The 54,619-nt window shown below is 71.9% G+C and carries 55 protein-coding genes, 1 tRNA gene, 1 pseudogene and 1 riboswitch (2 of these 58 running past the window's edge); of the genes and pseudogenes, 31 read left to right on the top strand and 26 right to left on the bottom strand.

Features of this window, described 5'->3' with window-relative positions:
* Both ACIQMU_RS02500 and ACIQMU_RS02495 read left to right on the top strand, forming a co-directional pair.
* Positions 1–1,836 carry the 3' portion of a tetratricopeptide repeat protein gene (locus tag ACIQMU_RS02500; RefSeq protein WP_352238112.1) on the top strand. Its footprint begins 234 nt before the window's first position, so only the last 1,836 of its 2,070 coding nucleotides appear in the window; the start codon falls outside the window, past its left edge; it ends in the stop codon at positions 1,834–1,836.
* Between the two features lie 181 nt (positions 1,837–2,017).
* Positions 2,018–2,091: transfer RNA gene (locus ACIQMU_RS02495), tRNA-Met, on the top strand.
* Positions 2,092–2,198: 107 nt separating this feature from the next.
* On the opposite strand, the gene ACIQMU_RS02490 is transcribed toward ACIQMU_RS02495, so the two are convergent.
* On the bottom strand, positions 2,199–2,618 hold the full coding sequence (locus ACIQMU_RS02490; RefSeq protein ID WP_352238113.1) for a Fur family transcriptional regulator: 420 nt from the start codon (positions 2,616–2,618) through the stop codon (positions 2,199–2,201).
* Positions 2,619–2,789: 171 nt separating this feature from the next.
* On the opposite strand from ACIQMU_RS02490, the gene ACIQMU_RS02485 reads away from it, so the two are divergent.
* The gene (locus tag ACIQMU_RS02485) at positions 2,790–4,259 is read left to right on the top strand and encodes a catalase (RefSeq protein WP_352238114.1); all 1,470 of its coding nucleotides are present in this window, start codon (positions 2,790–2,792) and stop codon (positions 4,257–4,259) included.
* A gap of 79 nt (positions 4,260–4,338) precedes the next feature.
* On the opposite strand, the gene ACIQMU_RS02480 is transcribed toward ACIQMU_RS02485, so the two are convergent.
* Both ACIQMU_RS02480 and hisN read right to left on the bottom strand, forming a co-directional pair.
* A complete protein-coding gene (locus ACIQMU_RS02480; protein ID WP_352238115.1) occupies positions 4,339–4,737 on the bottom strand; it encodes a CBS domain-containing protein in 399 nt (132 codons plus the stop codon).
* A gap of 232 nt (positions 4,738–4,969) precedes the next feature.
* Positions 4,970–5,770 carry a histidinol-phosphatase gene (hisN, locus tag ACIQMU_RS02475; RefSeq protein ID WP_164614906.1) on the bottom strand — a complete coding sequence of 267 codons (801 nt, stop codon included), beginning with the start codon at positions 5,768–5,770 and terminating at the stop codon, positions 4,970–4,972.
* Between the two features lie 124 nt (positions 5,771–5,894).
* Between hisN and ACIQMU_RS02470 the strand changes: the two genes are divergently transcribed.
* The gene (locus ACIQMU_RS02470) at positions 5,895–6,578 is read left to right on the top strand and encodes a TetR/AcrR family transcriptional regulator (protein WP_402688074.1); all 684 of its coding nucleotides are present in this window, start codon (positions 5,895–5,897) and stop codon (positions 6,576–6,578) included.
* On the opposite strand, the gene ACIQMU_RS02465 is transcribed toward ACIQMU_RS02470, so the two are convergent.
* From ACIQMU_RS02465 to ACIQMU_RS02450, 4 genes are all read right to left on the bottom strand, one after another.
* Entirely contained in the window at positions 6,470–6,793 is a 324-nt protein-coding gene (locus ACIQMU_RS02465; RefSeq protein WP_097866095.1) for a multidrug efflux SMR transporter, read from the bottom strand. The genes ACIQMU_RS02470 and ACIQMU_RS02465 overlap by 109 nt on opposite strands.
* 121 nt (positions 6,794–6,914) lie before the next feature.
* Positions 6,915–7,931, bottom strand: coding sequence for a ribosome small subunit-dependent GTPase A (gene rsgA / locus ACIQMU_RS02460; RefSeq protein WP_352238117.1), 1,017 nt, complete (start codon positions 7,929–7,931; stop codon positions 6,915–6,917).
* A 3-nt stretch (positions 7,932–7,934) separates the two neighbouring features.
* Entirely contained in the window at positions 7,935–9,287 is a 1,353-nt protein-coding gene (aroA, locus tag ACIQMU_RS02455; protein ID WP_352238118.1) for a 3-phosphoshikimate 1-carboxyvinyltransferase, read from the bottom strand.
* Between the two features lie 114 nt (positions 9,288–9,401).
* Positions 9,402–10,115, bottom strand: coding sequence for a M50 family metallopeptidase (locus tag ACIQMU_RS02450; RefSeq protein WP_352238119.1), 714 nt, complete (start codon positions 10,113–10,115; stop codon positions 9,402–9,404).
* A gap of 53 nt (positions 10,116–10,168) precedes the next feature.
* On the opposite strand from ACIQMU_RS02450, the gene ACIQMU_RS02445 reads away from it, so the two are divergent.
* The 7 genes from ACIQMU_RS02445 to ACIQMU_RS02415 all read left to right on the top strand — a co-directional run bounded on the left by ACIQMU_RS02445 (position 10,169) and on the right by ACIQMU_RS02415 (position 16,018).
* Positions 10,169–10,984 (top strand): SOS response-associated peptidase, encoded by an 816-nt coding sequence (locus tag ACIQMU_RS02445; protein WP_402688073.1) that lies wholly within the window; start codon positions 10,169–10,171, stop codon positions 10,982–10,984.
* 25 nt (positions 10,985–11,009) lie between these two features.
* A complete protein-coding gene (locus ACIQMU_RS02440; protein ID WP_352238121.1) occupies positions 11,010–11,672 on the top strand; it encodes an alpha/beta family hydrolase in 663 nt (220 codons plus the stop codon).
* A gap of 295 nt (positions 11,673–11,967) precedes the next feature.
* The gene (locus tag ACIQMU_RS02435) at positions 11,968–12,624 is read left to right on the top strand and encodes a sigma-70 family RNA polymerase sigma factor (RefSeq protein WP_007458152.1); all 657 of its coding nucleotides are present in this window, start codon (positions 11,968–11,970) and stop codon (positions 12,622–12,624) included.
* Entirely contained in the window at positions 12,621–12,941 is a 321-nt protein-coding gene (rsrA, locus tag ACIQMU_RS02430) for a mycothiol system anti-sigma-R factor (protein WP_352238122.1), read from the top strand. The genes ACIQMU_RS02435 and rsrA overlap by 4 nt, the downstream gene beginning before the upstream one ends.
* A gap of 410 nt (positions 12,942–13,351) precedes the next feature.
* Positions 13,352–14,347, top strand: coding sequence for a hypothetical protein (locus ACIQMU_RS02425; protein ID WP_018959149.1), 996 nt, complete (start codon positions 13,352–13,354; stop codon positions 14,345–14,347).
* Between the two features lie 114 nt (positions 14,348–14,461).
* Entirely contained in the window at positions 14,462–15,100 is a 639-nt protein-coding gene (def, locus tag ACIQMU_RS02420) for a peptide deformylase (RefSeq protein WP_352238123.1), read from the top strand.
* Between the two features lie 180 nt (positions 15,101–15,280).
* On the top strand, positions 15,281–16,018 hold the full coding sequence (locus ACIQMU_RS02415; protein ID WP_352238124.1) for a D-Ala-D-Ala carboxypeptidase family metallohydrolase: 738 nt from the start codon (positions 15,281–15,283) through the stop codon (positions 16,016–16,018).
* A gap of 39 nt (positions 16,019–16,057) precedes the next feature.
* On the opposite strand, the gene ACIQMU_RS02410 is transcribed toward ACIQMU_RS02415, so the two are convergent.
* Complete coding sequence (locus tag ACIQMU_RS02410) at positions 16,058–17,038, bottom strand: GlxA family transcriptional regulator (RefSeq protein WP_402688072.1); 981 nt, start codon at positions 17,036–17,038, stop codon at positions 16,058–16,060.
* A gap of 81 nt (positions 17,039–17,119) precedes the next feature.
* Here ACIQMU_RS02410 and ACIQMU_RS02405 point away from each other — a divergent pair, with 81 nt between their 5' ends.
* Positions 17,120–17,335, top strand: a complete 216-nt coding sequence (locus tag ACIQMU_RS02405) for a hypothetical protein (RefSeq protein WP_352238126.1) — start codon at positions 17,120–17,122, stop codon at positions 17,333–17,335.
* A 14-nt stretch (positions 17,336–17,349) separates the two neighbouring features.
* On the opposite strand, the gene ACIQMU_RS02400 is transcribed toward ACIQMU_RS02405, so the two are convergent.
* The 7 genes from ACIQMU_RS02400 to ACIQMU_RS02370 all read right to left on the bottom strand — a co-directional run bounded on the left by ACIQMU_RS02400 (position 17,350) and on the right by ACIQMU_RS02370 (position 25,543).
* The gene (locus ACIQMU_RS02400; protein WP_352238549.1) at positions 17,350–18,306 is read right to left on the bottom strand and encodes a ribonucleotide-diphosphate reductase subunit beta; all 957 of its coding nucleotides are present in this window, start codon (positions 18,304–18,306) and stop codon (positions 17,350–17,352) included.
* 110 nt (positions 18,307–18,416) lie between these two features.
* Positions 18,417–20,840: a ribonucleoside-diphosphate reductase subunit alpha gene (locus tag ACIQMU_RS02395; RefSeq protein WP_352238127.1), complete on the bottom strand. Its 2,424-nt coding sequence runs from the start codon at positions 20,838–20,840 to the stop codon at positions 18,417–18,419.
* Positions 20,841–20,974: 134 nt separating this feature from the next.
* A riboswitch (cobalamin riboswitch) is annotated at positions 20,975–21,111 on the bottom strand.
* Between the two features lie 52 nt (positions 21,112–21,163).
* On the bottom strand, positions 21,164–21,673 hold the full coding sequence (locus ACIQMU_RS02390) for a GNAT family N-acetyltransferase (protein WP_402688071.1): 510 nt from the start codon (positions 21,671–21,673) through the stop codon (positions 21,164–21,166).
* Positions 21,673–22,401: a hypothetical protein gene (locus ACIQMU_RS02385; protein WP_402688070.1), complete on the bottom strand. Its 729-nt coding sequence runs from the start codon at positions 22,399–22,401 to the stop codon at positions 21,673–21,675. Before ACIQMU_RS02385 ends, ACIQMU_RS02390 begins: the two co-directional genes overlap by 1 nt.
* 138 nt (positions 22,402–22,539) lie before the next feature.
* Positions 22,540–24,174 (bottom strand): monocarboxylate uptake permease MctP, encoded by a 1,635-nt coding sequence (gene mctP / locus ACIQMU_RS02380; RefSeq protein WP_352238130.1) that lies wholly within the window; start codon positions 24,172–24,174, stop codon positions 22,540–22,542.
* Positions 24,171–24,425, bottom strand: coding sequence for a DUF3311 domain-containing protein (locus ACIQMU_RS02375; protein WP_352238131.1), 255 nt, complete (start codon positions 24,423–24,425; stop codon positions 24,171–24,173). Before ACIQMU_RS02375 ends, mctP begins: the two co-directional genes overlap by 4 nt.
* 353 nt (positions 24,426–24,778) lie before the next feature.
* Complete coding sequence (locus ACIQMU_RS02370; RefSeq protein WP_352238550.1) at positions 24,779–25,543, bottom strand: GntR family transcriptional regulator; 765 nt, start codon at positions 25,541–25,543, stop codon at positions 24,779–24,781.
* Between the two features lie 279 nt (positions 25,544–25,822).
* Between ACIQMU_RS02370 and ACIQMU_RS02365 the strand changes: the two genes are divergently transcribed.
* The 4 genes from ACIQMU_RS02365 to ACIQMU_RS02350 all read left to right on the top strand — a co-directional run bounded on the left by ACIQMU_RS02365 (position 25,823) and on the right by ACIQMU_RS02350 (position 30,640).
* Positions 25,823–27,121 carry a sugar ABC transporter substrate-binding protein gene (locus ACIQMU_RS02365; RefSeq protein ID WP_352238132.1) on the top strand — a complete coding sequence of 433 codons (1,299 nt, stop codon included), beginning with the start codon at positions 25,823–25,825 and terminating at the stop codon, positions 27,119–27,121.
* A 115-nt stretch (positions 27,122–27,236) separates the two neighbouring features.
* Positions 27,237–28,244 carry a sugar ABC transporter permease gene (locus ACIQMU_RS02360; RefSeq protein ID WP_352238133.1) on the top strand — a complete coding sequence of 336 codons (1,008 nt, stop codon included), beginning with the start codon at positions 27,237–27,239 and terminating at the stop codon, positions 28,242–28,244.
* Positions 28,241–29,101: a carbohydrate ABC transporter permease gene (locus tag ACIQMU_RS02355; RefSeq protein WP_352238134.1), complete on the top strand. Its 861-nt coding sequence runs from the start codon at positions 28,241–28,243 to the stop codon at positions 29,099–29,101. The genes ACIQMU_RS02360 and ACIQMU_RS02355 overlap by 4 nt, the downstream gene beginning before the upstream one ends.
* Positions 29,102–29,110: 9 nt before the next feature.
* Positions 29,111–30,640, top strand: a complete 1,530-nt coding sequence (locus tag ACIQMU_RS02350; protein ID WP_402688069.1) for a glycoside hydrolase family 3 protein — start codon at positions 29,111–29,113, stop codon at positions 30,638–30,640.
* Between the two features lie 128 nt (positions 30,641–30,768).
* On the opposite strand, the gene nagB is transcribed toward ACIQMU_RS02350, so the two are convergent.
* Complete coding sequence (gene nagB / locus ACIQMU_RS02345) at positions 30,769–31,554, bottom strand: glucosamine-6-phosphate deaminase (RefSeq protein ID WP_352238136.1); 786 nt, start codon at positions 31,552–31,554, stop codon at positions 30,769–30,771.
* A 253-nt stretch (positions 31,555–31,807) separates the two neighbouring features.
* Here nagB and ACIQMU_RS02340 point away from each other — a divergent pair, with 253 nt between their 5' ends.
* Both ACIQMU_RS02340 and ACIQMU_RS02335 read left to right on the top strand, forming a co-directional pair.
* Positions 31,808–32,890, top strand: coding sequence for an SIS domain-containing protein (locus tag ACIQMU_RS02340; RefSeq protein ID WP_352238137.1), 1,083 nt, complete (start codon positions 31,808–31,810; stop codon positions 32,888–32,890).
* A gap of 442 nt (positions 32,891–33,332) precedes the next feature.
* Positions 33,333–34,799, top strand: a complete 1,467-nt coding sequence (locus ACIQMU_RS02335) for a PAS domain-containing sensor histidine kinase (RefSeq protein WP_352238551.1) — start codon at positions 33,333–33,335, stop codon at positions 34,797–34,799.
* Positions 34,800–34,981: 182 nt separating this feature from the next.
* On the opposite strand, the gene ACIQMU_RS02330 is transcribed toward ACIQMU_RS02335, so the two are convergent.
* A complete protein-coding gene (locus ACIQMU_RS02330) occupies positions 34,982–35,239 on the bottom strand; it encodes a WhiB family transcriptional regulator (protein WP_003953983.1) in 258 nt (85 codons plus the stop codon).
* 319 nt (positions 35,240–35,558) lie between these two features.
* Positions 35,559–36,527, bottom strand: a complete 969-nt coding sequence (locus ACIQMU_RS02325) for a diacylglycerol kinase family protein (RefSeq protein ID WP_352238138.1) — start codon at positions 36,525–36,527, stop codon at positions 35,559–35,561.
* 165 nt (positions 36,528–36,692) lie between these two features.
* Between ACIQMU_RS02325 and ACIQMU_RS02320 the strand changes: the two genes are divergently transcribed.
* A complete protein-coding gene (locus ACIQMU_RS02320) occupies positions 36,693–37,142 on the top strand; it encodes a hypothetical protein (protein ID WP_352238139.1) in 450 nt (149 codons plus the stop codon).
* Positions 37,143–37,189: 47 nt separating this feature from the next.
* Here the strand turns inward: ACIQMU_RS02320 and ACIQMU_RS02315 are convergent, their stop codons facing one another.
* The 3 genes from ACIQMU_RS02315 to ACIQMU_RS02305 form a co-directional block, all read right to left on the bottom strand.
* Complete coding sequence (locus tag ACIQMU_RS02315) at positions 37,190–38,146, bottom strand: RNA polymerase sigma factor SigF (RefSeq protein WP_402688068.1); 957 nt, start codon at positions 38,144–38,146, stop codon at positions 37,190–37,192.
* Positions 38,143–38,556: an anti-sigma regulatory factor gene (locus ACIQMU_RS02310; RefSeq protein WP_003966375.1), complete on the bottom strand. Its 414-nt coding sequence runs from the start codon at positions 38,554–38,556 to the stop codon at positions 38,143–38,145. Before ACIQMU_RS02310 ends, ACIQMU_RS02315 begins: the two co-directional genes overlap by 4 nt.
* A gap of 251 nt (positions 38,557–38,807) precedes the next feature.
* Positions 38,808–39,047: a hypothetical protein gene (locus ACIQMU_RS02305; protein ID WP_402688067.1), complete on the bottom strand. Its 240-nt coding sequence runs from the start codon at positions 39,045–39,047 to the stop codon at positions 38,808–38,810.
* A 128-nt stretch (positions 39,048–39,175) separates the two neighbouring features.
* Here ACIQMU_RS02305 and ACIQMU_RS02300 point away from each other — a divergent pair.
* Positions 39,176–39,483: pseudogene (locus ACIQMU_RS02300) on the top strand (Na+/H+ antiporter); the annotation flags it as partial.
* Here ACIQMU_RS02300 and ACIQMU_RS02295 read toward each other — a convergent pair.
* The 3 genes from ACIQMU_RS02295 to ACIQMU_RS02285 all read right to left on the bottom strand — a co-directional run bounded on the left by ACIQMU_RS02295 (position 39,429) and on the right by ACIQMU_RS02285 (position 42,249).
* Entirely contained in the window at positions 39,429–40,397 is a 969-nt protein-coding gene (locus ACIQMU_RS02295; protein WP_352238142.1) for a pyridoxal-phosphate dependent enzyme, read from the bottom strand. The pseudogene ACIQMU_RS02300 and the gene ACIQMU_RS02295 overlap by 55 nt on opposite strands.
* A 34-nt stretch (positions 40,398–40,431) precedes the next feature.
* Complete coding sequence (locus tag ACIQMU_RS02290) at positions 40,432–41,628, bottom strand: globin domain-containing protein (protein ID WP_352238143.1); 1,197 nt, start codon at positions 41,626–41,628, stop codon at positions 40,432–40,434.
* A 174-nt stretch (positions 41,629–41,802) separates the two neighbouring features.
* Positions 41,803–42,249, bottom strand: a complete 447-nt coding sequence (locus tag ACIQMU_RS02285; protein WP_352238144.1) for an Rrf2 family transcriptional regulator — start codon at positions 42,247–42,249, stop codon at positions 41,803–41,805.
* 175 nt (positions 42,250–42,424) lie between these two features.
* On the opposite strand from ACIQMU_RS02285, the gene ACIQMU_RS02280 reads away from it, so the two are divergent.
* The 6 genes from ACIQMU_RS02280 (at position 42,425) to ACIQMU_RS02255 (ending at position 48,159) form a co-directional block, all read left to right on the top strand.
* On the top strand, positions 42,425–43,831 hold the full coding sequence (locus tag ACIQMU_RS02280; RefSeq protein ID WP_352238145.1) for a family 2B encapsulin nanocompartment shell protein: 1,407 nt from the start codon (positions 42,425–42,427) through the stop codon (positions 43,829–43,831).
* Positions 43,832–43,922: 91 nt separating this feature from the next.
* Positions 43,923–44,966, top strand: a complete 1,044-nt coding sequence (locus ACIQMU_RS02275; RefSeq protein ID WP_402688066.1) for a family 2 encapsulin nanocompartment cargo protein polyprenyl transferase — start codon at positions 43,923–43,925, stop codon at positions 44,964–44,966.
* Between the two features lie 102 nt (positions 44,967–45,068).
* The gene (locus ACIQMU_RS02270) at positions 45,069–45,725 is read left to right on the top strand and encodes a GNAT family N-acetyltransferase (protein ID WP_352238147.1); all 657 of its coding nucleotides are present in this window, start codon (positions 45,069–45,071) and stop codon (positions 45,723–45,725) included.
* The gene (locus tag ACIQMU_RS02265; protein WP_352238148.1) at positions 45,722–46,405 is read left to right on the top strand and encodes a DUF6304 family protein; all 684 of its coding nucleotides are present in this window, start codon (positions 45,722–45,724) and stop codon (positions 46,403–46,405) included. Before ACIQMU_RS02270 ends, ACIQMU_RS02265 begins: the two co-directional genes overlap by 4 nt.
* A gap of 429 nt (positions 46,406–46,834) precedes the next feature.
* Positions 46,835–47,800 carry a DUF1648 domain-containing protein gene (locus ACIQMU_RS02260; RefSeq protein WP_352238149.1) on the top strand — a complete coding sequence of 322 codons (966 nt, stop codon included), beginning with the start codon at positions 46,835–46,837 and terminating at the stop codon, positions 47,798–47,800.
* Positions 47,801–47,802: 2 nt separating this feature from the next.
* Entirely contained in the window at positions 47,803–48,159 is a 357-nt protein-coding gene (locus ACIQMU_RS02255; RefSeq protein ID WP_352238150.1) for a GntR family transcriptional regulator, read from the top strand.
* A 171-nt stretch (positions 48,160–48,330) separates the two neighbouring features.
* Here ACIQMU_RS02255 and snpA read toward each other — a convergent pair whose 3' ends face one another.
* A complete protein-coding gene (gene snpA, locus ACIQMU_RS02250; protein ID WP_352238151.1) occupies positions 48,331–48,987 on the bottom strand; it encodes a snapalysin in 657 nt (218 codons plus the stop codon).
* A gap of 258 nt (positions 48,988–49,245) precedes the next feature.
* On the opposite strand from snpA, the gene ACIQMU_RS02245 reads away from it, so the two are divergent.
* The 5 genes from ACIQMU_RS02245 (at position 49,246) to ACIQMU_RS02225 (ending at position 54,314) form a co-directional block, all read left to right on the top strand.
* Entirely contained in the window at positions 49,246–50,199 is a 954-nt protein-coding gene (locus ACIQMU_RS02245) for a LysR family transcriptional regulator (RefSeq protein WP_352238152.1), read from the top strand.
* Between the two features lie 94 nt (positions 50,200–50,293).
* A complete protein-coding gene (locus ACIQMU_RS02240; protein ID WP_352238153.1) occupies positions 50,294–51,289 on the top strand; it encodes an NAD-dependent epimerase/dehydratase family protein in 996 nt (331 codons plus the stop codon).
* Between the two features lie 115 nt (positions 51,290–51,404).
* A complete protein-coding gene (locus ACIQMU_RS02235; protein WP_402688065.1) occupies positions 51,405–53,024 on the top strand; it encodes a choice-of-anchor A family protein in 1,620 nt (539 codons plus the stop codon).
* Positions 53,025–53,058: 34 nt separating this feature from the next.
* Positions 53,059–53,436 carry a DUF952 domain-containing protein gene (locus ACIQMU_RS02230; RefSeq protein WP_352238155.1) on the top strand — a complete coding sequence of 126 codons (378 nt, stop codon included), beginning with the start codon at positions 53,059–53,061 and terminating at the stop codon, positions 53,434–53,436.
* Complete coding sequence (locus ACIQMU_RS02225; RefSeq protein ID WP_352238156.1) at positions 53,433–54,314, top strand: SDR family oxidoreductase; 882 nt, start codon at positions 53,433–53,435, stop codon at positions 54,312–54,314. Before ACIQMU_RS02230 ends, ACIQMU_RS02225 begins: the two co-directional genes overlap by 4 nt.
* 122 nt (positions 54,315–54,436) lie before the next feature.
* Here ACIQMU_RS02225 and ACIQMU_RS02220 read toward each other — a convergent pair whose 3' ends face one another.
* On the bottom strand, positions 54,437–54,619 hold the 3' end of the coding sequence (locus ACIQMU_RS02220; protein WP_352238157.1) for a DUF1266 domain-containing protein. Its footprint extends 1,017 nt past the window's final position; 183 of the gene's 1,200 nt are visible here — the last part of the coding sequence; the start codon falls outside the window, past its right edge; the stop codon is at positions 54,437–54,439.

Raw genomic sequence — 54,619 nt, 5'->3', positions numbered from 1 at the left:
CGTCGCGCCGCCGACGCCGGGGACACCGCGTCCATGAGCGTCCTGGGCGCGCTGCTGCTGCGCCGGGGAGAGCTGGACAGCGCCGAGCGGTATCTGCGCGCCGCCACCGCCGACGGCGACCGGGCCGCCGCCAACAACCTGGGCGTCCTGCTGCACCAGCGCGGCTACCCGGACGAGGCCGCCGGCTGGTGGCGTATCGCCGCCGTGGCCGGATCCGCCGCCGCCGCCCACGCGCTCGGCCGGCACTTCCGCGAACGCGGCGACGAGCCCGGCGCCGAGTACTGGCTGCGCCAGTCCGCCGAGCAGGGGCACGCGCTGGGCGCCTACGCGCTGGCCGACCTCCTGGAGCACCGTGGCGACGTCGGCGCCGAGCGCTGGCTGCGCGCCGCCGCCGAACAGGGACACCGCGAGGCCGCCTACCGGCTGGCCCGCACCCTGGAGCGGAAGGCCGTCGCGGACCCGCACGACGCCTTCGGCCTGGGCCGGGGCGCCGCTTCCGTTCGTACCGGAACGGGCCTCGGCCTCCCCGGTGGCCGTCCCGCACCCGCCCGGGACATGTCGACGGGGCCCACGGGCGCCGGGAGCGCGCGGGCCGACGACAACCCCGTGGCGGGCCCGGCCGCCGGCCGGGTCGGCGAGGCCGAGCAGTGGTACCGCCAGGCCGCCGCCCGGGGTCACCGCCGTGCCGCGCTTCACCTCGGCGCGATCCTGGAGCAGCGCGGCGAGCTCAAGGAGGCCGGACGCTGGTACCTCACCTCCGCCAAGGACGGCGAGCCGCGCGCCGCCTGCGCGCTGGGCTTCCTGCTGCGCGACGCCGGCGACGAGGAGAGCGCCGCCGTGTGGTGGCTGCGCGCTGCCCAGGACGGCGACGGCAACGCCGCCAACGCACTCGGCGCGCTGCACGCCGCGCGCGGTGAGCAGCAGACCGCCGAGCGCTGGTACCGGGCCGCGATGGACGCCGGCGACGTCAACGGGGCGTACAACCTCGGGCTGCTCTGCGCCGCCCAGGACCGCACCCCGCAGGCCGAGCAGTGGTACCGCCGTGCCGCGTACGCCGGACACCGCGAGGCCGCCAACGCGCTCGCGGTCCTGCTCCTCCAGGCGGGCGACCACACCGGGGCGGAGCCCTGGTTCTCCAAGGCGGCCGAGGCGGGCAGCGTCGACGCGGCCTTCAATCTCGGCATCCTGCACGCCGGGCGCGACGAGGACCGTACGGCGCTGGGCTGGTACGAGCGCGCCGCGGCGGCCGGGCACACCGACGCGGCGCTCCAGGTCGGCATCGCCCTGCTGCGCGAGGGTGACGAACGGGAAGCCGAGCGGCACCTGCGCTGTGCCGCGGGCGGCGGCAGCGCCGAGGCCGCGTTCCGGCTTGCCGGTGTGCTGGACGCGCGCCAGCCGCCGCCGGGCCCGCCCGCCCTGGGCGAGCCGATGCCGGAGAAGACCGAGTGCGAGGAGTGGTACGAGCGGGCCGCCCAGCAGGGCCACCGCCGTGCCCAGGTCCGGGTCGGCATGCTCGCCGCCGCCCGCGGGGACGTCGAGAGCGCCGCCCACTGGTACCGGCAGGCCGCCGAGGCGGGCAGCCGCAACGGGGCCTTCAACCTCGGGCTGCTGTTGGCTCGCGAAGGCAGCGAGCGCGAGGCGGCCCTGTGGTGGAGCCGTGCCGCCGGCGCGGGACACGGCCGCGCCGCGCTGCGCCTGGCGCTCCTCGCCGCTCGCCGGGGGGAGCTGACCGAAGGGCAGCGCTGGTGCGCGCGAGCGGTGGAGCTGGGCCCCGCCGAGGTGACCGAACGGGCCGCGCGGCTGCGCGAGGCGCTGCACCAGGAGCTGACCGCCTAGCACCGGGACCGGCGTGTCACGGGCATCGGGCTGAACCGGAACCGGCGTGGCACGGGGCGGGTGTCACCGGTGCCTGGGTGCCGGAGCCGGGTGGCACCGATACCGGGAACGAAGGCCCTTCCACGGCTGTGTGAATGGATTTGCGCCGCCCGACCCGTTGACGTAACGTTGCATTCAACGACGCGGGGTGGAGCAGCTCGGTAGCTCGCTGGGCTCATAACCCAGAGGTCGCAGGTTCAAATCCTGTCCCCGCTACTGAAAAGACGAAGGCCCGGATCCCAGCAGGGACCCGGGCCTTCGTCATGTCCGGGAGGCGCCAAGGGCCGCGGTCCCGCCCGCGGGCGGGACCCGAAGCGGTCGGCTCAGGCGGCGGTGGCGCAGTTCGGGCAGATGCCCCGGTACGTCACCTCGACGTCGGAGACCATGAAGCCGTAGCGCTCGTCCGCGGGCAGGTCCGCGAGCGGGTTGCCCGCCGGGTGCACGTCCCTGATAGCCCCGCACCGGCCGCACACCAGGTGGTGGTGGGGGCGGTGCGCGTTCGGGTCGTAGCGCTTGGCCCGGCGGTCGGTGGAGACCTCCAGCACCTCGCCGAGGGACACCATCTCGCCGAGGGTGTTGTACACGGTGGCGCGCGAGATCTCGGGCAGCTTGGAAACGGCCCTCGCGTGGACCTCGTCCGCCGTCAGGTGGACGTGATCCCCGTCGAGGACCTCGGCCACGACACGCCGCTGCGCCGTCATGCGCCAGCCGCGTCCACGAAGTCGTCCCAGCAGGTCACTCATGGAGTCCAGCCTAACAGTGGAGGGACCGAGTCCCGATCGGGTGTGACTTTGGATGTTCGCTTGACTTAGACAATGTCCATTGTAGGATCGAGACCGGCATACGCCAAGGGACAGGCTGTGCGGAACATCGGCCCGGCGACCGAGGTCGGCCGATCACCGGAAGTGCAGGACATGACGCAGGAGGCGCACGTGACGCAGGGACCGCTCACAACGGAGGCCGGCGCGCCGGTTGCCGACAACCAGAACAGTGAGACCGCGGGCGCCGGCGGTCCGGTTCTCGTCCAGGACCAGGCGCTGCTGGAGAAGCTCGCCCACTTCAACCGTGAGCGCATCCCGGAGCGCATCGTGCACGCCCGCGGCGCCGGTGCGTACGGCACCTTCACGCTGACCCGCGACGTCTCGCAGTGGACCCGGGCGAAGTTCCTCTCCGAGGTCGGCAAGCAGACCGAGACCTTCCTGCGCTTCTCGACCGTCGCGGGCAACCTCGGCTCCGCCGACGCCGTGCGCGACCCCCGCGGCTTCGCGCTGAAGTTCTACACCGAAGAGGGCAACTACGACCTCGTCGGCAACAACACCCCGGTGTTCTTCATCAAGGACGCCATCAAGTTCCCCGACTTCATCCACACCCAGAAGCGCGACCCGTACACCGGCTCCCAGGAGGCGGACAACGTCTGGGACTTCTGGGGCCTGTCGCCCGAGTCGACCCACCAGGTGACCTGGCTCTTCGGCGACCGCGGCATCCCGGCCACGCTGCGCCACATGAACGGGTACGGCTCGCACACCTACCAGTGGAACAACGAGGCCGGCGAGGTCTTCTGGGTCAAGTACCACTTCAAGACCGACCAGGGCATCAAGAACCTCACCCAGGACGAGGCCAACAAGCTCGCCGGCGAGGACCCCGACAGTCACCAGCGCGATCTGCGCGAGGCGATCGAGCGCGGTGACTTCCCGTCCTGGACGGTGCAGGTCCAGATCATGCCCGCGGCGGACGCGGCCGGCTACCGCTTCAACCCGTTCGACCTGACCAAGGTCTGGCCGCACGCGGACTACCCGCCGATCGAGATCGGCAAGCTGGAGCTCAACCGCAACCCGGAGAACATCTTCGCCGAGGTCGAGCAGTCGATCTTCAGCCCCGCGCACTTCGTGCCGGGTATCGGCCCGTCCCCGGACAAGATGCTCCAGGGCCGTCTCTTCGCGTACGGCGACGCCCACCGCTACCGCGTCGGCATCAACGCCGACCACCTGCCGGTGAACCGCCCGCACGCCACCGAGGCGCGGACCAACAGCCGGGACGGCTTCCTCTACGACGGCCGGCACAAGGGCGCCAAGAACTACGAGCCGAACAGCTTCGGCGGCCCCTTCCAGACCGACCGCCCGCTGTGGCAGCCGGTCCCGGTCACCGGGACCACCGGCAACACCGAGGCCCCCACCCACGCCGAGGACAACGACTTCGTGCAGGCGGGAGCCCTCTACCGGCTCTACTCCGAGGACGAGAAGGCCCGGCTGATCGAGAACCTCGCCGGATTCATCTCCAAGGTCTCGCGCGATGACATCGCCGAGCGCGCGATCAACAACTTCCGTCAGGCGGACGGAGACTTCGGCAAGCGGCTGGAAGCCGCGGTCCAGGCCCTCCGCGGCTGACCGGACGCCTGTCGTCGACGGTGGGCCGGATCCCCTCGCGGGGGTCCGGCCCGCCGGTCGTTCCGGTGCCCGGCGGGCCTCAGCCGGCGGCCGCGGCCGTACGGCGGACGGGCGCCCAGCAACGGATGATGTCGCGCACCGACACGATGCCCACCGGGCCGTCGCCGTCCAGCACGATCAAGTGCCGGAACCCGCCGTGCGTCATGGCTTCCGCGGCCTCCTCCAGGGTCCAGGCCGGGGCGGCGAACACCACGTCGGTGGTGGTGTGGGCGGACGCGGTCTCCCGGTCGGGGTCCATCCCCGACCCGATCGCGTCGAGGATGTCGCGCTCGGTGATGATGCCGAGTCCGCAGGTGTCCGGATCGTGGACGACGGCCGCCCCGATGCGGCGGGCCGACATCAGCCGGGCCGCCTGGCGGAGCGTGTGGGCGGGGCCGATGGTGAGGACCACCGTGCTCATGGCGTCACGGACGAGCATGGGACGAGCCACCTCCTCGGTGAGCCGACTATGTGCGTCGATTCACAAGTGCACAAGCGGGGGGACTCTCAGAGTCGCATCCTCGGGGCGCGCCGACAAGGGGCGGGCGGAGCGCGCCGGAGGGCGTGCGAAGAGCACGCGACGCCCCCGGGCGCGACGCGCGGACCCGTACGGTTTCGGACAGACCAGACAGGACGGCAGTCCAAACAGGACGGCAGACCAGACAGGACGGTCAGTAGCGCTGGTTGAGATAGCCCAGCAGCTCGTCGTGGAGCGGCCCGTTGGAGGCCGCCGCGTTTCCGCCGCCCGGACCGTCCACCCCGTCCAGCGAGGTGAACCGGCCGCCCGCCTCCTGCACGATGATCGCGGTGGCCGCCATGTCCCACAGCGACAGCTCCGGCTCCGCGCAGATGTCCACGGAACCCTCGGCGACCATCATGTACGGCCAGAAGTCCCCGTACCCCCGCGTCCGCCAGCAGGCCCGGGTGAGGTCCAGGAGGCCGTCGAGGCGGCCCTGCTCCTCCCAGCCGGACAACGAGGAGAACGCGAACGAGGCGTCGGCGATCCGCTCCACCTTCGACACGTGCATCCGGGTCGCGGAGGTGAGGCTGCGGCCGGTGAACGCGCCGGCGCCCTTCGCCGCCCACCAGCGCCGGTTGAGCGCCGGCGCGGAGACCACGCCCATCACCGGCTGGAAACCGTCCTCTCCGGCCTCCATCAGCGAGATCAGCGTGGCCCACACCGGCACGCCGCGCACGTAGTTCTTGGTGCCGTCGATCGGGTCGATCACCCAGCGCCGGGGTCCGCTGCCCTCGACCCCGTACTCCTCGCCCAGGATCGCGTCCCTCGGACGGGCCCGATGCAGATGGCCCCGGATCAGCTCCTCGGCGGCCTTGTCGGCCTCGCTCACCGGCGTCATGTCCGGCTTGGTCTCCACCTTCAGGTCGAGAGCCTTGAACCGGTCCATCGTCGCCGCGTCGGCGGCGTCCGCCAGTACGTGGGCCAGGCGCAGATCATCGTGGTAGTCGGGCATGCCGTCACAGTATCCAGCGCCGCCGGGCGCGGGCTACACGCCCCCGCCGCCTGCCGGGACCCTTGACACCCCCCGGGAGCGCGTCAAGTCTGAACCGCAGGACCCAGGGGCCGGGGAGGCGACGATGCCGACAGCGCGGCAGGCACTGCTGGACGCCACCCTCAAAGCACTGGACGACGGGCCCTGGCGCACGGTGCGCATGGTTGACGTCGCGGCCCGGGCCGGCGTCTCGCGGCAGACCCTCTACAACGAGTTCGGCACCAAGGACGGACTGGCCGGGGCCCTCCTGCGGCGGGCCGCCGACGGCTATCTCGCCGGGGTGGACCGCGCCCTGACCGCCCCCGCGCCCGACCGTCCCGCCGCCGTCGCGCTCTGGACCGTGCGGGCCGCCCGCCAGGACGTCCTGGTCAGGGCGCTGCTCACGGGGCACTGGCCGGACGGACTGCCCCGCCCCGACTGCGGGCCGGGCGCCCGAGGGCGTACGGGAGGGGGTCTGCCGCCTGCCCCCGCCGAGCTGCTCACCCTGGTACGGGACCGGATGGTGGCCGTGTCGCCCGAGGTCACCGCCGCGCGCTGCGAGATCGCGTTACGCCTCGCGCTGTCCTGTGTGACCGTGCCGGTGCCGGGCGACCGACGCCGCGGACAGCCGCGCGCTCAAGCTCGTAAGGGAAGGGGCGCGGGCGGCGGTTCCGGCGGGCCTCAGTGGGCGGAGCCGGACAGTTGGAGGCCGATCACGCCGATGATCACCAGGGAGATCGACACCAGCTTCAGTGTGGAGACCACGTCGCCGAGGAAGACCATGCCGTAGATCGCCGTCCCGGCCGCGCCGATCCCGGTCCACACCGCGTACGCCGGACCGACGTCCAGCTTCTTCAGCGCCAGGGTCAGCAGGCCGAAACTGCCGAGGGCGAACGCGGCGAACGCGATCGTCGGCCAGAGCCGGGTGAATCCGTGGGAGAGCTTCAGGCACACGGCGAAGCCGGTCTCCAGCAGTCCTGCGACCACGACCAGCAGCCAGGGCATCGTCAGTTGCCTCCCGCGTAGGTGACGGCATCGTCCCGCTCGGTGCGATTATGCCCTTACCAGTCGTTGAAGCCCGCAAACATGCGCGCGTCGCACGGTCCGATAGCGCGGCTCGCGCCCGTCAGTCGCCCTCGCGCCGTTCCCGGGTCGCGAGAAGCCGGCGCAGGGAGTCCAGCCTCGCCGGATCGGCGTGCCCCTCGGCCACCCAGGCGTCCAGCGCGCATTCGGGCTGGTTCTCCTCGTGGGTGCAGCCGCGCGGACAGTTCTCGGTGCCCGGCTGGAGATCGGGGAAGGCGTTGATGACGCGCGACGGGTCGACGTGGTGCAGGCCGAAGGACCGGACGCCCGGGGTGTCGACCACCCAGCCCCGGTCGCCGGGCAGCGGCAGCGCGAGGGCCGAGGTGGTGGTGTGCCGGCCCCGTCCGGTGACCGCGTTGACGATGCCCGTGGTCCGGCGCCTGTCCTTCGGCACCAGGGCGTTGACCAGGGTCGTCTTGCCGACCCCGGAGTGCCCGACGAAGGCGGTGACCCGGTCGTTCAGGAACGCGCGCACGTGGTCCGCCGCGTCGCCGTTCTCCAGCTCCTCACGGCTGGTCACGATGTACGGGACGCCGAGCGGGGTGTACGCCTCCAGCAGCTTGTCCGGCGACGCGAGATCGGACTTGGTGAGCACCAGGAGCGGGGTGAGCCCGCCGTCGTACGCCGCCACCAGGCACCGGTCGATCATGCGCGGGCGGGGTTCCGGGTCGGCCAGCGCGGTGACGATCGCGAGCTGGTCCGCGTTGGCGACGACCACGCGCTCGTACGGATCGTCGTCGTCCGCCGTGCGGCGCAGCACCGTACGGCGGGGGGAGATGCGGACGATCCGGGCCAGGGTGTCCTTCTCGCCGGAGAGGTCGCCGACGATGGAGACGGTGTCGCCCACCACGGCCGCCTTGCGCCCCAGCTCGCGGGCCTTCATCGCGACCACGGTCCGGCCCTCGACGAGGCAGGTGAGCCGGCCCCGGTCGACGGTGAGGACCATGCCGTCCTCGGCGTCCTCGTGCTTGGGCCGGATGTGCGTGCGCGGCCGGTTGCCCTTGCGGTTGGGGCGGACCCGGATGTCGTCCTCGTCGGGGTTCTTCCCGTAGCGGCGCATGTCCTAGGCCCCGAGCATTCCGGTCCACATGTCCGGGAAGTCCGGCAGGGTCTTGGCGGTCGTGCCCACGTTCTCGATCTCCACGCCCTTCACCGCCAGGCCGATGACCGCCCCGGCGGTGGCCATGCGGTGGTCGTCGTACGTGTGGAAGACGCCGCCGTGCAGCGGACGCGGGCGGATGTGCAGCCCGTCGGCCGTCTCGGTGACATCGCCGCCCAGCTCGTTGATCTCCTTGGTCAGTGCGGCCAGCCGGTCCGTCTCGTGCAGCCGCAGATGCGCGACGCCGCTCAGCGTGGAGGGGGAGTCGGCCAGTGCCGCGACCGCCGCGATGCCCGGGGTCAGCTCGCCGACCTCGCCGAGGTCCACGTCGATCCCGTGGATGCGGCCCGTGCCGGTGAAGGTCAGTCCGCGCTCGGTCAGCTCGCAGCTGCCGCCCATCGCGGTGAAGATCTCCCGCAGCGCGTCACCCGGCTGGGTGGTGTGCTCGGGCCAGTCGGGGATGGTGACCCGGCCGGCGGTCACCAGGGCCGCGGCCAGGAACGGCTGGGCGTTGGACAGGTCCGGCTCGATCGTCAGGTCCCGGCCGAGCAGGGCGGAGGGGGCGACCCGCCAGACGTTCCGCTCGCCGCCCGTCTCCGGCTCGTCCACCTGGGCGCCGACGGCCCGCAGCATGTCGACGGTCATCCGGATGTGCGGCATCGAGGGGAGCGTGGACCCGGTGTGCCGGACCTCCACCCCCTGGTTGAAGCGCGGCGCCGACAGCAGCAGCGCCGAGACGAACTGGGAGGAGGACGAGGCGTCGATCGACACCGGTCCGCCCTCCAGCGCCCCGCCGCCGTGCACGGTCAGCGGCAGCGCTCCGCGCCCGTCGTCGTCGATCCGCGCGCCGAGCGCCCGCAGCGCCTCGATCACGCCGGTCAGCGGGCGCTCGTAGGACCGGGGGTCGCCGTCGAAGCGGACCGGGCCGTCGGCGAGCGTGGCGACGGGCGGCAGGAAGCGCATGACCGTGCCGGCGTTGCCGACGTCGACCGCGGCCGGACCGTGGAGCCCCGCCGGAATGACCCGCCACGCCTCGCCGGAGCTGTCCGGGGAGGCCGCGGCGGACGGGCTGGTGGCGGACGAGGAGGAGACGGTCTCCTCGATGCCGACGCCCATCGTGCGCAGTGCGTCGGCCATCAGCAGGGTGTCGCGGGAGCGCAGCGGGCGGCGGAGCCAGCCGGGCTCGGCGGCGAGCGAGGCGAGGACGAGAGCGCGGTTGGTGACCGATTTGGATCCGGGCACGGTGACGGTCGCGTCGACGGCTCCACTCGCGTGGGGGGCGGGCCAGAGGGCGGGATGCACGGAACTCTCGGTCATGGCCCTTACTTTAGTGGCTCCGCGCCGACCCGGATCCTGATCAAAAGGGCGGAAACCAGCCCGTAACGAAAGAGTGGTACGGACCGCGGCGCGCGTCGCGGTCCCGGTGGGTCCTCACCACCCCAGCAGCCACCGCCCGCCGCCGATCAGCGAGCACAGCGACACCGCGTGGAAGAGGAACAGCCACAGCACCGCCGGAGCGTGGGTCAGCCGGGCCAGCTGGTCCGCGTCGGAGTCGGGGGCGCCTCCGTGACGTCGCTTGGACTGGAGCTCGAAGGGCGGGCGCACCCCGCCCAGCAGCAGGAACCACACCACCGCGTACGCGAACGCCGCCTGGACGTCCGAGGAGGCCAGCCAGGACACCAGCAGGAAGGCGGTGCCGGTCAGGATGACGGTGAGGGCCCCGTACACATTGCGGATCATCACCAGCATCACTGCGAGCAGCGCCGTCGCCACCCACAACAGGAGGGTGATCCTGCCGGCACTCAGGAGCCAGGCGCCGCCCAGGCCCAGCAGCGACGGGGCCGTGTAGCCGGCCGCCGCCGTGAGGATCATGCCGATCCCCGTGGGCTTGCCACGGCTCACGGTCAGTCCGCTGGTGTCCGAGTGCAGCCGGATGCCGGAGAGCTGCCGCCCGGTGAGCAGGGCCACCAGCCCGTGGCCCCCCTCGTGCGCGATGGTGATGGTGTTGCGGGCGAGCCGCCATATCGGGTTGGGCACGACGGCGACGAGCGCCAGGGTGGCCGTCACCACCACCAGCCACTGTTCGGGAGCGGACTGGGTTCCGGTGACGCGATCCCACAGATCGCCCAATTCGGTGCTGTTCATCGGCCGGGCGACTCCTTGCGGTCGGGGCGGGCGGTCGTGGCAGTCTGGCACCTATGTGCGGACGGTTTGCAGCCAGTCGGAAGCCCGAGGACCTGACCGGGCTCTTCGGCGTAGAGAAGTGGGAGCCCACCGAGGCCCTGGAGCCGGACTGGAACGTGGCGCCGACCAAAGAGGTCTACGCGATTCTGGAGCGCCCTGTTAAGGACGCCGAGGACCAGCGCCCGGTTCGCCAGCTGCGCGCCCTGAAATGGGGACTCGTGCCGTCCTGGTCGAAGACCCCCGAGGGCGCCGCCCGGATGATCAACGCCCGGGCGGAGACCGTGCACGAGAAGCCCTCCTTCCGCCGCGCCTTCGCCCAGCGCCGCTGCGTCCTGCCCGCCGACGGGTACTACGAGTGGGTCACCGGCTCCGAGGAACGGCGGCTGGAGGAGAAGAAGGGCAGGAAGCGGGCCCGGAAGCAGCCGTACTTCGTGACCCCCGCCGACGGGTCGGTCTTCGCGATGGCCGGGCTCTACGAGTTCTGGCGCGATACGACGCTGCCCGGCGACCACGAGAACGCCTGGTGGGTGACCTGCTCGGTGATCACCACCGAGGCCGAGACCACCCCGCTGGGCGTCGCCCCCGCCGAGGGGCCCGGCGCCCTCGCCGACATCCACCCCCGGATGCCGCTGATGCTCACCCCCGACCGCTGGGACGCCTGGCTGGACCCCGGGCACACGGACCTCGACGAGCTGCGCACCCTGCTGGAGCCGCCGCCCGGCGGGCTGATGCGCGCCTACCCGGTCGCCACAGCCGTCAGCAACGTCCGCAACAGCGGGCCCGAACTGCTGGAGGAGCTGGCGGCGCCGGAGGAGTCCACGCTGTTCTGAACGGCGCGCGGGAGAGGATGGCGCGGTGAGCCGTCAACGCAGTACGCAGAACGTCACCACCGACGCCGGTGAGGCCAGGATCACCTGGGTCCCGGCGTCCCGGCCCCGGATCGTGCTGGCCGTGAGCCACGGGGCGGGCGGCGGCATCGAAGCCCGCGATCTGAAGGCCCTGGCCGCGGCACTGCCCGGACACGGCGTCACCGTCGCCCTGGTGGAGCAACCCTGGCGGGTGGCCGGCAAGAAGGTGGCGCCCGCCCCGAAGACGCTGGACACCGGCTGGCGCGGCCTGTGGCCCGCCCTGGCCGCTCCCGGGCTCCCCGTCGTCTCCGGAGGCCGCAGCGCCGGGGCCCGGGTCGCCTGCCGTACGGCGACGGAGCTGGGCGCGGCGGCCGTCCTCGCGCTCGGCTTCCCGCTGCACCCTCCGGGCAAGCCCGAGAAGTCCCGCGCCGGCGAACTGCTGGGGACGGGGGCGCCCACGCTGGTCGTGCAGGGCGGCAACGACCCCTTCGGCAGGCCGGAGGAGTTCCCGCCCGGTCCGTACGAGCTGGTCGAAGTGCCCCACGGCGACCACGGGTTCGCGGTGCCGAAGAGGTCCGGCACGACCGAGGAGGAGACGATGCGCGTCCTCACCGACGCGGTCGCCGGGTGGATCGCGTCACTCGGTCGGCCGGGCCCCGCCCCGGGGTGACACGGGCCTCACGCGCGGTCCGCGGGCCCCGGGAATGCGCCGTGGCGGGGCGCTGTTGTTCGGGACGTCGGTACAGATACGCCGTATGTGGAGAGAGGGAGTCCGTCGCATGGGTTCGACCATCTGCCCCAGCCGCTCGAACGCCGCTGACCTGGAGTGGACGGTGCTGCCTGCGGCGAGGACCAGCCACGAGCGGCCGCCGGGCGGTGCTGATCGACAGCCCGTCTCGAAGCGAGGTCGACTATTCTCCGATGCGAGCGGGTCCGGTTTCGGCTCCGCCACATCGTTGGAGGAGGTGGGTCCGGTCACTGGGACCGACACAGGGACCGACGACGGCCGTGCACCGGAGACGTCAGCCGAGCGCAACGCGCGCTTCGAGCGGGACGCCCTCGGTTTTCTCGACCAGATGTACTCGGCCGCGCTGCGCATGACGCGCAACCCGGCCGATGCCGAGGATCTCGTGCAGGAGACCTACGCCAAGGCGTACGGCTCCTTCCACCAGTTCCGTGAGGGCACCAACCTCAAGGCGTGGATGTACCGCATTCTCACCAATACCTTCATCAACTCGTACCGCAAGAAGCAGCGGGAGCCTCAGCGCAGTGCCGCCGAGGAGATCGAGGACTGGCAGCTGGCACGGGCCGAGTCGCACATGTCGACCGGTCTGCGCTCGGCCGAGTCCCAGGCCCTCGACCATCTCCCGGACTCCGACGTGAAGTCGGCGCTCCAGGCGATTCCCGAGGAGTTCCGCATCGCCGTGTATCTCGCCGATGTCGAGGGCTTTGCCTACAAGGAGATCGCGGACATCATGGGGACTCCCATCGGTACGGTGATGTCCCGGCTGCACCGCGGACGCCGCCAGCTGCGCGGCATGCTGGAGGACTACGCCCGTGAGCGCGGGCTCGTCGCGGCCGGTGCCGGGGACTCGGACGATCGGAAGGGCTCGGCCTCATGAGCTGCGGAGAGCCGCACGAGACGGATTGCTCGGAGGTCCTCGATCATCTCTACGAGTTTCTCGACCGGGAGATGCCAGAGGGCGACTGCACGAAATTCGAGGTGCACTTCGAGGAGTGCTCCCCGTGCCTGGAGAAGTACGGCCTGGAACAGGCCGTGAAGAAGCTGGTCAAGCGCTGCTGCGGACAGGACGACGTCCCGACCGACCTGCGCTCCAAGGTGATGGGCCGGATCGACCTGATCCGGGCCGGTGAGGCCGTGCCCGACCAGGACGTGACCGTCCAGGACACGGACCGGTCGACGACCGCCGCCGAATAGTCATCCGCAGTGCTCCGCCGGACCCGTGGGGTCCGGCGGGACGGCCGCTGACGCCCCCGTCGAGGTGGGCGCGGCGGCCCGCCGCGTTTTCGGGGCCTCCGCCCGCCTTCCCGCCCCGTCCGCCGCCGAATCGCCGGGGCGTCCGGCGCATAGGCCGGCCCGCGCGGGGAATGTGTGCGCGGGGCCGCGCTGTGCGCCGGGGCGGCGCCGGGGCGACCCGGGCCCGGCGCCGCCCCGGCGCCGCGACCGGCCGCAGGGGGCGGAGGCGCCGGCGGGCGTCCTCGCGCGGGGCGGTCCGGCCCCGTCCGGAGTGGGTAACCCATGGGTAATGAGCGGGCGTCCGGCCGAGCATGGTTGGATGCGAAAGCAGAGCGGATGACGAGGGTGTCCAGTCGGGACAGGCGGGAATCGTGAGGATCTTCGGGAAGGTACGGCATCGGCCGTCCGCCTCTTGGCGGCAGGCCACGGACCGCGCGTTCACGCTGATCGGCGACGGCCGGTACGAGGACGCGGGGGCCCTGCTCACGCGCGCGGCGGATCTGGAGCCCTGGCTCTCGGAGTCCTGGTTCAATCTGGCGCTGCTGCACAAGTTCCGGCACGACTGGGAGCAGGCGAGGGCGGCGGGCCTGCGGGCCGTCGCGCTGCTCGACCGGGAGTCCGGCGCCCCGGACTGGTGGAACGTGGGGATCGCGGCCACCGCGCTCCAGGACTGGCCGCTGGCGCGGCGGGCCTGGCAGGCGTACGGCCTGAAGGTCCCCGGCGGCGGTCAGCACAGCGCGGCCACCACCGAGCCGACCGGCATGGAGCTGGGCAGCGCCGCGGTGCGGCTCTCGCCGGAGGGCGAGGCCGAGGTGGTCTGGGGCCGCCGGCTCGACCCGGCCCGGATCGAGGTGCTCTCGATCCCGCTGCCGTCCTCCGGGCGGCGCTGGGGCGAGGTGGTCCTGCACGACGGGGTGCCCAACGGCGAGCGGGTCACCGCGGCCGGGCCCTCGTACCCGGTCTTCGACGAGATCGAGCTGTGGGCGCCGTCCCCGGTGCCGACCTGGGTGGTGCTGCTGGAGGCGGCCACCGAGGACGACCGGGACGCGCTGGAGAAGCTGGCGTCGGACGCCGGGTTCGCCGCCGAGGACTGGTCCTCCTCCGTCCGGCTGCTGTGCCGGGCGTGCTCGGAGAGCCGGATGGAGAGCGACGAGGGCGACGGGGAGCATCTGGACCCGCACGACCACAGTGAGCCGGGCCACCCCGGGCCGCTGGGCCACCGCACCGCGGGTGCCGGCGACCTGTGGGTCCCCGAGCGCGAGTGCGGGCTCGCCGCCCCGGCCGGGCTGGTGCGCGGGCTGCTGGACGGCTGGGTCGCCGACAGTCCGGACAGCCGGGAGTGGCGGGATCTCGAAGAAGTCTGCTGACCTGTGCCCGTAGGCTGTACGCGCACCGATCGCGGTGCTGTTCTTCCGAGGCGCCCGGCATCCGGGGCCCTCGGGTCACCGAGTTCAGGTTTTGCAGGAAGGCGTACGGCGGACATGTCGCAGCAGGAGACGGACGGGCGGATCGGCGTGGACGACGAGGGGTTCCTCGTCGACACGGAGGACTGCGAGGAGCGCGAGGCGGCCTGTCGCGAGCGCGGCACCTCCCGTCCGATCACGGTCGTGGGCAACCCGGTGCTGCACAAGGAGTGCAAGGACGTCACCGCGTTCGACGACGAGCTGGCGCGGCTGATCGACGACATGTTCGCCAGCCAGAAGACGGCCGAGGGCGTCGGCCTGGCCGCCAACCAGATCGGCGTGGACCTGAAGGTCTTCGTCTACGACTGCCCCGACGACGACGGGGTGCGCCACACCGGCGTCATCTGCAACCCGGTCCTGGAGGAGCTGGCCCCCGAGGCGCGGGTGCTGGACGACTCCAACGAGGGCTGCCTCTCGGTCCCGACCGCGTACGCCTCGCTCGCCCGCCCCGACTACGCGGTGGTGCGCGGCCAGGACGCCCAAGGCAACCCGATCAAGGTGCGGGGCACCGGGTACTTCGCGCGCTGCCTCCAGCACGAGACCGACCACCTGTACGGCTACCTCTACATCGACCGGCTCTCCAAGCGGGAGCGCAAGGACGCGCTGCGGCAGATGGAAGAGGGCACTCCGCGCTACGAGGTCGTCCCGAACGACTGAGGACATCGCGGCGCACGTCGCGGCAGGGGTTCGGAGCCGGTGGGCCGGCGGCGGGCCCCTGCCGCTTTTTCGTGGGACCCCTGGCAGATAACTGCAGTTTCCCCGAGGGTAGTTGACGCGCGTAGCTTGCCGGGGCAGGCTCACTGGGACATTGACCGTGACGTTCAGAGGGAGACCCCTGTGCTGAGACGTACCGCACGCGTTCTGCTCGGGTTTGTCATGACCATTACCTTCGCTTTGGGCGGTGCGGTACTGACCGCCGGTACCGCGCAGGCCGACGGCTGCTACACCTGGAACCGCACCCTGAAGGCCGGTGCCACCGGCAACGACGTCACCCAGCTCCAGATCCGGGTGGCCGGGTACCCGGGCTACAACACCGTGCTCGCCATCGACGGCTCCTACGGCCCCGCCACCACCGCCGCCGTCAAGCGGTTCCAGTCGGCCTACGGCCTGACCGCCGACGGGATCGCCGGACCCGCCACCCAGACCAAGCTCTACGCGCTCCAGGACAACGACTGCACGCCGATCCACTTCACGTACCCCGAGCTCAACAAGTGCAACAGCACCTGGGCCGGCGGGAAGGTCTCGGCGGGCACGGCCAAGGCCAACGCGCTGAGCAGCATGTGGAAGCTGGAGGCGCTGCGGCACGCGCTGGGCGACCAGTCCATCCGCGTCACCAGCGGCTTCCGCTCGGTCTCCTGCAACGCGGCCGTGGGCGGGGCCTCCAACAGCCGCCACATGTACGGCGACGCCGTCGACCTCGGCGCCTCCCCGCACTCGCTCTGCACGCTGGCCAAGCAGGCCCGCTACCACGGCTTCCGGGGAATCCTCGGCCCCGGCTACTCGGGCCACAACGACCACGTGCACGTCAACGCGGGCCCCAACCGCTTCTGGTCGGCGCCCAGCTGCGGCATCTGATCACCGGCGGCCGAGGCCGCTGAACGTGCCCGGCGGCGCTCAGGCGACGTCGGGCACGGCCATGGCCGCCGGGCCCCGGAAGGTTCGGCGGTAGGCGTTCGGCGTGGTGCCCAGTGACCGCACGAACTGGTGCCGCAGCGTCGCCGCCGTGCCGAAGCCCGTCTGCCCCGCGATCGTGTCGATCGTCCGGTCGGACGTCTCCAGCAGGTGCTGGGCCAGCAGCACCCGCTGGCGGAGCAGCCAGCGGTAGGGCGTGGTCCCCGTCTCCTGCTGGAACCGCCGGGCGAAGGTGCGCGGGGACATGTGCGCCAGAGCGGCCAGCTGCTCCACGCTCATCTCCTGGTCGAGGTGCTGTTCCATCCACGCCAGGGTGGAGCCGACGGTGTCGCAGGCGTTGGCGGGCAGGGGGCGGCTGATGTACTGCGCCTGCCCGCCGTCCCGGTGCGGCGGCACCACCATGCGCCGGGCGAGGGTGTTGGCCGCGTCCTGGCCGTACTCCTGCCGGATCAGGTGCAGGCAGGCGTCGATCCCGGCGGCGGTGCCGGCCGAACTGATCACCTGGCCCTCGTCCACGTACAGCACGTCCGGCTCGACGATCGCCTTCGGGTGGCGACGGGCCAGCTCCGCCGCGTGCCGCCAGTGCGTGGTGCAGCGGCGGCCGTCCAGCAGTCCGGCCGCGCCCAGGACATACGCCCCCGAGCAGACGCTCAGCACCCGCGAGCCGCGCTCCACGGCCCGGCGCAGCGCGTCGAGGACCTCCGCCGGATACTCCCGCGCCACGAAGTCGCTGCCCGCCGGCACGGCGATGAGGTCGGCCTCCTCCAGCCGCTCCAGGCCGTGCGGCGTGGTGATGGTGAAGCCCGCGTGGGTGTTCAGGACGGGGCCCTCGGCGGAGACCACCGCGAAATCGTGGGCCGGCAGGCCGTCGTCACTGCGGTCGAGGCCGAACACCTCGCACAGGACGCCGAGTTCGAAGGGGTGGACCTCGTCGAGGAGGAGGGCGGCGACATTGGTCGGCATGGGACGAGTGTGGCAGCTATTTGATGTCCCATGGCAGTCCTGCCACTGCTGATTTTCGCCCGGGCGGTCCAGAGTAGAGGCATGAACACATTCCTGAACTACCTGGTCGTAGCAGCACTTTTCGCCCTCGTCCTGGCGCCCGTGGCCCTCGGCCTCGTCCGTGAACGCCGCATCGACCGCCAGCTCCGGGAGGCGGAACGGGGACGCCGGGCGGCCGGACCTCCACCGGCGGAAGACGCCGCGCGACCGGTTCTCGCCGCGCGGCGCCCCCACCTCAGGAGCTGGGCCAGGATCTGACCGGTCCCGGACGGCTAGAAGTCGTCGTCGAACCCGACCGAGCCCTCCACCGCCACCTGATAGGCGGACGGGCGGCGCTCGAAGAAGTTCGTCAGCTCCTGGACGCCCTGGAGCTCCATGAAGGAGAACGGGTTCTGGGACCCGTACACCGTCGGGAAGCCGAGGCGGGTGAGCCGCTGGTCGGCGACGCACTCCAGGTACTGGCGCATCGACTCGGTGTTCATGCCCGGCAGGCCCTCGCCGCACAGATCGCGGCCGAACTGCAGCTCCGCCTCGACCGCTTCCTTCAGCATGTCGGTGACCTGCTGCTCCAGCGCCTCGTCGAAGAGCTCGGGCTCCTCCTTGCGGACGGTGTCCACGACCTCGAACGCGAAGTTCATGTGCATCGTCTCGTCACGGAAGACCCAGTTGGTGCCCGTGGCGAGCCCGTGCAGCAGGCCCCGCGAGCGGAACCAGTACACGTACGCGAACGCGCCGTAGAAGAACAGCCCCTCGATGCACGCCGCGAAGCAGATGAGGTTCAGCAGGAAACGGCGGCGGTCCGCCTTCGTCTCCAGCCGGTCGATCTTCTCGACCGAATCCATCCACCGGAAGCAGAACTGCGCCTTCTCACGGATCGAGGGGATCTCCTCGACCGCGTCGAACGCCGCCGCCCGGTCGTCCGGGTCGGGCAGATAGGTGTCCAGCAGCGTCAGATAGAACTGGACGTGCACGGCCTCCTCGAAGAGCTGCCGCGACAGGTACAGCCGCGCCTCGGGGGAGTTGATGTGCTTGTACAGCGTGAGCACGAGGTTGTTGGAGACGATCGAGTCACCGGTCGCGAAGAACGCCACCAGCCGGCCGATCATGTGCTGCTCACCCGGCGACAGCTTGGCGAGGTCGGAGACGTCGGAGTGGAGGTCGACCTCCTCCACGGTCCAGGTGTTCTTGATCGCGTCCCGGTAGCGCTCGTAGAAGTCCGGGTACCGCATGGGACGCAGGGTCAGCTCGAAACCCGGGTCCAGCAGGTTCTTGGCCCCGGGGGCGCCGGCGTGCGGCGCCGTCGTCGAGGAACGGTCGTCGGGTGACGGGTGGGAAGTCATTACTGGCACGCCTCGCAGGACTCGGGGTTTTCGAGGGAGCAGGCGAGAGCCTCCGCGTCGGGAGCCGACGCCTGCTGTACGGGAACGGGGGCGGCGGACGCCGCCTGCCCGGACGCGGCACGGGCGATCCGGGTCGCCGGGCGGGAGCGCAGGTAGTAGGTCGTCTTCAGCCCCCGCTTCCAGGCGTACGCGTACATCGAGGAGAGCTTGCCGATCGTCGGCGTCTCCAGGAACAGGTTGAGCGACTGGCTCTGGTCGAGGAACGGCGTACGGGCCGCCGCCATGTCGATCAGACCGCGCTGCGGGATCTCCCACGCGGTGCGGTACAGCGCCCGCACCTCCTCGGGAATCCAGCCGAAGCCCTGCACCGAGCCGCTCGCCTCGCGCAGCGCCTCACGGGTGCGGGCGTCCCACACGCCGAGCTGCTTCAGCTCGTCCACCAGATAGGCGTTGACCTGGAGGAACTCACCGCTGAGCGTCTCGCGCTTGAACAGGTTGGAGACCTGCGGCTCGATGCACTCGTACACCCCGGCGATCGAGGCGATCGTGGCGGTCGGCGCGATCGCCAGCAGCAGCGAGTTGCGCATCCCGGTCTTCGCGACCCGGGCGCGCAGGGCGTCCCAGCGCTCCGGCCAGTTCAGCTCGGTGTCGTAGTGGTCGGGGTGCAGCACCCCGCGCGCCGCCCTGGTCTCGGACCAGGCGGGCAGGGGGCCCGACCGCTCCGCGAGGTCGCAGGACGCCTCGTAGGCGGCGAGCATGATCCGCTCGGAGATCCGGGTGGAGAGCGCGCGGGCCTCGGGGGAGTCGAAGGGCAGGCGCAGCTGGAAGAAGACGTCCTGGAGGCCCATCGCGCCCAGGCCCACCGGCCGCCAGCGGGAGTTGGAGCGCCCGGCCTGCTCGGTCGGGTAGAAGTTGATGTCCACGACCCGGTCGAGGAAGGTCACGGCGGTGCGCACGGTGGCGTCCAGCCGCTCCCAGTCGATCGAGCCGTCCGCCACGAACGCGCCCAGGTTGACCGAGCCCAGATTGCAGACGGCCGTCTCGCCGTCGTCGGTGACTTCGAGGATCTCGGTGCACAGGTTCGAGGAGTGGACGACCCGGCCCGGCTCGGCGGTCTGGTTCGCGGTCCGGTTGGAGGCGTCCTTGAACGTCATCCAGCCCTGGCCGGTCTGCGCGAGGGTCCGCATCATCCGGCCGTACAGCTCACGCGCCGGAATCGTCCTGCGCGCCAGCCCATCGGCCTCGGCCGCCCGGTAGGCCGCGTCGAACGCGTCGCCCCACAAGTCGACCAGCTCGGGCACGTCGGCCGGGGAGAACAGCGACCAGTCGGTGTCCGCGTCGACCCGGCGCATGAACTCGTCCGGGATCCAGTGCGCCAGGTTCAGATTGTGCGTACGCCGCTGGTCCTCGCCCGTGTTGTCGCGGAGCTCCAGGAACTCCTCGATGTCCGCGTGCCAGGTCTCCAGGTAGACCGCCGCCGCGCCCTTGCGACGGCCGCCCTGGTTCACCGCCGCCACGGAGGCGTCCAGCGTCTTCAGGAACGGCACGATGCCGTTGGAGTGCCCGTTGGTGCCCCGGATCAGCGAACCCCGGGCGCGGATGCGGGAGTACGACAGACCGATGCCGCCCGCGTGCTTGGAGAGCCGCGCCACCTGGTGGTAGCGGTCGTAGATCGAGTCCAGCTCGTCCTTCGGCGAGTCCAGCAGATAGCAGGAGGACATCTGCGGGTGCCGGGTGCCGGAGTTGAAGAGGGTGGGGGAGGAGGGGAGGTAGTCCAGCCGGCTCATCAGCCCGTACAGTGCGGCCACCTCGTCCAGCGCCCGCACCGAGTCGTCCTCGGCGAGGCCCGCGGCCACGCGCAGCATGAAGTGCTGCGGGGTCTCGATGACCTGCCGGCTGATCGGGTGCCGCAGCAGGTAGCGGCTGTGCAGGGTCCGCAGACCGAAGTAGCCGAAGCGGTCGTCGGCGCCGTCCGCCATGGCCTGCTCGACGAGCCGGTCCAGCGCGGCGGCGTGGAGCGCGACGAAGCCGGCGGTGCGGTCGGCGATCAGGCCCTCGCGGTGCCCGACGGCGACCGAGGCGGAGAAGGACGTCGCGCCCTGGCCCGCGGCCTCGTCCGCGATCGTGCGGGTCAGCAGCCGGGCGGCGAGCCGGGAGTACGCCGGGTCCTCGGAGATCAGCCCCGCGGCGGCCTCGGTGGCCAGCGAGCGCAGCTCGGCCGCGTCGGAACGGGCGTTGCGCCCGCGCAGCGCGGCGGCGGCGACCCGTCCGGGGTCGGTGTCGGGGAGGTCGGCGGTGAGGTCGGTCAGGGTCCGCAGCAGTGCGGTCCCGGGTCCGTCCTGCGGGGTCTCCCCGGCGGTGGTCGACACGGCGGACTCGGCGGATTCGGTGGCTGAAACCGGATCGGCGGGCGCGATGGTCACTGGCTTCCCTCGCTCGGCGGGGGCCGGCGGAAGGCAGGGGGAGCCGGGCAGCGCGAGACCCGGGGCAGGGCAGCACAACTGACGGCGTCCACCGGCCTGTCCGCGAGGCCCGGACGTCTGGCGTCCGGTTCGGTCGAGCCGGACGCGCTGTCGACAGGTCCTCGGACTTGGAGGTGCGCGAAAGCACACCGATCACACCGTTGCGGGACAGTTCCGGATTCGCACCGGATTCCCCTGCGGCGACAGCGAGGTCGAGCATACATGTGGGGGCCGCCCGTTGCGGCAGCCCCCACATGTTGTGTCGCGGCGATGCGATACGTCCCTCAGGAGGGCGTCCGCAGTTCCAGCCGGAAGGTCATGAGCCGCAGTCCCGGCACCGGTTCCCAGTCCCGTTCGGGGGTCCGCGCGAAGCCGAGCCGCCGGTAGATCCGGTGGGCCCCGAGCATGGCCGGCTGCGTCGACAGCACCAGCCCCCGGATGCCCCCGGCGGACCGGGCGCGCTCGACGCACGCCCGTACGAGAGCCTCCCCCACGCCCCGCCCGCGCCCGGCGCGGGCCACGGCCAGCATCCGGAAGTCGGCCTCATCCGGGCCGGCGATGTCGCGCCACACAGTCCCCGGAGCGGCATACGTCACACCCCCGAGCACCGATCCGTCCGCGTCGAGCGCGACGAGGACCTCGGCCTCGGCGGCCCGCTGCTCCACGGCCCGCAGTTTGAGCAGATACGGGTCTTCCGGACCGTCCAGCAGGCCATCGCCGAGATACGCCTCGGCGGTGATCCCGCCGAGGAGGGCGTACTCACCGGGCTCCGCCACTCTGATCGTCAGGTCCATCAGCCGCTCGCCCCCACATCGTTGTTGGGAGCCCCGTCGCCCACCGGCGGCAGGTCGCCGCGCTCGACCGGCTGCCGCCCGGAGCCCTCCCCGGAGCCCTCCCCGGAGCCCTCCCCGGGCGGCTGCTGCCGGGGGGCCTCCTCCGCCGGCGGCAGGACTCGGTCCAGCTCGTGGTCGTCGGCCCGGTGGGCGGCCCGCGCCGCCGAGCGCAGCGTCGCCCGGTCCACGTCCGCGCGCTTCCCGCGCACCGTGACCACGAGTCCTCCCCGCTCCTGGGTGTACGCGTGCCCCGACTCCGTGGCCCGGTACCACTGTTCGCCGTCCGGCTCGCAGGTCACCAGGGGCTCCTGGCCGTCGGGGGGTGCGGGGTCCTCGCCGCAGTCGGCCTCGGCGTGCGGGCGGCGCTCCACCGACAGCTGGATCTGCCCGCCGTCCGGCGCGGTGTAGACGCTGGCGAACCCGTCGTCACCGATGACCCCGACCGACTGGCGCGCCAGGGTGTAGCCCGTGGCCTCGGTCACCCACACATGCTCCGTGAGGGTCTGTACGGCCCTCGCCCGTGCCTCCAGCTCCGCCCGGTCGGGCGCCGGGGCGGCCGAGCCGCCGCGCCCCGCCGCGTCCCCGCCGGTCGCCACCTCGGCGCCGCAGCCCGCCGCCGCCAGGACGACCGCCAGGGTCATGGTCATGAGTACGGGCCGGAGCCGGCGCGGCCGGGAGTGCGATGTCATGGGCACATTCTTTCGCAGGGTGAGGGCTCCGTGCACCGGAGCCCGGACGACCGCGGGACAGCGGTCCGGGCCGCCGCCCGCTCCACGACGGGAGGGGCGACGGCCCGTGGTCCAGTCCAGGACGTGCCGTTCCGCGGGTCAGTGACCGCCCGGCGCGCCCACCGTGGCCGGCGGGAGCTTCTCCTGCACGCCCGGGTCACCGGCGTCCGCCGTGTAGTCGGACGGCGAGGTCTCGTCGATCCCCACCGGGGCCTTCAGCGCGTTCAGGACGAACGTGAGGACGATGACGACCACCAGGTTCAGCACGAACGCGGTCAGGCCGATGTACCCGATCTCCCCGATGCCCGGGATCTCCTTGGAGGACCCGCCGAAGTGCTTCTGCGTCGGGCTCGCCACGCCGTACGCGGCGATCGTCCCGTACAGCATGCCCACCGCCCAGCCCGCGATGAGCGCCCAGCGGTGGAACCACCGGGTGAACAGTCCGCCGACCAGGGCGGGCATCGTCTGGAGGATCCAGATGCCGCCGAGGAGCTGGAAGTTGATCGCGACCGTCTTGTCCATCGTCAGGACGAACGCCAGCGCCCCGACCTTCACCAGCAGTGACACCAGCTTGGAGACCTTCGTCTCCTGGGCGGGTGTGGCGTCAGGTTTGAGGAAGTCCTTGTAGATGTTCCGGGTGAAGAGGTTCGCCGCGGCGATCGACATGATCGCGGCGGGCACCAGTGCGCCGATGCCGATGGCGGCGAACGCCACCCCGGCGAACCAGGAGGGGAACATGTTCTCGAACAGCTGCGGGATGGCCAACTGACCGTTGTCCACCTTGATCCCGGCGGCGATCGCCATGAAGCCCAGCAGCGCCAGCAGCCCCAGCATCAGCGAGTACAGCGGCAGGATCGTGGTGTTGCGCCGGATCACCTCACGGCTCTTGCTGGACAGCGTCGCCGTGATGGAGTGCGGATACATGAACAGCGCCAGCGCCGAGCCCAGCGCCAGAGTGGCGTAGCCCCACTGCCCCATCTCGCCCGGGATCAGCGAACCGCGCGGCTTTCCGGTGGCCGGGTTCTCCTGGGCGAACGCCTCGCTCGCCTTGCTGAAGATCTCGTCGAAGCCGCCGAGCTTGATCGGGATGTAGATGATGGCGACGGCGATGACCAGGTAGATCAGCCCGTCCTTGACGAACGCGATCAGTGCCGGCGCCCGCAGGCCCGAGGAGTAGGTGTAGGCGGCCAGCACGGCGAAGGCGATGAGGATCGGCAGGTCCCTGATGAACCAGTGCGTGGTCTCGCCGCCGCCGACGCCCATCACGTCCAGCACCGCCTGGATGCCGACGAGCTGCAACGCGATGTACGGCATGGTGGCGAGGATGCCGGTGAGGGCGACCGCCAGCGACAGCCCCTTCGAGCCGAACCGGCCGCGGACGAAGTCCGAGGTGGTGACGTACCCGTGCTTGTGCGACACCGACCACAGACGGGGCAGGAAGGTGAAGATCAGCGGGTAGACCAGGATCGTGTAGGGCACGGCGAAGAACCCGGCCGCGCCGGCCGCGTAGATCGCCGCCGGGACGGCGACGAAGGTGTACGCGGTGTAGAGGTCGCCGCCGAGCAGGAACCAGGTCACCCAGGTGCCGAACGACCGGCCGCCCAGGCCCCATTCGTCCAGGGTCGCCTCGTTGTCGGCCCGGCGCCAGCGCGCGGCCATGAAGCCCATGACCGTGACGGCCAGGAAGAAGAAGATGAAGACGGCGAGTGCGACGCCGTTCACGCCGTCGTTCATGCGGACGCACCCCCCTTGCGGGCGCGCTGGTCACGCTGCCACAGCTTGTACGCGATCATCGTCAGCGCGGTGGAGATGACAACCCAGAGCATCTGGTACCAGTAGAAGAACGGGATGCCGATGAACTTCGGCTCGATCCGGGCGTACGAACTCACCCAGAGCATCGCGACGAACGGCGCGAGCAGACAGATCCCGATGACCACCCTCCCGGGTGTGACCATGGGTGGTTTCGTCTCTGTGTCTTCCGGCATGTGGTGACTCCGTCCCCTCGCTGATCACCGGTGCAATGGGCAGGAAATCTAAGGGACGCGTCCGCCCAGCGTCACCCCCCGTCCGCATTGCGGTCCCGCAACGGTGTGGTTCCGCAACGGGACACGGGCGCGGAGGTGTTTCGGTTCAACCCCCGGCCGGCGGGCGGCGGCCGCATCCGTGCGCCCCTTCGCCGACAGGACGGCGACAGGGACGGCGACTCCTACCGCGGCGTCAGTCCGCAGCCGTCGCGCGGGGGAGCCGAGCCGAGCGGAGTGGCCGAAAACGAGCGGTGGCCCGGGGGCGTGCTCCCCGGGCCACCGCCCCGCGCGTGGCGCGTTCCCGCGCCCGGCGCTCAGTCCGCCGGCCGCTTGAGGCGGGCCACGAACTTGTAGCGGTCGCCCCGGTACACCGAGCGGACCCACTCGACCGGTTCGCCCTGGCCATCCACCGAATGGCGGGACAGCATGAGCATCGGCAGCCCCACGTCGGTGCCCAGCAGCCCGGCCTCGCGGGGGGTGGCGAGCGAGGTCTCGATGGTCTCCTCCGCCTCGGCGAGACGGACGTCGTACACCTCGGCCAGCGCTGTGTAGAGCGAGGTGTACTTCACCAGCGAACGGCGCAGTGCCGGGAAGCGTTTGGCCGAAAGGTGCGTGGTCTCGATCGCCATCGGCTCCCCGCTGGCGAGCCGCAGCCGCTCGATGCGCAGCACCCGGCCGCCCGTCGAGATGTCCAGCAGACCGGCGAGCGTGTCGTCCGCCGTGACATAGCCGATGTCCAGCAGCTGGGACGTCGGTTCCAGCCCCTGGGCGCGCATGTCCTCGGTGTACGAGGTGAGCTGGAGGGCCTGGGAGACCTTCGGCTTGGCGACGAAGGTCCCCTTGCCCTGGATGCGCTCCAGCCGCCCCTCGACGACCAGTTCCTGGAGCGCTTGGCGCACGGTGGTGCGCGAGGTGTCGAACTCGGCGGCCAAAGTGCGTTCGGGCGGCACCGGGGTGCCGGGCGGCAAGGTGTCCGTCATGTCGAGGAGATGCCGCTTGAGCCGGTAGTACTTCGGTACGCGCGCCGTGCGCGTAGCCGTACCGGTCTCGCCCCCCGTACTGCCCCCGTCGGCGCCCATGGCCCGCCTTCCCGACTGCTGCGTTGCTGCCGTCACCGGCTCCTCCGTCTGTCGCGGCTCACATGGTGGCACGGTCCGGTCACGGGTCGTCGCCCTCCCTTAGGTGTCGGTCCTATAACGGACGCGAGTGCACTTCTTATACACCCTTGACACCCCTAAAGGTCTAGGCCAAGCTCCCGGTACTGGTCTAAACCATTAAAGACCAGGTCCAGCCCCAGCAGAACTCGTCGAATGACTTCGCGGTGGGTGGGGTTGCAGCATCCCTGAGGAGGGTTTGACGTGAAGCGCAAGCTCATCGCGGCTATCGGTGTCGCGGGCATGTTGGTTTCGGTCGCGGCGTGTGGTTCCGACGACAAGAAGTCGTCCGCGGACCCCAAGGACCGCAAGGAGAACCTGACCGTCTGGCTCATGGGCGAGGCCCAGTCCACCTGGCCCGAGCTGGTCAAGGACGTCAACGCCGAGTTCAACAAGAAGTACCCGGGCGTCAAGGTCGAGATTCAGTACCAGCAGTGGGCCGACAAGGTCAAGAAGCTGGACACCTCCCTCGGTGGCGACAAATTCCCGGACGTCGTGGAACTCGGCAATACCGAGACCATGCAGTACATCCTCAATGGTGCGCTCGGAGAAATCGACCCCAAGAAGTACGAGAACTCGGACACCTGGATCAAGGGTCTGAAGGACACGTGTTCCTTCGAGGGCAAGACCTACTGCGTTCCTTACTACGCCAGCGCCCGTCTGGCCGTGTACAACAAGGACATGCTGAAGGCCGGCACCGGCAGCGACGCCCTTCCGCAGACCGAGGACGAGTTCCTCGCCGCGATGGACAAGGTCTCCGCCGAGCTGGGCAAGAAGGACAAGCGCGCCTCGTCCCTCTACTTCCCGGGCCGCTACTGGTACGCCGCGATGTCCTACGTCGCCGCCTACGGTGGCCAGATAGCCGAGTACGACGAGGGCAGCAAGGAGTGGAAGGCCGCGCTCTCCACCCCGGAGGCACAGAAGGGCATCCAGCACTTCGTCGACCTGGTCAAGAAGTACAACAAGGCCGATGTGACGAAGGACGAGCAGGACCACGCCAACGTCATGGCCAACGAGAAGGCCGCGGTCATCTACGGCCAGGCGTGGGAGGCCGGCAGCGTCACCACGGGCGAGAACGGCAACCCGAAGCTCGAGGGCAAGATCGCCACGGCCGGTATGCCCGGCCCCGACGGCAAGGCCCTCCCGTCCTTCATCGGCGGCTCGGACCTCGCGACGATCTCCAAGTCCAAGAAGCAGGACCTCGGCGAGGAGTGGATCTCCCTCTTCACCAACGCGAAGTCCATGGAGGTCCTCGCGTCGAAGAACATCCTCCCCAACAACGAGAAGCAGCTTGAGCCGCTGAAGGCCAAGCCGGAGACCGCCGCCATCGCCAACGCGGTGCCGGACGCCTGGTTCACGCCGATCGCGCCGGGCTGGGCCTCCATCGAGAAGGAGGAGATCCTCCAGAACATGCTTCTGGAGATCGTCAAGGGCTCCTCCGTCGCCGACGCCACCAAGAAGGCCGACGAGAAGATCAACGAGCTGATCAACCAGGAAGCCTGACCTTCCGATCGCCAGGCGGGGGTCCGGCGTCAGCGCCGGACCCCCGCGCCTTTCCCGCAAGTGAACGCCGTGAATTCCGGGGCCCGCCCCGGACCCGCGATGGAAGGTCAGCCACGTGTCTGCCGCTGATACCAAGGCCGCCGGGCCGCCGGTCCCCGTACCACCCGACCCGCAGGCGACCGGGAAGTCGTCCTTTGACGACGACGCGCCCCGGGTGCGGAAGAGGAAGCGGAAGAAGGGTGAACTGCTCCCCTACTTCCTGATCCTCCCGGCGATCGTGGCGATCGCCGCCGTCTACCTCTACCCGCTCGGCAAGACGGTCATCATGTCCTTCCAGGACATGGGCCGCCGTGAGCTGTGGTCCGGCGAACCGGCTCCATGGGTCGGCTTCGAGCAGTTCACCAACATCCTCGGGGACTCCGAGTTCTGGTGGGTCACCTTCCGCACGGTCGTCTTCATGGTCGTCTGCGTGACGCTGACCATGGGGCTCGGGCTGCTGGTCGCCCTGCTGATGCGCAAGCTCTCCACCTGGGTCCGGCTCGTGCTCACCGCCTGCCTCATCGCCGCCTGGTCGATGCCGCTGATGGTGGCCGCCTCGATCTTCCGGTTCATGGCCGACTCCGACTACGGCCTGATCAACACCCTGATCGCCAAGGTCGTCGGCGAGGACTGGCTCGGACACAACTGGTACCTCGACCCGGTCCAGGGCTTCGGCATCATCACGCTGCTGGTCGTCTGGGGCGCCATCCCGTTCGTCGTCGTCACCCTCTACGCCGCCCTCACCCAGGTCCCCCAGGAACTGGAGGAGGCCGCCGCCCTCGACGGCGCCAGCGCCTACGGCGTCTACAAGTTCGTCACCTGGCCGGTCATCAAGCCGGTCTTCACCATGGTCGCCACCCTCTCGGTGATCTGGGACTTCAACGTCTTCGGCCAGATCTGGCTGCTGCGCGGCAACAAGCCCGAGCCGGAGTACGAGACCCTCGGCCTCTACTCGTACTCCAAGGCGTTCGAGTCCACCTCCTTCAGCCAGGGCACCGCGATCGCCCTGATCACGGTGCTGCTGCTGTCCGGCGTGGCCGTGTACTACCTGCGCCAGCTCATGAAGACGGGAGAGGTCGAATGAGCAGCTCGACCCAAACACAGGTGCTGCGCCCCGACCGCAAGAAGAGCCGGCTGCACCTCGACCTCATCGGCCTCGGCGTCGCCCTGGTCATGGTCTTCCCGGTCTACTGGCTGGTCATCAGCGCCCTGCGGCCCAACCGGGAGATCCGCAGCTACGACCAGACCCTGTGGCCCACGTCGATCACCTTCGACAACTTCGTCCGGGCCACCGAGCAGCCGAACTTCACCACCGCCATCCAGTCCAGCCTGATCGTCGCCGTCACCGCGGTGGTCGGCGGCATGATCATCGCGACCCTGGCGGCCCTGGCCATCGGCCGGTTCCGGTTCTTCGGCCGCAAGGCCCTGGTCCTGATCATGATCCTGGTCCAGATGCTGCCGCCGACGGCGATGCTCATCCCGATCTACGCCCAGCTCAACGCCATGGGCGGGATCGACGAGTACTGGGGCCTGATCGTCGTCTACCTGGTCTCCACGCTGCCCTTCGCCACCATCATGATCCGCGGCTTCGTCGTGAACATCCCGGTGGAGCTGGAGGAGTCCGCGATGGTGGACGGGTGCACCCGCTTCCAGGCGTTCCGCCGCGTGATCTTCCCGCTGCTCGCCCCCGGACTCGCCGCCGCGTCGATCTTCGCCCTGGTGAACGCGTGGAACGAGTACCTCTTCGCGTACATCCTGATCAACGACAACTCCAAGTACACGCTCAACGTATGGCTGATGACGTTCACGACCGAGCGCGGAACGGACTACGGCGCGCTCATGGCGGCCTCGACCATGATCGCCCTGCCCGTCGTCGTGTTCTTCATGATCATCCAGAAGAAGATGGCCGCAGGTCTCACTTCCGGCGCCGTGAAGGGATAGTGCGGACCCATGACCACCCTCGTATCCACCACCGACACCGTGACGCGCGACGCGCTCGCCGTGCTCCAGCCCGGATTCACCGGAACCACCGCGCCGGACTGGCTGCTGCGCCGCGTCGGTGAAGGGCTCGCCTCCGTCGGGCTGTTCGGCCGCAACATCACCTCGCCCGAACAGCTCACCGCCCTCACCGGGCGGCTGCGCTCCGAGCGGGACGACGTCCTCGTCGCCATCGACGAGGAGGGCGGCGACGTGACCCGGCTGGAGGTCACGCACGGCTCCTCCTTCCCCGGCAATTTCGCCCTCGGCTCCGTGGACGACGTCGACCTGACCCGGGCCGTCGCCCAGGAACTCGGCCGCCGGCTCGCCGAGTGCGGCGTCAACCTCAACTGGGCGCCGTCCGCCGACGTCAACTCCAACCCGGGCAACCCGGTCATCGGCGTGCGCTCCTTCGGCGCCGACACCCGCCTGGCCGCCCGGCACACCGCCGCGTACATCGAGGGGCTCCAGGCCGCCGGTGTCGCGGCCTGCACCAAGCACTTCCCCGGGCACGGCGACACCGCGGTCGACTCGCACCTGGCGCTGCCCCGCATCGATGTGGACCTCGACACCCTGCACGCCCGTGAGCTGGTGCCCTTCCGGGCGGCCATCGCGGCGGGTTCCAAATCGGTGATGAGCGCGCATATCCTGCTTCCCGCGCTCGACCCCGACCGCCCGGCGACCCTGAGCCCGCAGATCCTCACCGGTCTGCTGCGCGAGGAGCTGGGCTACGACGGCCTGATCGTCACCGACGCCGTGGAGATGGACGCCATCGCCGGTACGTACGGCATCGAGCGCGGGTCCGTCCTGGCCCTCGCGGCGGGCGCCGACGCCATCTGTGTGGGCGGCGGCCTGGCCGACGAGGAGACGGTGCTGCGGCTGCGCGACGCCCTCGTCGCGGCCGTGCGCGCCGGGGAACTGACCGAGGAGCGGCTCGCCGACGCGGCCGCCCGTGTACGAGCCCTCGCGTCCTGGACGCAGAGGGCCCGGGGGGATGTCCCGGAGCCGGGCGCGGCAGTGCAGGAGGGGACCGCGCCCGGCACCGGAGTCAGCTCCGACATCGGCCTGGTGGCCGCCCGCCGGGCGGTCCGGGTGACCGGCTCCGGCGACCCGCTGGCCGAGGCCGCGTACGTCGCGTCGTTCAGCGCGGAGGCCAACATCGCGGTCGGCGACGAGACCCCGTGGGGCATCGCCGCCGAGCTGGACAGGCTCCTGCCCGGCACCGGGACGGACACCTACACCGACGGGACGGCCGCTCCGGCGGACGCGATCCTGGCGGCGGCGGGGGAGCGGCGCGTCGTCGCCGTCGTCCGCGACGAGCACCGGCACGCCTGGATGGGCGAGGCGCTGGACGCGCTGCTGGCGGTCCGGCCGGACACGGTCGTGGTCGAGATGGGCCTGCCCCAGTCGGGCCCCCGGGGGGCGCTGTACATAGCCACCCACGGCGCGGCCCGCGTCTGCGGCCGGGCGGCGGCGGAAGCGATCACCGGAACGACCCCCTAGCGGGCCGCCACCGAGCCCGTCCGGCGATCGAGGACAGCCTCTCGCCGGACGGGCGGCACGACGGTGAAGGGCCGGGACGCCCGATGGCGTCCCGGCCCTTCACCGTGTGCGCGGCCCGCGGCCGGGAGCTACAGCCCCTGCCACCCGGGCTTCGCCGCGTACGTGGCGCGGAAGTAGTCCGCCAGCTTCAGCTTGGACGCCGCCGCCTCGTCGACCACCACCGTCGCGTGCGGGTGCAGCTGGAGCGCAGAGGCCGGCACGACCGAGGCGACGGGCCCCTCGACCGTCTGGGCGACGGCCTCCGCCTTGCCCTCGCCGGTGGCCAGCAGGATCGGGTGACGGGAATCCAGGATCGTCCCGATGCCCTGCGTGATCACGTGGTGCGGCACCTGGTCGATGTCGTCGTCGAAGAAGCGCGCGTTGTCGACCCGGGTCTGCTGCGTCAGCGTCTTGATCCGGGTGCGGGAGGCGAGCGAGGAGCACGGCTCGTTGAAGCCGATGTGCCCGTCGGTGCCGATGCCCAGGAGCTGGAGGTCGACGCCGCCCGCTTCGGCCAGCGCCCGGTCGTAGCTCTCGCAGGCCGCCTGGACGTCCTCGGCGGAGCCGTCCGGGCCCATGAAGGAGGACTCGGAGAGCCCGAGCGGCTCGATGACCTCGCGCAGCACCACGGAGCGGTACGACTCCGGGTGGCCCGCGGGCAGCCCGACGTACTCGTCGAGCTGGCAGATCCGGGTGCGCGAGGCGTCGACCGCGCCGGAGGCGACCTTGGCCGCGAGCGCCCGGTAGATGGGCAGCGGGGTCGAGCCGGTGGCCACGCCGAGCAGGGCGTCGGGCTTGCGGGCGATCAGGGCGGCGATGGCCTCCGCGATCAGTTCGCCGCCTGCCGTGGCGTCCGGGACGATGACAACTTCCACGCTGTGCCTGCCGATCTGACTAGGGGAGCCGGTGGTATAGACCAATCAACGTCCCAATTTAGCAGAACCGCGCAGCCGTGAGGTGAACAGTCCGTCCATCGGTCCGCCCGCCCGGCCGGTGCGCCCCCGCCCGCACGCCCCGGCCCGCTGGCGGGGCACGGCATTGCCTGGTCGACTGGTCCGGGACGGCACCGGTCACGCACCCCGCGCACGCGCCGTCCCGCACGCCCGACAGCGCAGGGAGGCCCCCCACATGTCCGCCACCCCTCCGGCCGACCGGAGCGGCCAGGGCGACGAGCCCGGCCGCATCATGTCCGGCGAGATGGCCGAGCAGCCCGCGATGCTGCGCCGCATCCTGGAACAGGGCGCGCCCCGCATCCAGGAGGTCGCCGCCGAGATCGCCGCCCGGAAGCCCCGCTTCGTGCTGCTCACCGCGCGGGGCACGTCGGACAACGCGGCGCTGTACGCGAAGTACCTGCTGGAGATCCGCCTCGGTCTGCCCTGCGGGCTGGCCTCGATGTCCACCACGACGGCCTACGGCGCCCGTCCCGACCTGCGGGACGTCCTGGTGGTCATCGTCAGCCAGTCGGGCGGCTCGCCCGACCTGGTGGCCTCCACCAGGGCCGCCCGGGAGGCCGGTGCCATCACCCTCGCCGTCACCAACAACCCGGACTCCGCGCTGGCGGCGGTCTCCGAATACCACATCGACATCCTGGCGGGCCCGGAGAAGGCCCTGCCGGCCACCAAGACGTACACCGCCTCCCTGCTCTCCCTGTACCTCTTCGTGGAGAGCCTGGGCGGCGGGGACGGCACGACGGCCGCCGCGGGCCTGCCCGACCTGGCGGGCGCGATCCTGGGCCGCCGGGCCGAGGTCAAGGCGCTGGCCTCCCGCTACCGCTTCGCCGAGCGCATGGTGATCACCTCGCGCGGCTACGGCTACCCGACGGCCAAGGAGGCGGCCCTGAAACTGATGGAGACCAGCTACATCCCCGCTCTCTCCTACTCCGGAGCGGACCTGCTGCACGGGCCGCTGGCGATGGTCGACAACATCTCCCCGGTGATCGCCGTGGTCACGGACGGGCGGGGCGGCGAGGCCCTCCAGCCGGTCCTGGACCGGTTGCGCGGGCGCGGCGCGGATCTCTTCGTGGTCGGTCCCAAGGTCCAGGTGGAGGCGGCTTCGGCCGGCTTCGCGCTGCCCACGGACGGCGTCCCGGAGGAGTTGCAGCCGATCCTGGAGATCCTGCCGTTGCAGATGCTGGCCTACGAGGTGACGATCGCCCGGGGGCAGGACCCCGACGCCCCGCGCGCCCTGGCCAAGGTCACCGAGACCCGCTGAACCGGCGCTGTGCGCGGAAAGCCCCCCGGGGGCGCGAGCCCCGGAATCGGAAGGCCGCGCGGACGCGTTCGCTCCGGACCCCGGAAACACCCGCGGGCCGCGGCGCCGGGACAGGACCCTCAGCCCGTCCGGCACCGCAGCCCGGAGCTGCCGGCCGACGGTGTGCGGTGCCGTCGGCCACGGGAGGCGCCGGCGCAGTCAGGGCAGAGAGTGCCGGAGCCTCGGTCCGCTCTCCTGTGCGGGGAGAGCGGGGGTCGTGGTGCTCATTGTGGACTAGACCAATTGCCCGTGTCCATCCGTGTGCACCACATTCTCCGGAGGGCGCCCGGCCACGTCCGGCGGCATCCCGCGCCGAGCGCCCTCCCCCCGGAGGCACGGCCCACCGGCCCGATCGGTTCGAACGCCTCCGGTGAACCCCGGGTACGCTCCACACGTGCCCTCCATGAACGACCTCGTCCGCCAGCACACCGCTCTGAGCGACACCGACCTCGAATGGCTGCATCTGCTGGTCTCGGAGTGGCAGCTGCTCTCCGACCTGTCCTTCGCCGACCTCGTGCTGTGGGTTCCGACCCGCGACGGCACGCGGTACGTCTCCGTCGCCCAGATGCGCCCCAACACCGGCCCCACCTCCTACCAGGACGACATGGTCGGCCACCTGGTGCCGCGGGGCCGCCGCCCGCTGCTGGACGCGGCCCTGGACGAGGGCCGGATCGTGCGCGAGGGCGACCCGGAGTGGCGCGAGGAGGTGCCCGTACGGGTCGAGTCCATCCCGGTACGCCGCGAGGGCCGGGTGCTCGGCGTCATCGCCCGCAACACCAACCTGCTCACCGTGCGCACCCCCTCCCGGCTGGAGCTCACCTACCTCCAGTCCGCCTCGGACCTGGCCCAGATGATCGCCGCGGGGTCCTTCCCGTTCCCCGGCCAGCAGGTCGACATGGACGCCTCCCCCCGAGTGGGCGACGGTCTGATCCGGCTGGACGCCGACGGGATCGTCCAGTACGCCAGCCCCAACGGCCTCTCCGCCTACCACCGCCTCGGCCTCGCCTCCGACCTGGTCGGCCACCACCTGGGCACCACCACCGCCGAACTGGCCCCGTCCCGGGGGCCGGTGGACGAGGCGCTGGTCAAGGTGGCCAGCGGTTACGCGCCCCGCGAGTTCGAGGTCGAGTGCGAGGGCGGGGTGATCCAGCTGCGGGCCATCCCGCTCAAGCCGAAGGGGGTGCGGATCGGCTCGCTGGTCCTGCTCCGGGACGTCACCGAACTGCGCCGCCGCGAACGTGAGTTGATCACCAAGGACGCGACCATCCGGGAAATCCACCACCGAGTGAAGAACAACCTCCAGACGGTAGCCGCCCTGCTGCGCCTCCAGGCCCGCCGGATGGACTCCGAACAGGGCCGCGAGGCGCTCAACGAGGCGGTGCGGCGCGTCGGTTCGATCGCCATCGTCCACGAGACGCTGTCCCAGAATCTGGACGAGCGGGTCGAGTTCGACGAGATCGCCGACCGGGTCATCGCGATGGTCTCGGAGATCTCCCCGGGTAAGGTGACCTGCCGGCGCACCGGACGCTTCGGCATCCTCGACGCCGAGGTCGCCACTCCGCTCTCGATGGTGCTGACCGAGGTGCTCCAGAACGCCCTGGAGCACGCGTTCTCCGTGGCCGACCGGGGGACGGTGGAGGTCGCCGCCGTGCGCGGCGGATCGCCCACCGACGGGCGGCTGCTGATCACCGTCACCGACGACGGGCGGGGCCTGCCCGAGGGGTTCGATCCGAAGCGGGCAGGCAATCTCGGGCTCCAGATCGTACGGACTCTGGTGGAGGGGGAGTTGGGCGGCACGTTCGGCATGGTCCCGGCCCCCGGACGCGGCACCCAGGTGGTGCTGGACCTCCCGGTCCGCGCCGACAAGTAGGCGCGGGGCGGGAGGCAGGGGAGCGCACAGCAGAGCGGGCCCGGACCGTGGTGACGGTCCGGGCCCGCTCCGTGGTGCTCACGATGCGATGCGCTTCGGGGTACTGCGCGCTGCGACTCGAAGGCGGGGCTGTGCGTACGCTCTGTACGCGCCGCCGGGCTGAGGCTTGGTGCGGTTCTCGCTCAGGCGCTTGCGTTGCGCGCCCGGTTGCGAGCGGCACGGCGCTTCATCGCGCGGCGCTCGTCCTCGCTGAGGCCACCCCAGACGCCGGAGTCCTGGCCGGACTCGAGCGCCCACTGCAGGCACTGCTCCATGACGGGGCAGCGGCGGCAGACAGCCTTGGCTTCCTCGATCTGCAGCAGCGCAGGACCGGTGTTGCCGATGGGGAAGAACAGCTCGGGGTCTTCCTCACGACAAACGGCGTTGTGACGCCAGTCCATGGCTGCTACCTCTCCTTGGTATTACACGCTGGTGCTTGTGAATGTGAACGCTTTCACGAATCCCCCCGCAGATGACGGGCCGACCCCCAGATGCACTGGGTGTGGTCTGTGATGGTGAGGAGGGGTTCTGGTTCTCAGTGGAGGCCGGTGTTGCGGGCCGTCCCGATCGCCATGTAGAGATTCGCAAACCTCGGCGGCGGATACAACCCCTTCTGGAAAGTTTTTTTTGATTCCTCGGTGTCGACTAGGTCACAGCCGCACTTCTTAGGGGTGGGGGCCAGTCCAAACGTTCGAGTTAAAGGACTTTAGGCCCTTCCACTCACACAATCACACGCAGTGCACGGCGTACGCCTGTGAACGTCACGCTCGTACGCAGTCCCAAGTGGTCGCCGTCCATCTGGAAGGGCAGTGGGACCTTTGAATGCAAGGTGAAGCTCGTGAGGTCGTGCCGTGAAACCGCGTGCTTGCCGCGCGGCCCCTTCTCGGGGCTCGAAGTGAGCAGCTGGGCGCCGTAGCGAGCCACCGCCGCGGTGGACAGCCGCTTCAGTCCGAGGACGTCCAGCGCGGTGTCGAAGGATGCCTTCGGGGAGGCGTACATCGGGCGATTGCCCAGGTAGGTCCAGGGGGCGGTGTTGCAGATGATGGAGAGCGCGAGGTCGGTGACCGGGTCCTGGCCGGGCACGTCGAGCGTGATCTGCCCGTGTCTGCGGTGGGCCTCGTTCAGGAACTGCCGCACCACCTGGCGTACGTACAGGGCGTGCGTCGAGCGCTTCCCGCCCTCGCGCTGCTGTTCGACCCGGCCGATGACGCCGGCGTCGAAGCCCAGCCCGGCGCAGAAGGTGAACCAGCGTTCGGGGACGGACTCGTCCTCCGTGCCGGGGGTGCCGGCCGCGAGGCCGAGCCCGACCGTGCGTTCGGTCCGGTTGGCCAGGGCGTCCAGGATCGCGCCGGTCGCCTCCACCGCGTCGTTCGGCAGCCCGAGGGCGCGCGCGAAGACATTGGTGGACCCGCCGGGCACCACGGCGAGCTTCGGGAGGGAGTCCACGTCCGGGCCCCGGTGCAGCAGCCCGTTCACGACCTCGTTCACCGTGCCGTCACCGCCGAGGGCGACCACCAGATCGATGGCGTCGCTGTCCGCGGCCCGCCGTCCCAGATCCCGCGCGTGCCCCCGGTACTCGGTGGTCACCGCCTCCAGCTTCATCTCGCTGGCCAGCGCGTGGATGAGCACGTCACGGGTGCGGGCACTGGTGGTGGTGGCAGCTGGATTGACCACGAGGAGTGCGCGCATGACGGCCAGCCTACCTACCGGGCGGTTCGGTGCTGTAGTCCCGGTTCGCTGCGCTCCCCGGCACTCACGGAGCGTGATGATTCGGCGGTCGCCGTCCGCCGAACGGGCGCGGTGCCGCGCACCCCGGCTTCACTTCCGGGCCCGCGGGATGTCAACCTGAAAGACGTGAGCACTCAGGAGACACCGTCCAGCCCGTCGACATCCGCGGCGGAGCGCCCGACCAGGATCACCGTCCTCGCCGGGGTCAACGCCCTCGAAGGCGTGGCGCTCGCCGTCGGCGGCGTCTACCTGCTGATCATGGGCCTGCTCGGGAACCTGGAGAGCACACAGCAGGCCGAGACGGTCGGGATCACGCTCATCGCCCTGGGCGCGATCCCGCTGATCGCCGCTCGCGGGCTGCTGCTGCTGCGCAGCTGGAGCCGTGGGCCCGCGCTGATCACCCAGATCATGGCGCTGCCGGTGGCCTGGACGCTGCTGCGGTCGCAGGGTGCCTTCATCCCCACCGGAATCGTCCTGGCGGCGGTCGCCGTCACCGGCCTGGTGCTCCTCCTGAAGCCGGCGACCACCCAGGATCTGGGCATCCGCCGGGGTCACGGGACGACCCCCGGGGTCTGAACCCCGGCCGGTACTCGACGCCCCCGTCCCGCTCCCCGGCCCCGGGGCTACTCCTCGACGAGCAGCCGCTCGCGCAGCTGCGCCAGGGTCCGGGCCAGCAGCCGTGAGACGTGCATCTGCGAGATGCCGACCTCCTGGGCGATCTGCGACTGGGTCATGTTCCCGAAGAAGCGCAGCAGCAGGATGCGCTTCTCGCGCGGCGGCAGGTCCTCCAGGAGCGGCTTGAGCGACTCCCGGTACTCCACGCCCTCCAGCGCCTCGTCCTCCGAGCCCAGCGTGTCCGCGACCGCGGGCGACTCGTCGTCCGTGTCCGGTACGTCCAGGGAGAGCGTGCTGTACGCGTTGGCCGACTCCAGGCCCTCCAGTACCTCCTCCTCGGAGATGCCGAGCCGCTCGGCCAGCTCGTGCACCGTCGGCGAGCGGCCGTGCTGCTGGGACAGCTCCGCGGTCGCCGTGGTCAGCGACAGCCGCAGTTCCTGGAGGCGGCGCGGCACCCGCACCGCCCAGCCCTTGTCCCGGAAGTGGCGCTTGATCTCGCCGACCACCGTGGGGGTGGCGTACGTCGAGAACTCCACCCCCCGGTCCGGGTCGAACCGGTCCACGGACTTGATCAGCCCGATCGTGGCGACCTGGGTCAGGTCGTCCAGCGGCTCGCCGCGGTTACGGAAGCGGCGGGCCAGATGCTCCACCAGCGGCAGGTGCATGCGCACCAGCCGATTCCGCAGCTCGGCCTTCTCCGCGGAGCCGTCGGGCAGCTCCCGCAACTCTATGAACAGGGCCTTCGCCCCGCTCCGGTCGTGTGGATCGTGGTGCCCGTGCTCGCTCATCTGGCCCGCCCGCTCTGCCTGCGACTGCTGCTCCACCGCGACGTCGATGCTCTCGGGCCCGTCCGCTCCGTCCACCGGATGCGGCCGGGCCTGTTGCTCCGGGATGCCTGCTGGGCGCACCACCCCGGATCGGATCGTCTCGTCCCGCACAGGACCGTCCCCGTTCCCGTCGCTCACGCCGGCCCGGGGCCCGCGCCGCGCTGTTTGTAGAGGCTGATGCTGACCGTACGGTCGTCGGCGACCGTGGAGTCGACCTTGCCGGCCAGTGCGGAGAGCACCGTCCAGGCGAAGGTGTCGCGCTCGGGCGCCCGGCCGTCCGTGGTGGGCGCCGACACCGTCACCTCCAGGGAGTCGTCGACGAGACGGAAGACGCAGCTGAGGACGGAGCCCGGCACGGCCTGCTGGAGCAGGATCGCGCAGGCTTCGTCGACCGCGATGCGGAGATCCTCGATCTCGTCGAGAGTGAAGTCCAAACGCGCTGCGAGGCCGGCCGTGGCCGTTCGCAGCACCGACAGGTAGGCACCCGCAGCGGGCAGCCGGACTTCCACGAAGTCCTGATTCCCGGGCTCGCCTGCGATCTGGGACACCCTCACCTCCAAGGTGGCACAAACTCTTTCGAGGTTCCGGGAAGGGTGGCCCGGAGCCATGCGGTCCGTCGACGGTTCTTCGGCTCGGCGACGTTATCGGATCCATGATGCCGTGTCGGACGGACCCCATACCCCGACCGTCACTCATGGTAAGACCATGGGTACACACAGTGGCTAGGGGTCTGCGGCGTCCAATTACGAAGAACCAGCGCCGCATTGACGTACCCCGGCGTCAGACGATCGAACCGTCCTCAGCACCGGCGCCGGCTCTCGCCCGGCTCGAAGCTCCGCATCACGGGGCGACCGGTCGACCGGAAGTGTCCGGTGGCGTGCCGCGGCGGCGGCGAGTCGCGGCGGCCGACGTGCCCGCAGGTGAGGCGGAGCCGCAACCGCACGGGGTCGGTCCCCGCCTCCAGGTACTCGGGGCACGTCGTGCCGAGCGGCACGGGCTCGGGGCGTGGCAGATCCGCTGCATGTGCGCACTCGCTCATGATGGGCAGGTTACGACGGACCGAGGGCGGTGGGCTGGACGCGCTGCCGCTGTGGCCCTGATCGCGGTCGGCGCGGCGGTCGCCGGCGCGGCCCGCCGTACACCGGCGCCCGCCCCGCTCGTGGCCCGCCCCTCACCGCCGCGCCGGTCCTGGGGGCGGTCATCGCCGCGCCGGACGCGGTGACGGCCGCCGCCGTCGCCCGTCGGTTCGGGCTGCCCGGGCGGCCACGGTCCTCCAGGGCGAGTCCCCGGTGAGCGACGCCACGGCGGTCACCGCCTTCCTCCTGCCCTCTTTCGTGGCGTACGCGGTGGCCGAACGGGTGCACGCCTGCGGTGTCCTCGCCGTGGTCGCCGTCGCGCTCTGCCCGGCCCACCGCTCCGGTCAGGCCGACTTCGCCGACCGGCTCCGGGAGGCGGCCGCCGACCGGTCGGCGGCCGCCTCCCGAGGGGGCGGCGCGTCGGGCGCGCCGGTGACGACGGCGGCGACCCGGGCGCCCGGCTCGAACCCGCCCTCCTCGGTCAGCGCGGTCAGCGCGAACAGCAACTTGGCGACGTAGACGCGCTCCACGGGCAGCCCGTGCCGGGCCTCGAAGTCCGCGGCGAAGGTCTCCAGCTCCGGGGTGGAGCGGGCGTATCCGCCGAAGGTGTAGCGCTCCTCCAGCCGCCAGCTCCCGGCCGGCCCGCCGAACGCCTCGCGCTGGAGCCTCTCGACGGCCGGTCCGAGGAAGCCGCCGCGCAGCACCGGGACGCCCAGGGCCCGCTGACCGCGGCCCAGACCGGCGGCCAGCCCGGCCAGGGTGCCCCCGGTCCCGCAGGCGACGGCCGCAACCTCGCACGCTCCGGCGAGCTCGCGCCCCAGCGCCGTACAGCCTTGTGCGGCGAGCGCGTTGCTGCCGCCCTCCGGGATGACCTCCACGTCCCCGAACAGGCTCAGCAGCCCCTCCAGGACCTCGGACGAGCCCTTCGCCCGGTAGGTCGTACGGTCGACGAAGTGCAGCCGCATGCCGTCGGCCGCGCACCGGGCCAGCGACGGGTTGAGCGGCCGGTGCGCCAGCTCGTCGCCGCGGACGACGCCGATGGTGGGGAACCCCAGCAGCCGCCCGGCCGCCGCGGTGGCGCGGAGGTGGTTGGAGTAGGCGCCGCCGAACGTGAGCACGGTCCGCCCGGCGGCGGCCTCCAGGTTGAGGGCGAGTTTGCGCCACTTGTTGCCCGGCAGGTCGGGGTGGATCAGGTCGTCCCGCTTGAGGAGCAGGCGCACCCCGTGGCGCGCGAAGCGCTCGTCGTGGACCTCCCGGAGCGGGGAGGGCACCCGGGGCCGCAGAAGGGCGTCGAGGCGGGGCGGGCTGTTCACCCGCCCATTGTCGCCTCCCCGGGGCCGTGCCCCTTCAGGAGGAGGCCAGCCAGAGGTCCGGGCCGAACACCTCGTAGTGGACGTCGGCCGGCCGGACCCCCGCCTCCAGCAGCCGGGCCCTGACCGACCGCATGAAGGGCAGCGGACCGCACAGATAGGCGTGCGTCCCGGGCCGTACGGTGATGCCGTCCAGGTCGACGAGGCCGGTGCGGTTCGCCGGCTGCCCGGCCTCCGCGGTCTCGTACCAGAAGTGCGCCTCGGCGTCCGGGAGCTTCTCCGTCAGCCGGACGTGGTCGGTGCGCAGGGCGTGGTCGGCCGGCGAGCGGTCGCCGTGCACGACGGTCACCGGGCCCCGGTGCCCCTCCTGCGCGAGGTACTCCAGCATCGACAGCACGGGGGTGCAGCCGATGCCCGCCGAGGCCAGCAGCAGGGGGGCGTCCAGCCGGTCGAGCACCAGGTCGCCGTAGGGGGCGGAGACGCGCAGGAGGTCCCCCGCCCGGGTGTGCTCGTGCAGGCGCCGGGAGACCTCGCCGTCGGGCGTGCCCTCCCCGCGCACCCGCTTCACGGTGATCGACCGCAGCCGGGAGCCGGGGGCGCCGGAGAGGCTGTACTGGCGTATCTGACGGGCGCCGTCCGGGAGTTCGACCTGTACGGACACGTACTGGCCGGGCCGGAAGGCGGGCGGGGTCGTGTCCTGGGCGGGGCGCAGCTGGAAGGTGGCGACGTCCTTCGTCTCCTCGACCCGGGCGGCCACCTCCCAGGTCTGCCACACGTCCCCGGCCAGCACGCCCCGCTGTGCGTAGAGCCGCTCCTCGGTGGCGATCAGGGCGCCCGCCATCAGCCAGTAGACCTCGTCCCAGGCGGCGGCGACCTCCGGGGTGACCGCGTCGCCCAGGACGTCGGCGATGGCCGCGAAGAGGTGGGTGTGCACCACTTCGTACTGCGCCGGGGTCACTCCGAGCGAGGCGTGCTTGTGGGCGATCCGGTCCAGCATCACGTCGGGCCGGGTGCCGGGCCGCTCGACCAGCTGCGTCGCGAAGGCGGCGATGGAGCCGGCGAGCGCCCGCCGCTGGTCGCCGGATGCCTGGTTGCCCCGGTTGAACAGGTCGCGCAGCAGCTCGGGGTGGGCGGCGAAGAGCTTCTCGTAGAAGAGGTCGGCGATGTCCCCGATGGCGGCGCCCACGGCGGGCAGGGTGGCGCGGACCGTGGCGGTGGACCGGTCGGAAAGCATGGAAGGGGGCTCCTCGCGGGTGGGGTGTACTGCCGGGCGGTCGCCGGTCAGTTAATTGGCATGCCTGATGCGTATTTGCGGGCGGAGTTCGCCCGCCCCGCTCCGGACCCGCGGGGACGCGGGGACGCGGCGGGAACGGGGTGGGAACGGGGTGGGGCCGGTCGGGCGGGGTGATCAGTCGGGCGGCGGGCCGCTGCCGATGCCCAGGAGCAGCGGGCCGGTGGGAGAGGCGACGAGGTCGGTGACGGTGATCGGGTCCAGTGCGGCGTAGAAGGCGTCCCGGGCCTCGCGCAGCGCTCCGCGCAGCCGGCAGCCGGAGCGGAGCGGGCAGGGGGCGTCGCCCTCGCACTCGACGACCTCCTCCGGCCCCTCCAGCTCCCGCACGAGCGAGCCGATCGACGCGGAGCGGCCGGCCGAGGTCAGGGTGAGCCCGCCCCCCCGGCCGCGACGGGCGTCGAGGAGGCCGAGGTGCTGGAGCCGGGCGACGACCTTCGCGGCGTGCGTGTACGGGACCCGCATGGCGGCCGCCACCTCGCGGGTGGTCGGCGCCTCCTGCCCCTCGGCGACCGCGAGTCGCATGAGGACGCGGAGCGCCACGTCGGTGAATCTCGTCAGCCGCATGGCTCCACCGTAAGTAAGTGGCATCTGGGATGCAAATTAAGCGTGCCGCCCGGCGACGGGAGCAACGTGCCCCACCCGAAGGCGGATTAGTCGCACTCTTTTGTGTAATGGCGGCCTGGGCCTCCTGCTGAAAGGCTTTTGCACGCAGGTCAGCCCATGATCGAAAGGACGTCAGATGTCCGTTGGTGAAGAGGTTCGCGACACGCAGGCGCCGCCGCAGCAGAGTCTGGGGACGGCGGCTGCGCGGAACCTCGCGACGACCACCAAATCCGCGCCGCAGATGCAGGAGATCACCTCGCGGTGGCTGCTGAAGATGCTGCCGTGGGTGCAGGTGCAAGGCGGTACGTACCGGGTGAACCGTCGGCTCAGCTATGCGGTCGGCGACGGCCGGGTGACCTTCGTGCAGACCGGGGACCGGGTGGCCGTGATCCCCGCGGAACTGGGGGAGCTGCCCGCCCTGCGGCAGTTCGGCGACGACGAGGTCCTCGCCGAACTCGCCCGCCGGTGCGAGCAGCGGGACGTGGCCGCGGGGGAGGTGCTCGCCGCCTCGGGGGACGCGGCGGACCGGGTCTTCCTGCTGGCGCACGGCAAGGTCGAGAAGGTCGGAACCGGGCCCTACGGGGACGAGACGGAGCTCGGCGTCCTCGCCGACGGCGCGTACTTCGGCGACCAGAGCCTGATCGACGGCGACGCCGTCTGGGAGTACACCGCCCGCGCGGTCACACCCTGCACGCTCCTCACCCTGAGCCGTGCCGACGTGTACAACCTCGCGGAGCGCGCCGAATCGCTCCAGGGCCACCTCGCGGGTCTGCTCTCCATTCCGCACCAGCGGACCAACCACTACGGCGAGGCGGCGATCGACCTCTCCGCCGGCCATGTGGGGGAGGCGGTCGTCCCGCACACCTTCGTCGACTACGACGCGGCGCCGCGCGAGTACGAACTGAGCGTCGCCCAGACCGTGCTGAAGGTGCACAGCCGGGTCGCCGACCTCTACAACCAGCCGATGAACCAGACCGAGCAGCAGTTGCGGCTCACGGTCGAGGCGCTGCGCGAGCGCCAGGAGCACGAGCTGATCAACAACAGGGAGTTCGGCCTGCTCAACAACTGCGACTACGGGCAGCGGATCCAGCCGCACGACGGGGCGCCCAGTCCGGACGACATGGACGAGCTGCTCTCGCGCCGCCGCGGATCCAAGCTCTTCCTCGCCCACCCGAAGGCCATCGCGGCCTTCGGACGCGAGTGCAACCGGCGCGGACTCGTCCCGGAGAGCGTCGACATCGGCGGCCACCACGTGCCCGCCTGGCGCGGTGTGCCGATCTTCCCGTCCAACAAGATCCCGGTCACCGACGCCCGCACCACCTCCATCATCTGCATGAGGACGGGCGAGGCCGAGCAGGGCGTCATCGGCCTCCAGCAGACCGGCATCCCGGACGAGATCGAGCCGAGCCTCTCGGTCCGCTTCATGGGGATCGACGAGCAGGCGATCATCTCCTACCTCGTGACGGCGTACTACTCCGCCGCCATCCTGGTGCCGGACGCCCTCGGAGTGCTGGAGAACGTCGAGGTCAGCCGCTGGCGCTGACCCCGAGTCACCCCGGGGGCCCGGGCGGCCTCGGCCACCCGGGCCCCCGGGCCCCGCACCCATCGCCTCGCCCCAGGGAGTGACCGTGACCATGACCAGTACGGACGCAGCGACGGAAGGGCACGAGGCCGCGGCGCTCCTGGAGCGCACCCGCGCCGCCGTCGACCCGCATCTGCGGTCGGCCGTGGAGTCGCTGCCCGGCGGCATACGCCGGATCGCCATTTACCACTTCGGCTGGCAGAACGCCGACGGGACCCCCGCCTCCGGGCAGGCGGGCAAGGCCATCAGGCCGGCCCTCGTGCTGGCCGCCGCCCGAGCGCTGGGGGGCGACCCGGAACGCGCCGTCCGGGCCGCCGTCGCCGTCGAGCTCGCCCACAACTTCACCCTGCTCCACGACGACGTCATCGACGAGGACACCACCCGGCGGCACCGGCCCACCGCCTGGGCGGTCTTCGGCGTCCCGGACGCCATCATCACCGGCGACGCCCTGCTCGCCCTCGCCCAGCGGCTGCTTGCCGAGGACACGCACCCGGCCGCCGCCCGCGCCGCCGCCCGCCTCTCCTCCTGCGTCATCGAACTGTGCGCGGGGCAGCAGGCGGACTGCGCCTTCGAGGAGCGCGGCCCCGACGAGGTCACGCTCGACGAGTGCCTCGCCATGGCGACCGCCAAGACCGGCGCCCTGCTGGGCTGCGCCTGTGCGCTCGGAGCGCTCTGCGCCGGGGCGGAGGACCGGGCGGTCCGCGCGATGGACGGCTTCGGGCGGGAGGCGGGACTCTCGTTCCAGCTCATCGACGACCTGATCGGCATCTGGGGCGACCCGGACCGCACCGGCAAGCCCGTCGGGGCCGACCTGGCCGCCCACAAGAAGTCCCTGCCCGTGGTCGCCGCTCTCACCTCCGGCACCCCGGCCGCCGCCGAGCTGGCCGCGCTCTACCGGGGGCCCATGACCACGTCCGGCGACGTGAACCGGGCCGCCGACGCGGTGGACAGGGCCGGCGGCCGGGACTGGGCCCAGGTCTGCGCGGCCGACCGGATGGCCCGCGCGGTCCACCACCTCTCCCGGGCGGTGCCCGATCCGAGCGCGGCGGGGGACCTGCTGGCGTTGGCCGAATTCGTCACCCGCAGGAGCAGCTGACCCGCCTCGTGTGACCGGAGACGCCCGCTCAACTCTAGTATTCCGAGGGTGTGTTCGGCGGAGCAGTGCGGCAGTGGAGCGGTGGAGAGGCGGCAGCCGGTCATGGGCAGGCGAATTCGGCGGGCGGAGCGGGGTGACCGGGAGCTGGTCGTCTCGGTCATGGAGGAGGCGTTCCACGACGACCCGGTCAGCAGTTGGGTGTTCCCCGGAGAGGCGCACCGGCGCGCGGTGCACGGCAGGTTCCTCGGCGTCTTCGTCGACATGGCCCTCGCCGAAGGACGTATCGACATCGCCGAGGGCGGAGCCGCGGTGGCCCTGTGGCTGCCGGTGCCCGCCGGCCCTCCCCGCGCGAAGGACCCCGCGCCCGGCCCCACGCCGCGGACCGTCGATCCTGACAACGAGCGCTGGGAACTGGTGGGCAGGCTGACCGGGGCCGTGCACCCGCACGACCGTGCGCACGCCTACCTGCTGATGATCGGCGTCTCCCCGGGCCGCCAGGGAGAGGGCATCGGCGCGGAGCTGATCCGGGCGGAGCTGGAGCGCTGCGACCGGGAGGGGACGCCGGCCTACCTGGAGGCCAGCAGCGCGCGGAGCCGCGCGCTGTACGAGCGGCTCGGGTTCCGCTTCCTCGGCAGCGCCGTCGACCTTCCGGACGGCCCGCGGATGTACCCCATGTGGCGCGAGCCCCTGACGGGTCGTACGTCGGCGGAGGGTGGTACGGAAGCCGTCCGGGGCAGGGGCTACAGTCCCTGCTCATGACAGATGAGTCGTGGGCCGGCTGGTACCGGGACAACAAGGGTTCCGACGCCGTCGTTCTCACCACGGACGGACAGCGGCTCCGGATCCGGATCAGAGGGGTCGACTTCGAGGGCGAGAGCTTCGACGACCTGGCGCCGGTCGCCGGCATCCCTCCGGAGAGCGGCATGTTCGCCCTCGCGGACGGGGCGCTGACCGACTGCGTGCTGGAGTGGGACCTGCCGCTGCCCGTCCTCGTCGCGGGCACGCTCCGTCACGCCACGCTCAGCTGCCTGCTCTCCCTGCGCCGGGTCGACCCGGATCTCCACCTCGCCCTCCACCTGGACGGCGCGGTGTACGAATCGGCGCGCGCCGAGCGTGACTTCGCCATGGCCCTGGCCGCGGTCCAGCGGCTCCTTCCGGACGACATCCGGATCCAGAGCTGTATCGCCTGCGCCTTCTCCGACTACTTCCCGGCACCGGGCCGGGGCCTCTCCGGCGGTCTCGCCTGCTTCCGGGGAGCCAAGGACGCCTATCGGGACTCGGCGGGCGAGGACGACGTCCTGGACCTGTGGGACCGGCGGTCCGGGTTCGTCCAGGAGATCTGGAGCTGCCGCGAGTTCGAGGCGCGCCCGGCCGACGGCGCGGGCACCGGCCACCGGGGAGCCTTCCCGCTCGAACTCGCGCCCGACCCGGTCGCCTAGCCCGGCCGCCTGAGCCCGTCGCCTGAGCCGGTCGCCCGGCCCGGCCGCCTGACCTGGCCGCCTGAGCCGGTCGCCCAGCCGGGCCCGTCCGGCGCGCGCAGCCGTCAGGGCCGGGCCCGTCCGGCGCCGGGCCCGGCCGGCGCGCGCTGCCGCCCATTCCCGGACGCCCGCCCATTCCCGGACGCCCGCCCGGTCCGCAGCCCGGCACTGCCGCCGCTCGGCGCCGCGCCGCGCCGCCCCGGCCCGGCCCGCTCCGACCCTTGTCCGCCCCCCTCACCCCAGCCCTCCGCCCCAGCCCCCGCCGCCACCTGCCGCAATCGAAAGCGCCTCGTATCCGCCCCGTACCGCGCCCGGTACGGGGCGGACGCGCGTCATCCCGTTGCCTCTCCCTCTATTGTTCTACTAGCATGCGAACAACGGAGGTTTTCCATGACACGTAAGAACCTTGGCCGCGCCACGCTCGCAGCCCTGCCCTTTATGCTCGCTCTCCTCATCGACCTCGTCCTCTACGTCACCGTCAAGGACCGTCTGCCCGACCGGCTGGCCGCCCACTTCGACGCCGGCGGACATCCCGACCGGTACGTCGGCCACGCCGCCTACCTCCTCGCGCTGGGGCCCGTCCTGCTGGTGCTCGGCGCTCTGTGGGCCTTGGTCGCGGTCAACGGCAAGGTCTACGGACGCGCCCACCGGTGGCTCCACGCCGGGGGCTTCGCCATCGCCGCGTTCCTCGGGTACCTGCTGATCGCGGTACTCCTCGTCAACGTCGACGTCCCGGGAGGCGGCCCGGCCGAGGGCTTCCCGCTCCGGCACCTCGCGGCGGCTCTCGGCGCGGCCGTCGTGGCCGGTGCCGTCGGGATGGCGCTGTCCCGGCTGGTGCCCGCACCCGAGGCCCCCCGTCATGACCCGGCCGACCGGGCGCGGATCGCTCTGGCGGACGGCGAGGTGGCCGGCTGGGTGCGCGGGGTCGGCGCGTGGTGGCCGCCGGTCGCCGTGCTGCTGTTCCTGGCGGCCGGTGTCGTCGTCGGCCGGGAGCAGAGCTGGTTCATCGGGACGCCGCTGCTCCTCCTCGCCTTGGCGGCGGCCGCCTTCTGCCGCCCCCACGTGACCGTGGACCGACGGGGCCTCACCGTCTCGGGACTGCTGCCCCGGCCCCGGGTGCGGGTGCCGCTGGAGCGGATGGAGGGAGCGGACAGTCGTCGCGTCAACGCCCTTTCCGAGTACGGCGGATGGGGCTACCGCATCCGCCCCGAGCGCAGCGGTGTGATCACGCGCTCCGGTGAGGCCATCGTCATCAGCCTGACCAGCGGCCGGGAGTTCGCCGTCACCGTCGACGACTCGGCGACCGGCGCGGCCCTGCTCAACACGCTGCTCGACCGGCAGCGGGCGGGGCGCTGACCATGCTGTTCCGTGTCGACCCGACCTCCACCGTTCCGCTGGGGGACCAGATCGCCGCCTCGGTCCGGCGTGCGGTCGCCGAGGGCGCGGTGGCCCCGGGTGAGCGCCTGCCCGCCGCCCGGACGCTCGCCGAATCCCTCGGCGTGAACGTCCACACCGTGCTGCGCGGCTACCAGCGGCTGCGCGAGGAAGGGCTCATCGAACTCCGCCGGGGCCGGGGCGCGGCGATCACCGCGGGTGCCTCGCCGCAGCGGGCGCGGCTCCTGGAGCGGGTCCGCGAAGTGGTCGCGGACGCCCGCGACCTGGGCATGACCGAGGACGAACTGCTCACCCTCGTCCGCAGCGAACTCCACCCCTGACAGCCGCACCGCTCACAGGTGCACGGCACACGAGAGCCCGGCGCTCGGGAGGTCGGGCGTCGCGCGCACCGAGCGGAGGACCGTTCCGCCCGCGGAACGGTCCTCCGTCGCGCCGTGCGCCCGGCCGCCGCCGCTCGTACGGCACCGCTGGCGCCGGTGTGCGTCCCGGTGTCAGGAGGCGGAGTGGGCGAACGCGGACAGGCCGTACCGCCACAGCTGGTTCACCCGGGCCCGCTCGTTGGAGTCCGGGATCGCGTTGGTGCAGGACGGGCCGGGGCCGCCGCCGGACATCAACTGGCTGCACGGGCCGGAGTAGTTGTCCGGCAGGCCGAGCACGTGTCCGGTCTCGTGCGTGGTGACCCGGGTCGAGTTGTACTGCTGGTTCTGCCGGTAGTCCAGGAAGATGTAGCCGCGACCGTGCCCGTCGGTGCTGGCGTACGAGCCCCGGGAGTCGTTGCCCTCGTAGTACCGGAAGTCGGCGTTCGAGCCCTCCTGGAGCCGGACGTTGGAGACCGAGCTGTTCCAGATCTGGGTGCTGCGGGCTATCTGGCTGCGGAAGCTCGGGGCGCTGGACGCGTTGTAGGTGACGGTGACCGCCAGCGCGCCCGGGTTGGCGGCCCGCTTCTCGGCGACCGACTTCATGACCGCTTCGTGGAAGGCCCGGTTGGCCGCGGCGTTCTCGCTCGACCCGGTGTACGCCGCGATGGTGGAGGAAGAGGAGGGCGCGGCGGGGGCCGGTGCGGCGGCGGCCGAGGGCGCGGCGCCCACTGCCGCGACCAGGCCCAGCCCGGCGAGGGCGGCGGCGAAGGTGGTCCTGAGGTGTCTCATGGGGGGTCTCCTGCCTGTCCGATGAACCCACGCCGTGGGGGTGCCCGGTGGGGGCCGGCGTGGGGGCGGTACGGGGAGAGTGTGGTGGAGCCGACAGCCGCCGGGGATGATGCCAACCGGGGATAGGGCCGCCCTATCGCCCGTTGCCGGGGAGAACCCCCGGGAGGCGTCCGTCTGACCAACACCCGGTGAAATGAAGCTGTTTGGTGGGGTTGCGACGTCTGGTGCGCGGCGGACCGCGGTCATAGTCTCCGCTGCATGGAGCTGGAGGTGAGGCACCTCAGGGCGCTGTGCGCCATCGCCGACGCCGGCAGCCTGCATCAGGCGGCCCGGCGCCTCGGCGTGAGCCAGCCCTCCCTGACCACCCAGCTGCGGCGGATCGAGAACGCGCTCGGCGCCGAGCTGTTCCGCCGTGAACGGACCGGCTGCCGGCCGACCTCCCTGGGCCGGGCCGTCCTGAACCGGGCCCGCCCCCTCGTCGACGGCATGAGCGACCTGGTCGCCGAGGCGCTGGCGGAGGCCGAGGCCGCCCGCCCCCTCGGGTCCCGGCTGCGTATCGGCTCCACCGCGAGCCGGGTCATCGGCGGCTGGCTGCGCCGGCTGCGGGTCGCCCTGCCCGGCACCGACATCTCCCTGCGGGTCGACGTCTCCGCCCACGCGCTGCTGCGCTCGGTCGAGGCCGGCCGCCTGGACGTCGCCTTCGTGCACGAGGTGGAGGGCTGCCCGCTGGCGCTCCCGGAGGGCCTGGACCAGCGCGTACTCGTCGAGCGGGAGCCGCAGTTCATCTCGCTCTCCCGGGACCACCCGGCCGCCCGCCGCCGTGTGGTGGAGCTCGGGGACCTGGCGGGCGATCCGTGGATGGTCGATCCGACGGTGGACGGCGAGTGGGACGGGGTGCGCCGCGTGCTCGGCGCCGCCGGACTGAATCCGCCGGTCCTGCACGGCGACTACCTCACCGCCGCCTCCCTCGTCGTGCTCGGCGAGGCCGTCGCCCCCTGTCAGCCGACGTCCGGCCCGCGCGACGACATGGTGATCCGCCCGCTGCTGGGGGACCCGCTCGCGGTGCGGCTCCTGTTGGTCTCCCGGCCGGGGGCGGATGTCGCGGTGGTGTACGGGCAGTTGGAGGACGCCTACCGGGACGCGGCGCGACGGGCGAGCGGCTACCACGAGTGGCTGCTGCGCCACCGCTCGCCGCTGGCCCGGACCCGCTGACCCATCGCCTCCCCCGCCCGCGCGGCGGAGTTCCCGGTTCTGCTGACAGCGTGGACGTGTTCCCCCGCCCCCTTCCGCCGGGCAGGGTCGTCGTATGAGGCTTCTGATGCTGGGCGGTACCGAATTCGTCGGGCGGGCCGTCACCGACGCGGCCCTGGCGAGGGGGTGGGAGGTCACGGTGTTCCACCGCGGCCGCCACGCGCCCCCGCCCGGTGCGAGCGTGCTGACCGGGGACCGGACGGCGGGCGCGGAGGGCCTCGCGGCGCTGGCGGCGGACGGGCGGGACTGGGACCTGGTCGTCGACACCTGGAGCGGTGCGCCCGCCGCCGTCCGGGACGCGGCCCGCCTGCTCTCCGGGCGGGCCGGGCACTGCACGTACGTCTCCAGCCGCTCGGTGTACGCCCATCCCGCCGCCCCCGGGCTCGACGAGGACGGCCCGCTCGTGACCGGTGCCTCGCCCGACGACGGGGACGTGCCGTACGACCGGGCCAAGCGCGGCGGTGAGCTGGCCGTCCTCGACGCCTTCGGGGACCGGGCCCTGCTGGCCAGGGCGGGGCTGATCATCGGCCCCGGGGAGAACATCGGCAGGCTGCCCTGGTGGCTGTCGCGGATCGCCCGGGGCGGTCCCGTGATCGCCCCGGGCAGCCCCGAGGCGGAGCTCCAGTACATCGACGCCCGGGACCTGGCGGAGTGGATCCTGGACGCGGCGGCGGGCGGGCTGGACGGCGCGTACAACACCGTCGGCCGCCCCGGTCACACGACCATGGGCGAACTGCTCGCGGCCTGCGTGGCGGCCACCGGGTCCGACGCCGAACTGCGCTGGATGGAGCCGGAGGTTCTGCTGGCCGCAGGAGTCGAACCCTGGAGCGACCTGCCGATCTGGCTGCCCCCGGGCGAGCTGTACGACACGTTGTACCGGGGCGGCCACGCCAAGGCGTACGCCACCGGGCTGCGCTGCCGCCCGGTCGGGGAGACCGTCGCGGACACCTGGACCTGGCTGTGCACCCTGGGCGGCACGGCGCCCCGACGCCCCGACCGCCCGCCGGTCGGCCTCGACCCCCGACTGGAGGCGAAGCTGCTGGCTCTCTGACGCACCGCTCCCGTGTGCGTGTCGCGACGAAGGAACCCTCTATAGGGCTACGTAACCGGGCAAGAGCGGCGTGTCATACAAAATGACGAAGTGTTAACCATGCATATTGCGCGGCATGGAACTGAAGGCGCGCAGGCGCGGCAACGCAATCCGGGCAGCAGTGACAGTGGCGACGGCCGCGGCGATGGTGGGCGTGCTGGCCCCGGCCGCGGGTGCCGATCCGCTGCCGGGCGGACTGGGACCCTGCCTCGGCAGCTCCTGCCCGCCCAGCTGGAACGACCCCAACAACGGGCCGGTCACCAACTTCGACAGCAACATCAACGTCTACGTCGGCGGCGACTTCCTGGTCCGCGAAGCGGCGGCGGAGGCGGAGGGGAAGGTCGTCACCCTCGGCCGGTTCGACATGGACAAGCGCGACGGGGTGTCGCAGGTCTACAACGTCGGCATCGCGGGCGTCGGTTCACGGGTGCCGCCGCCGGACGGCTCCGACTACCTGACGGCCGGCGGGGACGTCACCATCGCCGAGGGCGAGCGCCTCCTCGCCGAGGAGGGCACGCACTCCGGCCGCGTCGCGTACGCGGGTGAGCTCACCGGCACGGTGAACCCCACCACGGCCCCCCGGTTCGACCCGGACGCTGCCGCCCCGTACACCGAGTTGCGCCCGCAGCTCACCGAGGCCAGCCACTGCTACGCGTACGACGGCGACGAGCACCGGGAGGCGACGGGCACGTGGCAGCGGACCGGTGACGTCATGACGTTCACCGGAGACGGCGCGTCCGCGATCCAGATCTTCGACGTGGACGCGGACCTGGAGTCGGAGACGGGCGGCAACACGGGGTTCGTGTTCAACGGCATCCCCGAGGGTGCGACCGTCCTGGTCAACGTCTACGGCGACACTCGCAGCGTCGCCACGTTCATGGGGTCCTTCCCCAACGAGGGGCTCCGCGAGCACCTCCTGTGGAACTTCCCGGACGCCACCGACCTGTCGCTGACCGGCCCGGCCCAGTTCGAGGGCAGTGTGCTGGTCGGCCAGCCGACGAGCACCACCGTGCTCAGCATGAGCGGCACCAACGGCCGTTTCTACACGGCGGGTTCGCTCACCCACACGTCGGCGGGCGCTTCGGGCGGCCAGGAGATCCACGCTTACCCCTTCGACGGCGACCTGCCGAGCTGCACACCCGACCCCACGCCGACGCCCACGGACCCGACGCCGACCCCGACGGATCCCACGCCCACGCCCACGGACCCGACGCCGACGCCGACGCCGACGGATCCGACGCCCACGCCGACGGATCCCACGCCCACGCCCACGGACCCGACGCCGACGCCGACGCCGACGGATCCGACGCCGACGCCGACGGATCCGACGCCCACGCCGACGGATCCCACGCCCACGCCCACGGACCCGACACCGACGCCCACGGACCCGACGCCGACCCCGACGGATCCCACGCCCACGCCCACGGACCCGACGCCGACGCCCACGGACCCGACTCCGACCCCGACCGATCCGACGCCGACCCCCACCGACCCGACGCCCTCCCCCACCGACCCCGCCCCGAGCCCCACCGGTCACACGCCGCACCCCACGCACTCGCCGAGCCACCCGGGTGAGCTGCCCGACACCGGCTCCCGGGGCGGCGAATGGATCATCGGGTCCATCGCGGCGGCGCTGGTGGCCGCAGGCGGCACCGTCCTCGTGGCCACGCGCCGGGCTCGCCGCCGCACCTTCTAGTACGGCCTCCGGCAAGGAGGGCTAGCGTGGTCCGATGACCGAACCGCTGCTGCACCTCGCCGAAGCGCCTCTGTGGGAGGCGGCCCGCGGGTCAGGGACGTACGAGATGTCCACCCGCGGCCGCACCCTCCAGGAGGAGGGCTTCATCCACCTCTCGCTGCCCCACCAGCTCCCCGGTGTGGCACGGATGCTGTACGGGGACGGCGACCGGGACCTCGTGGTCCTGGTCGTCGACCCCGGCCGCCTGGTGGACCCCGTCCGGTACGAGGCGATGAAGCCCGGTGGCGAGGAATTCCCGCACCTGTACGGACCGCTCCCGGTGGACGCGGTCGTGGAGGTGCGGCCCCTCGGGCCGGTGACGACCGGCGCCGGCCCCACGAACGATCGACGAGAGGAAGACGAATCCCAGTGATCGGCCCCCTCACCGCGGTGACCGGAGCGAGCGGAGCGGTCGGCGGCCGGGTCGCGCGGCGGCTCGCCCGGACCGGCGTACCCGTACGGCTCCTCGGCCGCGACCCCGCCCGACTGCCCGACCTGCCCGGCGCCGACCGCGCGCCCGCCGCCCCCTACGGCGACGGGGAGGCCATGCGGCGGGCCCTCGACGGGGCGCACACCCTGTTCCTGGTCTCCGCCCACGAAAGCCCCGACCGGGTCCGCCAGCACACCACGGCGATCGACGCCGCCGTGGCGGCGGGCGTGGAACGGATCGTGTACGTGTCCTTCCAGGGAGCCGCCCCCGACGCCACGTTCACCTTCGCCCGCGACCACTGGGACACCGAGGCCCACATCCGTACGGCCGAGGTGCGCCACACCGTCCTGCGCGACAACTGGTATCTGGCGGGGCTGCCCGCGATGACCGGGACCGACGGTGTGCTGCGCGGACCGGGCGGCGACGGACGGGTGGCCGCCGTCGCCCACGACGACATCGCCGACGCCGCGGCGGCCGTGCTGCTGGACGAGGGCACGGACCACGACGACCGGATCTACGACCTCACCGGGCCCGAGGCGTTCACCCTCGCCGAGGCGGCCGAGGAGCTGAGCCGGGTCACCGGGCGCCCCGTCGTCTACGTCCCCGAGACGCGAGCGGAGGCATACGCCTCCCGGGCCGGCTACGGGGCCGAGGACTGGGAGGTGGCCGGCTGGGTCACCTCGTACGAGGCCATCGCCAACGGCGAACTGGCCGCGGTCTCCGACGCGGTCCCCACGCTCACCGGGCACCCGGCGCAGAGCCTCGCCCAGTTCCTGGTCGAGAACCCGGACAGCTACCGCCACCTGCTGCCGGGCGGCTGAACGACGCGGACCGCGCTGCCGGGCGGCTGAACGACGCGGACCGCGCCCCCGCCCCGCTGCCCTCCCCGCCCCGCCGGCGGGGCGGGCCGCCCGGCTCCCGCCCCGGTCGCGTCGGCGCCACCTCACCGCCACGGGATGTGACGCCACGGACTGCCCTCGCTCTCCGTCAGCAGACGGTGGGCGAGGACGTTCTGTTCGTAGAACGGCCCGTACTCCTCCTCGTCGAAGCGCAGCACCCGCCCCAGCGCGTACCCCGCCGAGTACTCCTCCCAGGAGCGGTGCGCCGATTTGCTCAGCGCCCCGGC

Source organism: Streptomyces sp. NPDC091649 (genome assembly GCF_044756785.1).
In the GTDB taxonomy this organism is placed as follows: Bacteria; Actinomycetota; Actinomycetes; order Streptomycetales; family Streptomycetaceae; genus Streptomyces.
This window is presented reverse-complemented; position numbering and strand designations above follow the sequence as displayed.

What these genes read in the sequence shown, in the direction of transcription:
- ACIQMU_RS02490 (WP_352238113.1), bottom strand. Translation starts at nt 2,618, where the DNA reads ATGAGTGACCTGCTGGGACGACTTCGTGGACGCGGCTGGCGCATGACG.
- ACIQMU_RS02485 (WP_352238114.1), top strand. Translation starts at nt 2,790, where the DNA reads ATGACGCAGGAGGCGCACGTGACGCAGGGACCGCTCACAACGGAGGCC.
- ACIQMU_RS02480 (WP_352238115.1), bottom strand. Translation starts at nt 4,737, where the DNA reads ATGCTCGTCCGTGACGCCATGAGCACGGTGGTCCTCACCATCGGCCCC.
- hisN (WP_164614906.1), bottom strand. Translation starts at nt 5,770, where the DNA reads ATGCCCGACTACCACGATGATCTGCGCCTGGCCCACGTACTGGCGGAC.
- ACIQMU_RS02470 (WP_402688074.1), top strand. Translation starts at nt 5,895, where the DNA reads ATGCCGACAGCGCGGCAGGCACTGCTGGACGCCACCCTCAAAGCACTG.
- ACIQMU_RS02465 (WP_097866095.1), bottom strand. Translation starts at nt 6,793, where the DNA reads ATGCCCTGGCTGCTGGTCGTGGTCGCAGGACTGCTGGAGACCGGCTTC.
- rsgA (WP_352238117.1), bottom strand. Translation starts at nt 7,931, where the DNA reads ATGCGCCGCTACGGGAAGAACCCCGACGAGGACGACATCCGGGTCCGC.
- aroA (WP_352238118.1), bottom strand. Translation starts at nt 9,287, where the DNA reads ATGACCGAGAGTTCCGTGCATCCCGCCCTCTGGCCCGCCCCCCACGCG.
- ACIQMU_RS02450 (WP_352238119.1), bottom strand. Translation starts at nt 10,115, where the DNA reads ATGAACAGCACCGAATTGGGCGATCTGTGGGATCGCGTCACCGGAACC.
- ACIQMU_RS02445 (WP_402688073.1), top strand. Translation starts at nt 10,169, where the DNA reads ATGTGCGGACGGTTTGCAGCCAGTCGGAAGCCCGAGGACCTGACCGGG.
- rsrA (WP_352238122.1), top strand. Translation starts at nt 12,621, where the DNA reads ATGAGCTGCGGAGAGCCGCACGAGACGGATTGCTCGGAGGTCCTCGAT.
- def (WP_352238123.1), top strand. Translation starts at nt 14,462, where the DNA reads ATGTCGCAGCAGGAGACGGACGGGCGGATCGGCGTGGACGACGAGGGG.
- ACIQMU_RS02410 (WP_402688072.1), bottom strand. Translation starts at nt 17,038, where the DNA reads ATGCCGACCAATGTCGCCGCCCTCCTCCTCGACGAGGTCCACCCCTTC.
- ACIQMU_RS02405 (WP_352238126.1), top strand. Translation starts at nt 17,120, where the DNA reads ATGAACACATTCCTGAACTACCTGGTCGTAGCAGCACTTTTCGCCCTC.
- ACIQMU_RS02400 (WP_352238549.1), bottom strand. Translation starts at nt 18,306, where the DNA reads ATGCGGTACCCGGACTTCTACGAGCGCTACCGGGACGCGATCAAGAAC.
- ACIQMU_RS02390 (WP_402688071.1), bottom strand. Translation starts at nt 21,673, where the DNA reads ATGGACCTGACGATCAGAGTGGCGGAGCCCGGTGAGTACGCCCTCCTC.
- ACIQMU_RS02385 (WP_402688070.1), bottom strand. Translation starts at nt 22,401, where the DNA reads ATGACATCGCACTCCCGGCCGCGCCGGCTCCGGCCCGTACTCATGACC.
- mctP (WP_352238130.1), bottom strand. Translation starts at nt 24,174, where the DNA reads ATGAACGACGGCGTGAACGGCGTCGCACTCGCCGTCTTCATCTTCTTC.
- ACIQMU_RS02375 (WP_352238131.1), bottom strand. Translation starts at nt 24,425, where the DNA reads ATGCCGGAAGACACAGAGACGAAACCACCCATGGTCACACCCGGGAGG.
- ACIQMU_RS02370 (WP_352238550.1), bottom strand. Translation starts at nt 25,543, where the DNA reads ATGGGCGCCGACGGGGGCAGTACGGGGGGCGAGACCGGTACGGCTACG.
- ACIQMU_RS02355 (WP_352238134.1), top strand. Translation starts at nt 28,241, where the DNA reads ATGAGCAGCTCGACCCAAACACAGGTGCTGCGCCCCGACCGCAAGAAG.
- ACIQMU_RS02350 (WP_402688069.1), top strand. Translation starts at nt 29,111, where the DNA reads ATGACCACCCTCGTATCCACCACCGACACCGTGACGCGCGACGCGCTC.
- ACIQMU_RS02340 (WP_352238137.1), top strand. Translation starts at nt 31,808, where the DNA reads ATGTCCGCCACCCCTCCGGCCGACCGGAGCGGCCAGGGCGACGAGCCC.
- ACIQMU_RS02335 (WP_352238551.1), top strand. Translation starts at nt 33,333, where the DNA reads ATGAACGACCTCGTCCGCCAGCACACCGCTCTGAGCGACACCGACCTC.
- ACIQMU_RS02330 (WP_003953983.1), bottom strand. Translation starts at nt 35,239, where the DNA reads ATGGACTGGCGTCACAACGCCGTTTGTCGTGAGGAAGACCCCGAGCTG.
- ACIQMU_RS02325 (WP_352238138.1), bottom strand. Translation starts at nt 36,527, where the DNA reads ATGCGCGCACTCCTCGTGGTCAATCCAGCTGCCACCACCACCAGTGCC.
- ACIQMU_RS02305 (WP_402688067.1), bottom strand. Translation starts at nt 39,047, where the DNA reads ATGAGCGAGTGCGCACATGCAGCGGATCTGCCACGCCCCGAGCCCGTG.
- ACIQMU_RS02290 (WP_352238143.1), bottom strand. Translation starts at nt 41,628, where the DNA reads ATGCTTTCCGACCGGTCCACCGCCACGGTCCGCGCCACCCTGCCCGCC.
- ACIQMU_RS02285 (WP_352238144.1), bottom strand. Translation starts at nt 42,249, where the DNA reads ATGCGGCTGACGAGATTCACCGACGTGGCGCTCCGCGTCCTCATGCGA.
- ACIQMU_RS02280 (WP_352238145.1), top strand. Translation starts at nt 42,425, where the DNA reads ATGTCCGTTGGTGAAGAGGTTCGCGACACGCAGGCGCCGCCGCAGCAG.
- ACIQMU_RS02275 (WP_402688066.1), top strand. Translation starts at nt 43,923, where the DNA reads ATGACCAGTACGGACGCAGCGACGGAAGGGCACGAGGCCGCGGCGCTC.
- ACIQMU_RS02270 (WP_352238147.1), top strand. Translation starts at nt 45,069, where the DNA reads ATGGGCAGGCGAATTCGGCGGGCGGAGCGGGGTGACCGGGAGCTGGTC.
- ACIQMU_RS02265 (WP_352238148.1), top strand. Translation starts at nt 45,722, where the DNA reads ATGACAGATGAGTCGTGGGCCGGCTGGTACCGGGACAACAAGGGTTCC.
- ACIQMU_RS02260 (WP_352238149.1), top strand. Translation starts at nt 46,835, where the DNA reads ATGACACGTAAGAACCTTGGCCGCGCCACGCTCGCAGCCCTGCCCTTT.
- ACIQMU_RS02255 (WP_352238150.1), top strand. Translation starts at nt 47,803, where the DNA reads ATGCTGTTCCGTGTCGACCCGACCTCCACCGTTCCGCTGGGGGACCAG.
- snpA (WP_352238151.1), bottom strand. Translation starts at nt 48,987, where the DNA reads ATGAGACACCTCAGGACCACCTTCGCCGCCGCCCTCGCCGGGCTGGGC.
- ACIQMU_RS02245 (WP_352238152.1), top strand. Translation starts at nt 49,246, where the DNA reads ATGGAGCTGGAGGTGAGGCACCTCAGGGCGCTGTGCGCCATCGCCGAC.
- ACIQMU_RS02240 (WP_352238153.1), top strand. Translation starts at nt 50,294, where the DNA reads ATGAGGCTTCTGATGCTGGGCGGTACCGAATTCGTCGGGCGGGCCGTC.
- ACIQMU_RS02235 (WP_402688065.1), top strand. Translation starts at nt 51,405, where the DNA reads ATGGAACTGAAGGCGCGCAGGCGCGGCAACGCAATCCGGGCAGCAGTG.
- ACIQMU_RS02230 (WP_352238155.1), top strand. Translation starts at nt 53,059, where the DNA reads ATGACCGAACCGCTGCTGCACCTCGCCGAAGCGCCTCTGTGGGAGGCG.